Source organism: Lacihabitans sp. CS3-21, from assembly GCF_024343675.1.
Lineage (GTDB): Bacteria > Bacteroidota > Bacteroidia > Cytophagales > Spirosomataceae > Leadbetterella.
Genome location: NZ_RJUD01000100.1, coordinates 1 through 43,806 on the forward strand (window position 1 = coordinate 1; position 43,806 = coordinate 43,806).

Consider the following 43,806-nt stretch of genomic DNA (forward strand, 5'->3'; position numbering starts at 1 on the left):
ACAGCGATAGACAACAATGGAGCCGAAGATGCAACGGATGCGACAGTAAGTATTCCAGTAAATAATATTCCTCCTATTGCTTTAGATGATTCGGATTTGTACAACGCATTTGGAACAAATGGAGTAGTAAATATTTTAGCAAATGACACCTTGTCAACGGGTAGTTTAGCCACAACGTTGAACGCCACCATAGATATAAATCCTGCTACACCGGCTTTGGATAATACTTTGATTGTAGGTGGAGAAGGTACTTATACTTATAATTTGTCAAATGGTCAAGTTACATTTGTTCCAGAAATAGGATTGACTGGTAATCCTGCTCCAATAAATTATGTGTTGATAGACAACAATACAGGACAAAAGGATACAGCAAATATTGTAATAACCTACTCTGGATTCCCGAATGCTGTGAATGATGAAGATTTAAACAATTTACCAGGAATTGTAGGGGTAGTAAATGCTCTCTCAAACGATACTTTGAGTACTGGAGCGATAGCAAACACTACCAACGCAAGTATTGACTTGAATCCTTTAACTCCAACTGTAGATCACATTTTAACTATATCTGGACAAGGTACCTATCAGTATAATCTTACTACTGGAATTGTAACTTTTATTCCTGACAATGGATTAATAGGAAATCCAACACCTATCAACTATAACTTAATTGAATTGACCTCAGGTTTTACTGATATGGCTACTATATCAATGACTTATCTATTGCCAGTAGTAGCAGAAAATGATACAAATTCTTCCAGTCCAGTAGGTGTTAATGTTACTTTTGACATTGTATCCAATGACAGTTTGTCAAATGGTGCAATTGCAACACCTGCTGAAGTTTTGGTAGATATAAATTTAACAACACCAGGAGATCAAGATTCACTTATTGTCGCTGGAGAAGGTATTTGGTCATACAATTCAACTACTGGAGAAATTACTTTTGATCCAGAGACTGGATTCGTTAATGATCCAACTCCAATCAGCTATATAATCACAGAGGCAATGACCGGATTGTTAGATACTGCAATGATAAGTATTATGTATGGAGTACCGCCAATCGCCAACAGTGATGCTGATTTGATTAACCAGCCTCAAACTTCAACTGTAATTAATTTGTTAACCAATGATTTGTTATCTAACTTAAGCACTGCGACGTTCTCTTTGGTAGATGTAGATTTAGAACCAACAGCATTGGGCATACAAACCTCAGTTTTGGTTCCAGGGGAAGGTAATTATGTCTATAATTCATCAAATGGAAATTTAACTTTCACGCCATCGATAGGAAATTACTCCAATCCAACGCCGCTGATTTATAGTTTAATAGAAAAAGCAACCGGATTGAGTGATACTGCACGAGTAACTATTCAGTATCAGTTTAGCCCTTCATTAGAATTAATCAAAACCAATACTTTGATGGGTTCTGGACTAGTTGGAGATTCTGTACAATACGATTTTACGGTGATTAATACAGGTAACGTACCTGTTACAGGCATAACAATTACAGATACTAAAATATCTTCAACACCCATACCAGTTACCCCTTCGGCTTTAGCTCCAGGTGGTACAGCAGTCGCTTCGAGAATGTATTATCTCACTTCAGGCGACATCTTAGCTGGTGAGGTTCTAAATTCCGCTTTGGTAAATGGTACTTCATCTAATGCAATAGCAGTCAAAGATACATCTGATAACGGTGATCCAGGAATGCCAGGAAGAAGTAACCCCACAAGATTACTTTTACCATTATCGTCTGATGTAGATGTTAAGCTTACCGGAACTATAATCGGAAACTGTGAAAGGGTAGTAGGGGATATCGTTACCTATCAAGTAAAGGTATTTAGAGAAGATTCCAACGCAGGTTTAGTAGATGTTGTAGTAAAAGATAGTTTAGGTGTAAATTTTGAATTGGTTTCTCAAATAGCCACTGAAGGGTCATTCAATATAGGTACATCAAGGTGGTCTGGTATTAGTCTGGCTTCTGGCGACACTGCAACTTTAACCTTTCAGTTGAGAATTCTAACAAATATCGGAGGTCTTACCTGCGTGGAGTCATGGGTAGATTCACTGTCTAGAGCTGATTTAGATTCCAATCCTGGTAATAGAATTACTACAGAAGATGATATTGCAAGAGCTTGTGTAAGTGTTCCAATATCTATTTGTACAACCAAAGCCGAAACGGCTGAATTGTCCACTTCTCTTGGTTATTCAAGTTATCAGTGGTACAGAAATGGAACGCTTATTTCGGGAGCTATATCACCTACATTTACGGCAACACAGGGCGGATCATATACCGTAATCGTTAACGGAAGTTTATGTCCAAACGGTAGCTGTTGTCCAATTGTAGTTCAAGAGAATTGTCCTTGCCCTGTTGAGATTTGTTTGCCAATTGCAATAAGAAAAACACGATAGTTATTTATTATTATAAATCAAGTGAAGGTCATCATATATATGGTGACCTTTTTTCATTGCTAAAAAAGATTCTTTTATGTCTTATTTTATCAAAAAACAAATTTGATCTAAAATCTATCTCATTAAAGTTTTTTTTTTGTTATTTTTTTTCCAAATTTGAGAAAATATTCCGTGCCAAAATTATAATTCTTACCCCAAAAAACTATCCGCGATTTAAACTGAAAAAAAAGTAATAATTGTAACTCACTATTGGTCAGTTGATTGTTGTTTTATTTTCAAAAAAAACAAAAAGTTAAAAATTAAGAATTAAAAAGTTTTCTAGCAGGCTAATTGATTGGCATTTCTTTTGCGGCCTAATAGAAAAAACTAATTATTTTGATGCAACAGCCCAAGGTATTTATTCCAGCCGACGACGTAAGTAAAATTTTGGAAATGAGTAAGGATGTTTTTAATAATGATGAGGAACTCAACTTTATTAAATCCTGTCTTTATTATTTGATGGAAGGTGTCTCGGCAGAGCATGCCATAGATATGGCCATGATTGATTATTTAATTGATTTATAAAATAAAAAAAGCATTATAGATAATGCTTTTTTTTATATTAAAAATAAGGCAGGTTAGTTTTATGCTTCTAATAGATTCTTTCTTTTAAGAATCGATTCGAAAAGCTTTTGATCATGTTCTGCATTAAAGACCTCGAACCCAAAATGCAAAAATTGACCTCTACCAATATGTAAGAAATATCCTGATTTATCTTTTTCTGCTGACAATATAGACTCCCATTTAACTATCCCGCCTTCTTTCGCATTTATTTTTACCATTATTTGACGGCTATCAATTTCATAAGCAAACTTTTCAAACATCTGTTTATTTTGATCCATTTCAGTGGCTGCATAAAATTGGATATACCAAAATAAAACATAAAGACCACCTCCTATAATGGCGGTTATTAATATCCACCAGTTTTTATAAACACCCGAAAAATGTAAACCAAGTCCTAAAATTGCTACCGCCGCAGGAATGAGCAACCATTTCCAGCTAGTTTTCATTTGATTTGCAAATGCCTTCTTTATATAGAGTTTTTTATTTAAAGCGAATTTCTTTGTTTTTACAATCATCTAATACGTTTTTTATTTTTTGCAAAAATAAAAAAAAAGGCTCGGATGACATCCGAACCTCTCAATTATATTTGATAATTTGTGCTTTCCGTTTTATTTTTTCAGCTTAATCTTTCTTGAGTTGTAAGGTATTTACCAAAAATCTGTCGTTTTTATCTTTTTTAATTAACATATACACCAAGTAATCATTGTTTTTGCTTCTATAATTGCCAATGCAATATTTCAAAGCAGAACTGTTGGCTCCTTGATAAACATAACTGAAAGACAAAGGTGGATTTTTTTTAAAGAAAGAACTCAAAATAGGTTTTGCTTGTAATGCAGGAAGGTTTTGAAATTCTATCTTATCGCCATCAATGATCAGTTCTATCTCTTTGTCAAGACAGCTGGTGAGTAAATCAGAATTACCAACCTTAAACGACTGACTAATGACTTTCGAAATTTCGTTTAGACTAAGATTTTTAGGTTCTGAACTTTTCAAAGTGAAACTTGATAAAAAAGCCACAAAAATTATTCCTAGTAGATTCTTCATAATTCTAATGTGCATGTTTTGTTTTATATTTGTTTTCAAGACTTATATGGTTGTAATTGCACAAATTATGCCAATGTGTGCAGCAAACAAAAACTAAATTTGAGATGATAGAGGAACAATATTCACAAATCCTAGACAAAGGCCGTACACTCCAAAAGGTCAAAAGGATTGCCTATGAAATTTTTGAAAACAATTTTGATGAAAAAGAGGTGATTTTGGCGGGCATAGACGGTGAGGGCTATGTTTTTGCTCAATTATTACAGAAAAATTTAAATGAAATTAGTTCGATAAAAATAAGTATTGCAAAAATTATTTTCGACAAATCTGCCGAATATCAGCCAGAAATTACTTTAGAAAGTGACGTGGATACTTTTAAACATAAAGTGGTAATTATCGTTGACGACGTTTTGAATACTGGAAAAACATTGGCGTTTTGCTTAAGGCCATTCTTGTCTATCCCACTTAAAAAATTACAAGTAGCTACTTTGGTTGATAGGAATTATCCCAAATATCCGATTTCTGCCGACTATGTAGGATATAGTTTGTCTACAACCTTATCTGAGCATGTTAAAGTGATTTTGAGCAATGAAACTGAGTTAGGCTTGTACATTTTTTAAATCTCTTCACAGTAAATTTATCTGAAATGTTGTTGCTTTAATTTCTCGCTAATTATATTTACAAAAAATCCCCAAATCTAGTGGATCAGATAGTATCGTTTTTCAATTACATCATGAATTCAGAAGAAATCATTCAGACAGGCGGTCTGTTGGCTATAATTCTGATAGTTTATATCGAAAACGGGCTTTTCTTTGGTTTTTTCCTGCCTGGAGACTATCTTCTTTTCTTATCGGGTGTTTTTGTTTCTACGGGTCTTTTAGAAGTTTCTGTTTTTACTCTCTTTTTTGGAATCATGGCTGCAGCTATTGCAGGATCTTTTACGGGCTATGTTTCGGGGAGGTTTTTTGGTGATAAAATTCAGAACAGAAAAGACTCACTTTTTTTTAAGCAAAAATACATCACAAAAACCCGTAAGTATTTCGAAAAATATGGAAGTCGCACACTTATTATTGCAAGATTTCTGCCAATTGTTCGCACTTTTGCACCTATTTTGGCTGGATTAGTGAGTATGAATTTTCTGCGATTTACAATTTATAATATCCTAGGAGGTTTCATTTGGGCATTTACACTGGTAGGTAGTGGGTACTATTTAGGTATCAAATATCCCTGGTTGATAGACTACGTACATTATATTATTATTTTCTTTTTGGCTATAACCACCTTTACTGTAGTCAAAGGATATTTCAATGCCCGCAAAGAAATGGATTTGCCTGACGAAGATTAATACGCTTTAAAGTCTTTCAACTCCAATTTTTCTCCATCAAAACATGCATAAGAATAAAAATATATCCAATCTCCCAGATTGATATATCTGCTGTTGGTATTCAATTCCAAGTCAAATTTATAATGTCTATGCCCAAATATATAGAAATCGCGGTGGGTCGTTTTCTCTTTTTCCAAGCAATATTGAAATAGAATTTCCTTGTCTGTTGATTCAAAAACATATACATCTTTTTCTTTGTCGTGTTTTTGCCATGAATGACTTGCCCAAGCATAACCAAGCTTCAAGCTAAGGTCAGGATGCAAAAGATTGGCAAATAGCCATCGACAGATTTTGTTTTCAAAAACTTTCTTCAAAATTTTATAAGCATAATCTCCCGGCCCGAGTCCATCGCCATGCCCAACCAAAAAACGTTTGCCGTTTATATTATATTCTTGAGACTCTCTGAAGGTAGGAGCATTGAAGTTTTGTTGGAAATAATCTCTCATCCACATGTCGTGATTACCTGTAAAAACCACCAATTCTATTCCCGTGTCTGTCAATTCGGCCAGTTTTCCAAAGAAACGAACATATCCCTTGGGAACTGATCTGCGGTATTCAAACCAAAAATCAAATAAATCACCAACCAAAAAAACTACTTGAGCGTCGTGTTTGATTTGGTCTAGCCACCTACAAATTTTCTTTTCTCTAACCAAACTTTTCTCATGATCAGGAGCTCCTAAATGGAAGTCTGAGGCGAAGTATATTTTCTTGTTTGGTAGAAGATTTATCTCTTTCAAAAACAGTATTTTTCTTCAAAAATAATATTCAAAAATATTAAAATGCTATTTTTTTGCTTTTTAATGTGAAATGAACAAGGTTTATTTTCAATCATTGTTGTTTTAAATTATATTTACATCTTAACAAAATAACGTTTTCAAATTATGTCTACTCCAAATAGAGTTCTCATAGCAGAGGATAGCTCAGTTATCCAAAACCTAGTAAAAAAAATTCTTGAATTTCAGAATTTTGAAATTACAGCAGTTAAAAATGGTGAGCAGGTGGTACAATTGTTAGAAAAAGAAAACTTTGACATTGTGTTGCTAGATATAAACATGCCCGTAATGGACGGCATGGAGTGCGTAAAGGCCATCCGTGGAATGAGCGATGCAGCTAAATCTGGTGTTCCGGTAGTGGCCATCACGGGTAATGCAAGAAACTACACTGAAGAAGAATTCAAAGAAGCGGGCTTTAACGATGTTTTAATGAAACCCCTGAACTTCGATAAATTGGTATTGGTTGTAAAAGGTTTGACAGAGAAGTAAAACCAATCGCAATGAAAATTACATTTTTAGGTACAGGCACATCAACTGGCGTGCCTGTGCTTACATGTAAATGCGAAGTTTGCCGATCATTGGATTTTAGAGACAAAAGACTTCGAGTTTCGGTCCTCATCCAAAACAACGACAAGAATATTGTTATAGATTCAGGTCCGGATTTTAGACAACAAGCCCTCAGAGAAAACCTGCAAAGTCTTGAGGCTTTGGTTTTTACCCACGAACACAAAGACCACACGGGAGGTTTAGACGACGTTAGACCTTTCAATTACCTTTCAGGAATAAAAAACTGCCCGATATATGCTCATCCTAGGGTTTTGAGTCAACTCAAAATGGAGTATTTTTATGCATTCACCGAAAAGCCATATCCAGGAGTACCCATAATTACTTGTAACGAAATAGATACAGAACCTTTCGAAAGAGCGGGCTTAAAATTTATTCCAATCCAAGTTTTACACCATAAATTGCCAGTTTTGGGTTTTAGAATTGGCGATTTTGCCTACATCACCGATGCCAACTACATTTCAGAAGAGGAACTGATGAAGGTTTATGGTTGCAAGGTTTTGGTTTTAAACGCTCTTCAGCATGAACCGCACATTTCGCATTTTAATCTAAACGAAGCGATAGCCTTGTCACAAAAAATAGGGGCTGAAAAAACGTATTTTACGCATATCAGTCACAAGCTCGGCCTTCATAGAGAAGTAGAGAAAGATCTCCCAGCTAATATTTCATTGGCCTACGACGGCCTATCATTTTCACTTTGAAATGGTAGAACTTCCTCCGAAATATTATCATGCCAATTTTGAATATTTACTCAGTTTTGTAAAAGATAAATACAAAAATCTACTGATAGAGCAGGAGTGGAGGTTTCTTCGAAAATATTATTCTCTGCCTGAGGATGCTCAATGCCTTTTTATTCGATTTACTAATCGCAAAGGTTTGTTTTTTAAAACTGATGGTCTGAAATATGACGAGTTAGATGAAATTCAGAATCAGGTAGATTTATTGGTAAATCATGGTTTTATATCTTCATTGGATTTTGAAGAGCATAAACTTTGGCTATCAGAGATACTTTCGGTTCTTACTAAGGCCGATTTAGTGTCATTTTTTGACCTTAAAAGCCTAAAAAATGAAAAAAGAGAAGTTTTGGTAGATTTTGTTAAAAATCAATTCTCAGTTTCAGAGATTTTTGAAAAAATAAATGCTCATCAGACGATTGTAAAAATGAACTTCGAGCTAGAAGTTTCTTTTTTACGTTTTTTGTTCTTTGGCAACAAATCGATGGATATGACCGAGTTTGTATTGCGAGACATGGGTTTGATTCAGTATTATCAACACTCCGACGACGACCTCGTAGCCAGATTCGAAACCCGAAAAGATGCCGAAGACAAATGGATGGTTTCTGAGCAGTTTGTGGTTTTTGATGGTCTTAGAAACGTATCATCAGACGCTGAAATATTGGATTGGTACAGCAATCTTTATCAAGCTTGTCAGGATTTGAGTCCTATCGCTATGCCTTCTTTCCAAAAACTTCAGTTAAGAATCGGCAAGTATTTTGAGCAAAGAAAAAATTATCAAGCTGCCATCGAGGTATTTGATGAAACACAAATAGTGCCTTCGCGTGAACGAAAAGCCCGTTGTTTGGTAAAGTTGGGCTTTATTGAAGAAGCAAAAGCTACTTGTAACGAGATGGTCGAATTTCCACAAAATGTGGATGAAGAGTATTTTGCAGAGTATTTTTTGAAAACCTTAGAAGGTAAGAAAAATAAAAAGCAAACTACCGATTGGCTAAAAACTGCTGACGAGATAACCATCAATCGAATATATCGCAACCAAGTGGAGTTTGGAAGTATTGAATATTTTTTGGAGATGGGATTTTCAGCTGGATTTTCTGAAAATCACACTTGGCGAACACTTTTCGGCTTGCTTTTTTGGGAAATTATATTTGATCCAAGTCTGGTTTCTTTTCACCACCCATTCCAGAGAAGGCCGTCAGATTTGCACTTGCCTGAGTTTTATGAAAAACGTAAAGAGCAGATTCATAATTTGTTAGACTCATTTAATGACAAGGATGACTTCTTGGTTTACCTTTGGGGAAATTTTCAGAAAAACGAAGGTGTAGCCAATCCTTTTGTGGTTTGGATAGAAGAAATATGGGAGATGGTACGGGTGATGGTGTTGCAAATAGAGTTAGAACAGCTGAAAAAGGTTATGATAAAAATTGCGGAAAACATAGTAGAAAACTCCCGCGGCTTGCCCGATTTGCTGGTTTGGTCTGATTATCACTACGAATTTGTAGAAATCAAATCACCCAATGATACACTAAGTAACCAACAATTGTTTTGGTTGAGGTATTTTAAAGAGTTGGGCGTAAATGCAAAAGTGCTAAGGGTTAAATTTGATTGATGCTAAATTTTAGGTAAAATCCATTTAACATGACATTAACAGTAGATTTTTTGCAAATGAAATTAAAAAAAGTTTACCTTTACGACAGTTTTTGATATGTTTAATTCTTGAATTTCAAAATAGAAAATGAAAAAATCACTTTTGTCTATCGCCTTAGTATTGGGTTTGATGACAGCGGCCAAAGCCCAGACCAAAATTCCACCAGATATTCAGAAATTGTTGACCAAAAATACATGTTTGGCTTGTCATAACCCTGACAACAAACTTGTGGGTCCTGCATATAAAGAAGTTATGAAGCAGAAGAAATATACTGCCAAGCAAATTGTGGAATTAATCTACAAGCCGAAGCCTACCAACTGGCCTGGTTACCCACCAATGGCTGCCATGTCTCAAGTGCCTAAAGACGAAGCTTTGAAAATGGCTACTTGGATTGCTAGTTTAAAGTGATTTTTGTTAGCATAAAGACCAAAAAAAAGGATTGCCGAGGCAATCCTTTTTTTGTATAAGATTTTTCTAAAATTAAGCTTCAACTACCTCAGCTACAACGCTTACAGATACTTCTTTCTTAACTTCTTTGTGTAGGTCTACCACTGCTTTGTAAGTGCCTACAAATTTGATATCTTCTACTGTTATCTTTTTTCTGTCAATATTGATGCCTTTAAGTGCCAAAGCATCAGATATTTGAATACTTGTAACTCTACCGAAAATTCTGCCGCTTTCGCCAGTTTTCATAGTAATTACAAATACTGAATCACCGATTTGCTCAGCAATTGCTTCAGCATCAGACTTAAGTTTTTCAGCTTTGTGAGCTGCTTGCTTAAGGTTTTCTGCCAATATTTTTTTGTTTGACGGAGTTGCCAAAAGTGCATATCCTTGAGGGATCAAATAATTGCGACCATAACCTGGTTTAACGTCTAGGGTATCGTTTTTGTATCCTAAACCAGCAATATCTGTTTTTAATATTATTTCCATTTTAAATTAAATTAATTCATTAAGATGATTACAATCTTACTTTTTTGATTTGAGTCTTATTTAAGACCGTCAGCTACGTAAGGCAACAACGCCAAGTGACGAGCACGTTTGATAGCTGTTGATACTCTTCTTTGGAATTTAAGGCTGTTGCCAGTCAATCTTCTTGGAAGAATCTTACCTTGCTCATTCAAAAACTTCAAAAGGAAGTTAGGGTCTTTGTAATCAACATACTTGATCCCCATTTTTTTGAATCTACAATACTTTTTGCGGTTAAGCTCTTTTCTTTCGACTTTTTCGTTAACTAATGACATAATGTTAATGTTTTTAAATTTCTTACTCTGTTACTGGAGCTTTGGTTTTTGAAGCACCACTTTTACGACGTGCTGAATATGCAGCAGCATGTTTGTCGAGTTTAGTAGTAAAAAAACGCATTATACGTTCGTCACGTTTGTACTCGGTTTCTAACGTAGCCACCAAAGTTGGTGCGGCTTTAAATTCAAACAACTGATAGTAGCCCGTGGTTTTGTGCTGAATTGGATAAGCCAATTTCTTTAGACCCCATACTTCTTCGTTTAGGATCTCAGCACCATTATCAGTTAATACTGACTTGAATTTTTCTACAGCGTCCTTTATCTGGGCTTCAGATAAAACGGGAGTTAAAATGAACACTGTTTCGTACTGGTTTTGAAACATTTTACTTAAAAAAATAATTAATAAAAATTTTTATTTCCGAAAATCGGACTGCAAAATTACAGCTTTATTGTTGAAAGTCAAATTATTGGCTTAGAATATTTAAAGTTTCTTATTCTTAGGCATTTGTTTTTAATCATTTATTTTTATTCTATAAATTATCCCCTAAAATTTTGGACTTTATTTATTTTATTTTATCTAATTCACATTTTATAAGCCATTAAAATTTTTGAGATAGGTAGAAATTTTAACTTTGTAATTGTATTTATACTGATTATTAATTTAAAATAAATCAATGAAAACTGTAGATTCTTTTGATTTTTCAAACAAAAAAGCTCTTGTACGTGTCGATTTCAACGTTCCGTTAAATGACAGACTTGAAATAACTGATGACACGCGTATCAAGGCCACTATCCCTACCATTAAAAAGATTTTGACTGACGGTGGCTCATGTATTTTGATGTCGCACCTTGGCAGACCCAAAGATGGCCCCGTAGAAAAATATTCTCTTAAACACCTTGTGGCTCCTTTATCTCTGATATTGGGCGTTCAGGTAAAATTTGCAGACGATTGTATTGGTCAACAAGCAACTGACTTAGCTGCTGACCTTAAGCCAGGCGAAGTTTTGTTATTAGAAAATTTAAGATTTTATAAAGAAGAAGAAAAAGGCGATGTAGCTTTTGCAGAGAAATTGTCCAAACTGGGCGATGTATGGGTAAATGATGCTTTTGGTACTGCTCACCGAGCACACGCTTCTACGGCTGTTATTGGTCAGTTTTTTACAGATAAAATCTGTGGGAAAGTGATGCAAGCAGAAATTGACAATGCTCAGCATATCCTTGAGAGTGCCGAAAAGCCTTTCACCGCAATAATGGGCGGTGCTAAAATTTCTGATAAAATATTGATCATTGAAAGGCTTTTGGATACGGTTGATAATCTGATTATTGGTGGCGGTATGACTTACACTTTTACGAAGGCTTTGGGAGGGAAAATTGGAAAGTCTTTGTTGGAGGCCGATAAACAAGAATTGGCTTTAGAAATTTTGAAGAAAGCCAAAGCAAAAGGAGTAAACATAATCATGCCTTTAGATAATGTTTGTGCAGATAGTTTCAGCAATGATGCCAATAGACAAACAGTTGATACTGGATTGATTCCTGACGGATGGGAAGGTCTAGATATAGGACCTAAGAGTATTGAGTTGTTTATAGAGACCATCAAAAATTCTAAAACTATTCTTTGGAATGGCCCAATGGGCGTTTTTGAATTTCCGAATTTTGCAACTGGTACAAATGCTATAGCAGAAGCTGTAGTAGCTGCTACAGAAGAAAACAATGCATTCTCGCTTATTGGCGGCGGCGATTCTGCTTCGGCAATTAATAACGCAGGTATGGGTGACAGAGTATCTTACGTATCTACTGGTGGCGGAGCATTACTAGAATATATGGAAGGCAAAGTATTGCCAGGAGTTGCTGCTTTAGATTAAGGTTTTACAAATATGATTATATGAAAAAAGGAAAGCTTTGGCTTTCCTTTTTTTGCTTTAAAAGAATCAACTGCTTTTATCAGGGATGTTTAATGTGCTAATTGAAACCAAGCCGAATTGAGAGGCTGTAATTTTGCAACTTAAACTGAGTAGAGGTCATTTAACGAAGCCGAAGTGAGTCAATGTGCCTATTCTCCCATTTCCACCTGCTGCTACACATTTGTTATCCTTACAACTCACCACATGAAAAGATTCCTTGTCTTTTTCTTTCCAAGTTTTACCGTTATCTGTTGAAATTGCCGTTCCGATGGTTCCGACACTGATGAAAATATTTTCAGAAATTTTCGAGACACATTCAGTTAGTCCGTATCTGCCATAATCCTCTTTAGTTTGCCATAACTTGCCCGCATTTTCGGTAAATGCATATTGTAATGTCGGTTTTTTGTCGTCTACATAATCGCCACCAACAATAAATCCCTTGTTTTTAGAAAAGAAAAAAGTGCCAAAAATGCCTAAACTTTTGTCTGATTCAAACGGAGTTTCTAAAACCACCCAAGATTTGCCTAAGTTTTTAGAATAAAAAATTCTATTTTGTGTGTTAAACCAAACTTGATTTTTGTAGATAGAAATACAAGAGTTACTAGCTGCAAATGAAGCTTCTCCGACCATAATATCTGGAAGGTTTTGAACCCTGCTCCAAGTCATTCCGCCGTTTTTGGTCTGTAATAAATAGGGTTTATTATCGATGGCGTCTCCCAGTACGAACCCATTTTTTACGTCTATAAATTTTATTGAGTCAAAAAAAACACCTTTTTCTTTTTTTTCTAAAACGATATCCCACGTTTTGCCACTATCACTGGATTTTATCAAAAAAGCCTTCCCTTCTGACCCATCTCCGGCACTCATTGCAACTATTTCATTTGGATTCAGTGCAGAAATACCTCTGAAATCGAAAGCTTTGTACTGTTCTGGACACATATTTTTCCAAGTTTTTCCACTATCAGTACTTTTAAGAATACTTCCTTTACTTCCGGAGATCCAGATGTTTGCTGAATCGAGCATATCAATAGCTCGGAAAGAGGCTTTGTTTTCAAAAGTATTCAATTTCCATTGGGCAACTGAATGGAAGGAGAGAAGAGATAGAATAAGGATGAGGTTTCGCATATGAATTGTTTGTATCTATTCTACAAATAAAAGAAAATAATCATAGCTTTTGTTATTTTTGCATAATGTATAAAGCTTTCAAATATTGTTATTTCCTTTTGATTTTTGCTTTTCTGCCAGGGTTTTCCCAAAATCCTGCTGTAAGAGTGGAGGTTTCACCTGCAGAAATCCAACCTGATGGGAAATTGGAGATTCATGTTTTTGTAATAGGAAAACAGTACGCAGTAGGGGATTTTCCTGATATAAATGGATTCAAGAAAGAAAGTAGGTCTATAAAACACAGTAAAGTTAGCGTAAATCGGAAACGAGAGGATCAACACCAAATTACTCAAGTTTATACGCCCGAAGTTTCTGGTAACATTACTATTCCTTCTTTCGAGATTATCGTAAATCAAAAGCCATTTGTGGTCGAACAAAAAAAAATCAATATTCTAGCTGACGAAGAACCGAAAAACGAGAAATCAATTGAGATTGAATCTGCAGATTTTGTGGTGGAACTATCGAAAAAAGAAGTTTTTGTAGGCGAAGGCCTGATGTTGAATATTAATTTTTATTTGTCAGATAAAACTACTTCTCAGTGGCAGTTTCCTTCGAATATTGGAGCTCAAGTAGAACAGTTTGCAAAAAAAATAAAACCCAATGACTGCTTGGAGAGTAGGCTGAATATCTCAAACTTAATTGGTAGGAAAATTCTAATAAAAGGCGAATCTTATACTGTTTTTAATCTATTTGAGGCTATTTATTATCCACTTAATGACAAGGATGTGCTTTTCCCTACTCTTACGCTTACCATGCAAAAGCAAAAAGGAACCTCTTTTGTTGATATGATTTTGAAGTCTAAAGCCCAGTCAGTTGAGGTGAAAAAATTGCCCAATCATCCGTTAATGGAAAAAGTACCTGTTGGCGTTTTTAAATTTGCGGAGCAACTAAAGGATGAAAAGAAACAATTTACGGGGAATAGTTTCGAATATAGGCTTACTGTGGAAGGAGAAGGTAACTTTAGTGGGGTGAGTATTCCTAAAGTAGAGAACAACAAACAATTTGATTTTTTCGAAACAAGTACAATCACCAAACAAAATTTGGGAATTTCTGACGGCTCAAAGTCGGTCGTTTATAAGATTATTCCTAAAGAAGCTGGAGAGTTTGCGATGGCCAATTATTTTAGTTTGATTTATTTCAATACTGCTTTGGCTAAATACGATACCCTTAAATCCAAAAGAGTGGTCTTGGTTTCTGGGAAGGCACTTTTCGATAATAAGGATGTGAAAAAAGATATCTTTAGCGATATAGAAAATTTAAAAACAGACGAAAAATCGTATAATTTCAGAGAAATAGCCAAAGTTTTCGCCAATTTTGTGGTCGGAATGATGATTTTGGTGTATTTGTATATTTTGAAAAGCAAAAATAGAGGTTAATGAGCAGTACCTACGGTAAGATATTTAAGATTTCGACATTTGGAGAATCGCACGGCAGAGCAATTGGAGTTGTAGTAGATGGTTGCCCATCTGGAGTTGATTTTGATGCATTATTAATACAAAACGAGTTAGATAGAAGGAAGCCTGGCCAGTCAAGAATAACTACACAACGCAAAGAAGCTGATAGCTTTGAGGTTCTTTCAGGCGTTTTTGAAGGAAAAACCACAGGTACGCCCATCGCGTTGGTGATTTTTAATGAAGACCAAAAAAGCAAAGATTACGCTCACATTGCTGATAAATTTCGACCATCACATGCCGACTACACCTATTCTACAAAATATGGGGTTAGAGATTACAGAGGTGGCGGCCGCAGCTCTGCTCGTGAAACGGCCGCTCGTGTAGCTGCTGGTGCATTGGCAAAAATGGTTCTTAATCATTATGACATAGAAATTTATTCTTATGTTTCTCAAGTAGGGGCCATGAGGCTGAATAAATCTTATAAGGAACTCGATTTGAGCAAAATAGAGGACAATGCAGTTCGTTGTCCAGATGATGAAATGGCCGAAAAGATGTTTAATTACATTGACCAAGTTCGTAAAGACGGAGATTCAATAGGTGGTGTAATTACAGGTGTGATAAAGAATGTTCCAGCAGGTTGGGGAGAACCAGTTTTTGATAAATTGCATGCCGAGTTGGGCAAGGCCATGTTAAGTATCAATGCCGTCAAGGGCTTTGAATATGGCAGCGGCTTTGATGGAGTTGAGCTTCTCGGATCACAGCACAACGATTCTTTTTTTACAGATGAAACCGGCAAAGTAAAAACCAAAACTAATCATTCTGGCGGTATTCAAGGAGGAATTTCAAACGGTGAAGATATTTATTTCAGGGTGGCATTTAAGCCTGTGGCCACTATAATGATAGATCAAGACAGTGTTAATGAGGTTGGCGATGCTGTAACGGTTTCAGGGAAAGGTAGACACGATCCTTGTGTTTTGCCAAGAGCAGTGCCCATTGTAGACGCCATGTCTGCATTGGTTTTGGTAGATGCCATGTTGAGAGCTCGGGTGAATAAATTGTAAGGTTGGTTTAGCATAAATCTCCTTCTATTTGGATTAATGAATATTTCTCTGGGTTAAATGTGATTAATTCAATAGTGGAAACAAGACCCATTTTTCGATTTATAGGTATAGAATCCCTCAAATAAATTGCATATTTGATTTGAAATTTCTTTAGAATCCAAGGGTTCGATGTAAGAAAGATTTTTGTTGTGAAAAACGATTTTTTTTGTTTGGGAATCTATGGTCCATACATATATTTTTGAACTGGCCTTTATAGGCATTGGCATATAAACACCAAGCGTTAATATACCAACTCCAACACCCTTAGCTGTTTGGGTTCTAAAATTTGGCTTAGTTCTTGTAAACCCTTGCTGATATGAAATAATCAACTGATCTACTTTATTATCTTCAAGTACATTAAGCATAGTTTCAGAAAGATGATAGGACTTAATAAGTCGATTTCTATCCTTACGTGATGGAGTTTGAATTATCAAAGTCTCAAGTTTGAATAATTCTTCGTACAAAATATCAAGAGTTGTGAAATCGACAATAATCTGCTCTTTACTTTTTTGATACCCTAACATTTCCGAAATTGAATGATATACTACATCAATAGCTTTCTTCGATAAATCATCATCAACTTGAAATTCATTCTTTTCCTCAATAAAGTCTACCTTAGATGCAGGACTTACGATTCCTATATGCTTTTGGTTATTAGACTTTTTAAAATCTGAAGAAATATATTTTTCATTGACGCAACTTGCGAAATTGAGTGTAATAGGTAATAAGAGTAAAAGGAGTTTGAGTTTTTGCATGGTTACATTTAATTTAAATTTCTATATAGAAACAACAAAAAACACACCATGAAGTATTTTTTCAGATATTTTTAATTTAAAGTTTATTTTTTGAAAACTAAGTATTCAAGAAATCTTCACCCCAACTCACTCAATTCCAACCACCTCAATTCTTTTTCTTCTAAATCATTTACTGTATCCTCCAATTTATTAGAAATGTCCGCTATTTCATCAAAGGGTAAGTTGCCTGAAGATAGTTTTTCGGTAAGTTCAATTTTTAGTTTTTCTAAAACTTGTATTTCTTTTTCCAGGTTATCAAACTCTGTTTTTTCTTTAAAACTTAATTTACGTTTAGGCGAACTTTCCTTTACTTCGGCTATTTCAATAACTGCAGGTTTACTTTCACGGTCTTTTTTCTGTTGTTTGGCGTTTTCTTCTTGCCAAATTCTGTAGTCGGTATAATTCCCTGGGAAATCTTTTATTACTCCATCCCCTTCAAAAGCGAAGGTATGATCCACGATTCTGTCCAAGAAATACCTATCGTGCGAAACCACCAAAAGACAGCCTCCATATCCCATCAAAAATTCTTCTAAAACGTTTAGAGTCGCTATGTCGAGATCGTTGGTAGGCTCATCGAGTATTAAGAAATTGGGATTTTCTATCAAGACTTTTAAAAGCTGTAAACGTCGTTTCTCTCCTCCCGAAAGTTTCGATATCTGTGCATATTGGGTAGCCGGAGGAAACAAAAAGAGTGTTAAAAACGCCGAAGCACTGATTTCTCTGCCGTCGCCCATTTTTATAAACTCGGCCACTTCTCTTACGTTTTCTATGACTTTTTGTTCAGGATCAAAAACCAAACCATCTTGTTTGTAGTAACCAATTCTTATGGTCTCGCCTTTTACTACTTTTCCAACATCGGGTTTTATTTCCCCATTTATCATTCCCAGAAGGGTGGATTTTCCCATTCCATTTTTACCAACAATGCCAATTCTATCGCCTTTTTTGAAAGTATAATTAAATTCTTTCACAATTACCTTGTCTTTGAATGACTTACTAACGTGCTGAATTTCAATGATTTTATTTCCTATTCTTTCCGATTTTACACTTAGCTCAAGTTTGTCTTCATTGCGTTTACCAGAAGTTTTTTCCTTCAATTCATAAAAAGCATTTTCTCTGTAAGTGGCCTTGTGTGTACGTGCTTTTGGCTGGCGACGCATCCACTCTAATTCTTTCTTTAAAAGGCTCTTGTCTTTTTCAAGTGTAACGGCTTCTATTTCAGCTCTTTCGGCTTTCTTCTCCAAGAAATAAGCATAATTGCCTACATATCGGTGCATTTTAGAATCTACCAATTCCATGATTCTGTTACAGACTTTATCTAGAAAATATCTATCGTGCGTAACCAAAAACAATGTCGTATTACTTGATGACAAGTGGTTTTCTAACCATTCTATGGTGTCCAAATCTAAGTGGTTGGTAGGCTCATCCAAAATCAAAAAATCAGGTTCCTCGATCAGAACTTTGGCAAGGGTCACTCTTTTTTGCTGCCCACCAGACAATTCGCCCATCAGTTTGTCCATGTCGTGAACATCCAATTTTCCTAAAATCTGCTTGACTTTTGATTCATAATCCCAACCGTCGAGTTCGGTTATAAGTTCTGTATATTTTGAAATGCCATCATAGTCGTTATGTTCAACTGCATATTCATAGTTTTTTATGGCCTCAGCTATTGGGTTTTTAGAGGCAAAAATGGTTTCTAAAACTGTGCTGGTTTTTGAGAAAATCGGGTTTTGGTTCAAATAACCTACCTTTATCTCTTTTCTGATGCTCATTACGCCTTCATCAGCAGGTATTAAGCCCGCTATTACGTCCATTAATGAGGATTTTCCACAACCATTGGTGCCAATTAATGCCACCTTTTCTCCTTGGAGTACGCCAAATGATAGATTCTTAAATAACCATCTCTCGCCGAGGTTTCGGCCTAAGTTTTCTGCTGATAAATAATTCATGTTGCAAGTTAGCTATAATGTTCGGTAAGGCACTTGCTGTCGTTTCGTTTTGTTAATTTTAATAAGGTTTTGTATGCTATCAAATAGTAAAATCGTAAAATTGACACATAATTGGTAACTTGCATGTAAATATACTTTATACTTTATGATAAACATTTTTAAGAACAAATTCAAAAAAGAGTACGCTAAATCCGTGGCATATTTCTCCATGGAGTTTGGTATTGACCAAGCTCTAAAAACGTATTCCGGAGGTTTAGGTTATTTGGCAGGTTCACACATGCGAAGTGCTCACGCACTCAATCAAAACCTGATGGGAATCGGGATTTTATGGAAATATGGCTATTATGAGCAACAACGCAATACTGATAACAGTTTACGTGTTTTTTTTAGGGAACAAATGTATAGTTTTTTAGAAGACACTGGTATTAGATTTCAGATAAGTATCAAAGGCCGTGACGTTTGGGTTGCTACCTATTTTTTGCCTTCAAATGTATTCAATTGTGCCCCCATGTCTTTCTTAACCACCGATACCGATGGCAATGACGAGTGGGCCAGGTCTATTTCGTATCATTTGTACGATAAAGACGCCGAGATGAAAGTAGCCCAGTGTATGTTGTTGGGCATCGGAGGAGCAAAGTTTTTGGACAAAGCCAATTTGGTGCCTGAAATCTATCATTTCAACGAAGCCCATGCGATTTCAGCTGTTTATTATTTATTGAGCCAGAATAGCGACTTAAAGAAATTGAAAGAAAAGCTGCGGTTTACCACACATACGCCAGAAGAAGCTGGAAATGAAAAACATAGCTTTGGGTTTCTTCAAAGTCTTGGTTTTTTCTGCGGATTAAATCCTGCGGAGGTTGCCCAGATTTCTGGAGTAAAAGGAGATTTGTTTAATCACTCTCTGGCCGCCCTGCGAGTTGCCAAAAAAGCTAATGCGGTTTCTAAACTACATGGTGAGGTTTCGCGTGATATGTGGGGGCATGAAGAGGGAATCTGTAAAATAGATCACATAACCAATGCTCAAAATCGGGCTTATTGGGTAGACTCTGTTTTGGAAACCAATAGATTGAAAGGAAAAGGAGAGGCTATAAATGAGCGAAAAAAGGATTTGAAATCTGTACTTTTTAAAGAAGTAGCAGACCAGGTAGGCAAGATTTTTGATCCAAATGTATTGACCATTGTTTGGGCAAGACGTTTTGCGGGATATAAAAGACCTGAGTTGATAACCAAAGATTTGGAGCGTTTTGAAAAGTTAATATCTAGCGGAAAAGTGCAAATAATATGGGCAGGGAAACCTTATCCCTTTGATTATGGAGCTATAGATACATTCAATAAGTTGTACTATATGAGTCATTTGTATAAAAACATGGCTGTTTTGACAGGATATGAGCTGAAACTTTCTAAAATGCTGAAAGATGGAACTGATGTTTGGTTAAACAATCCAGTAGTTACAAGGGAAGCCTCGGGGACATCTGGGATGACTGCGGCTATGAATGGGGCAATCAATTTGTCCACATACGACGGATGGGTTTGTGAGTTTTCAGACGACACCAATTCGTTTATTGTTCCGGTGGCTGATGGTTCAGATGGCTATTTGAGAGACAAAACAGACATGAATAATATACTGGATATGATAGAAAATGAGATTATTCCGATGTATTATGAACATCCCAAAAAATGGAATAAGATGGTACTTAAAAGCATGAATGATGTCAATGAGTTTTTTGACTCGGACAGAATGGCGGATGAATATTATAAGAAAATGTATAATGCTTAATTGAAAATGATAAACCTCGACAGAAAAGTTGGGGTTTATTCGTTAATATGAGAAGTTTTTTTTGGAGAGAAACTTTCAAAGGCAAGATTGTAGGGCATTTTGGTTTAATTTTTTGCCAAAAAAAGCTATCTTTGTCATTTACCCTATTTTCTTAAATGAAAAGTTTTTTAATTTTAGTTTTACTGGCTTTAACTATTGCTTGTGGCAACAAATCCACAGTCTATTATCCGAAACCTAAAGGTTTCGAACGAATAGATTTACCCAAGCAAGAATACCAAATGCTGAAAGGAAATTACCCCTACACTTTTGAATATTCCAAAGCAGCTGTAATCACGCCCGACATAACTAAAGATGCAGAACCGTACTGGATTTTGGTTGAGTATCCATCTTTAAACGCCAAGATTCAGTTTACATACAAGCCACTTGAAGGTGATTTGACCAAATTAGATAAACATGTGGCAGATGCTTACAAATTGGCTTCTAAACATCAAGTTAGGGCTACAGCACAACGTGAGCAAGTGGTTCAACTTAAAAATGGCAAAAAGGTGGTAATTATCGAAATAGATGGTGAGGTACCGAGCCACTTTCAATTTTATGCTACTGATACGTCAAAACACTTTTTACGTGGTGCGGTTTATCTGAATGCCGCCACGATGAATGATTCTTTACAGCCAGTTGTAGATTATCTTAAAGCTGACAGTCGAAGGATTTTGGAAACCTTAAAATGGAATAAATAAATGGGAAATTGGATAACGGTTTTTAAAGAAAAAGATAGAATGCGTGCTGAGCTTTTGAAAAATGAGCTTGAAAACAATAATATAGAAACCGTTATTTTGGATAAAGTAGACCATAATTATCCAGTATTAGGTATTGTAGAAATTAAAGTTTTGGAGTCACAAAAGACTTTGGCTGAGCAAATAATTAATGATTTTAGAATTGATGATTAAAAAATTACGAGATAGATCGAACCTTACTCAGAGAATAGTAGCAGCACTTATCGGTGCTCCGCTTATTATCTTAGGAATTATGTACAGTCCAACAAGTTTTTGGTTATTGATTTTGGCAATTACTGTTTTAACTCAATACGAGTTTTATAAACTTTTGGGTATGTCTGGTGGACTCCCGCTCAAAATTTATGGTACTTTCTGCGGAGCAGTGATTATTTCGCTTACTTATTTTATAGAGACCTACACCATAGATTTCGAGAATTATTACATCATGGTGCCGATGCTTACGTTTACTTTTTTTATAAAGTTGTATAAGAAAAAGGATCCAAAGCCATTTGTAAACCTTGGATATACATTTTTAGGGATTATTTATGTGGCACTTCCATTTGCACTTTTGAATGAACTGGCATTTTGGAAAGGGAATTTCCAGCCACTCTTGGTAATTGGCGTGTTTATTATTTTATGGTCAAATGATTCTGGAGCTTACATGGCAGGCAGGTTATTTGGTAGGCGTAAACTTTTTGAAAGAATTTCACCTAAGAAAACCTGGGAGGGCTTTTTTGGTGGAGCAATAATAGCCTTATTGGCCTCGTTTCTTTATTGGAAGTTCACTGATACGCTTTCAATGGATCAATGGCTGTGTATTGCGGCCATTATAGCCACAACAGGCACATTGGGCGATTTGGTGGAGTCTTTGTTTAAACGGAGTATTGAAATCAAAGATTCAGGAAGTTTGATTCCAGGGCATGGTGGTTTCCTAGATAGGTTTGACGGGCTTTTGCTCTCTATGCCATTTATTCTTACATTTATAAAATTTTACGCCAGATTGAATTGAAATATTTATTAAGCATTTTCATATTCTTAGTGTTATTTGTGGCAGGTTATAAAGCTGATGCTCAAGGTTCTAAGAAGTTTATTACTTTCTCAGGTTTCGTAATTGACGGTAGCAATGACGAGCCTTTGCCTGGTGCTTATGTGATTAATGATAGAGCTGGAAGGGGAGTGTTTACCAATTCAAAAGGCTATTTTATCTTAGATGTTTTTCCCGGTGATTCTATACTTTTCTCCTATTTGGGTTTTAGAAAACAATATCATATCATTCCCAAGAATGTGGGTTTAGACTATTCGGCGGTTGTAGAACTAAGTATTGATGCCAAAATGTTAAAAGAAGTTAAAGTTTATCCATTCCGCACAGAAGAAGAGTTCAAAACTGCCTTCTTAGAAATGGAACTACCCAATGAAAAAGAACGGGAGATTTTAGAAAAAAATTACAGCAGCGAAAACATTAAACGTATGGCAGCTAACCAAGCCATGGGTTCAGTAGGTAACTATCGATATGCAATGGATCAACAGCTAATGCACCTTCAGGGTCAAAAACAAGTTACTCAGAATCCACTCACCAACGTATTTGCTTGGAGTAACTTCATTAAGTCTGTTAAAAATGGTAGTTTAACGGATAAGTCTTGGAAGAAAGGCAGTTATATACCTACTGAAAAGGGAACGCGGGACAATATTTTTAAGGGGAGTAATTAAGATTTATATTAACTAAAGTTTTGCTTTAATCTCATTCGGTAACAATGCAGGAATTTCTGAGTTCTTGAAATCTTTAATATTTCTTGTCACGATATATTCCATTCCATTGATTGAAGAGGCACAATAAATCTGAACGGCATCTTCAAAATCTTTGTGTTTAGAATGAAGACTCTTTCTTAAAACATCCAAGTCAACAGGGATTATGGTAATGAATTCAAGTAGATTGTGCAGAATTACTCTTAGTTCTTTTTCTTCAATATATTTTTTTAAAAGATAATGAGTGGTTGCAAGACTATGAGAAGATGTGTATAGTTTTATTTTGTTATCCTCAGCAAGAGAAAATAACTCGATGGCATATTTGCTAAAAGGAGGTCTATCTGCAATCAAATCCACAATAATATTGGTATCAAGAAAAATATTCTTCATAAGTGTTTCTTTTCCAAATACTGCAATAGTTCTCCTTTCTCATCAAAATTATCAGGTAGTTTAACCTTTCCTACTATTTTACTTAATTTTTCTGAAACTTGGGCATTTTGTTTTTCTTCCACAATAGAGGCTAGATAGTTTTCAACGATATTTGAAAGGCTTGTTCCTGTCTTTTTTGCGAACGATTTAGATTTCTCTATTATTTCCTTTTCAACGGTAAGTGTTAATTTGGTTGTCATGATACGTATATTTTATTCAAATATACGTACAGCATGGTGAAGTCCAATAAAAATTTATATTTTTTTAAGTTCAAGTAGTTTTTAATGAACAAATATAAAATGACTACTCCTTATCCTTAAACCACCCAGAATAAAACACGTAATTGTTTGCAGTACGCATAAAAACCTCCCCCAGTTCTGGGCTAACATCTTTGATATATTTTGCAGGATTTCCTGCCCAAACAGTTCCAGGCGGTACTTTGGTGTTTTGTGTTACTATAGCACCGGCACCAATTATTGAATTCTTACCAATGATGGCTCCATCCATGACTATGGCTCCCATTCCGATTAATACTTCGTCTTCTATCGTACATCCGTGCACTATGGCATTGTGAGCAATACTCACATTATTACCGATGATGGTTTTGGTTTTTTGATAAGTACAATGTACCACAGCACCATCTTGAATATTCACTCTGTCACCCATAACTATGGCGTTTACGTCACCTCTTACAACAGCATTAAACCAAACCGTGCAATCTTTGCCCATCGAAATATCACCGACAAGTGTAGCATTTGGTGCGAACCAGCAGTTTTCTCCAAAAACAGGAACTTTATCGAGAACAGGTAAAATAAGTGCCATAATTGTAAATAAAAAAAGAGGTCAATTAATGACCTCAAATGTATAAATTTTTTCTAGAAATGAATCTTTTCAAAAACAAAATCGGTTTACATTAACCAATTAACCAATTAACCAATTAACCAATTAACCAATTAACCAATTAACCAATTAACCAATTAACCAATTAACCAATAACTAATCAAAAATGGCTATCTCCTTTCTCTCTTTTTGCTAATAAAACTGCTCCAGACATGGCTACCAAGAAGAGTACTGAAACCAATTCAAAAGGTAACATATAATTGTTGAACAAAACTTTGCCAAGCGTTTCAATTAATCCAGTTTTTGAATCAAAATCGTTGTAATTTACTCTAATGGTTTCAGCTTTTTTGATCGCCACTATCAATATTAAACCTAGAAGTCCACCTGCAATAGCTGCCGAAATCAACATTGAGTTTTGGCTGAGTTCATTGCTTTCTTTTTTGAGGTTTAAAAACATCAGTACAAACAAGAACAATACCATGATAGCACCTGCGTATACGATGATATTTACGGCTGCAAGAAACTGAGCATTTAGCAAAAGATAAATACCCGAAAGCGTAAAGAATGTTAAAATCAAATATACCACGCTGTGAATTGGGTTTTTAGAAAGTATGGTTCCCAAAGCACCAAATAAGCTCATGATGGACAAGAAATAAAAAGTCCATTGAACAAAAGTTAAATTTTTTATCAGTTCTAGATATTGCATAAAATCCTTATTGTTTAATCCAAAGTTTCGCCATGTCTTCTTTAGTCCAGGCATCTCTTAAGTATCTGTCGTTCATGTCTTCTACTAGCTGGTCTTTGCCATATATGACTTGGTCTCTAGAAGTGAATACAGGTACAAACTTATCGTGTCTTAAATAAACGGCTTCTTTAGGGCAAGCTTCCTCACAAAGACCGCAGAAAATACAACGCAACATGTTTATTTCGTAAGATGCTGCATATTTTTCTTCTCTGTATAATTTCTCTTCACCTTTTACTCTTTCTGCTGCAACCATAGATATTGCTTCAGCAGGACATGCAACTGCACAAAGACCACATGCTGTACATCTTTCTCTACCTTGCTCATCTCTTTTAAGTATATGGTGCCCTCTAAAAACAGGTCCCAAATATCTTTTTTGTTCAGGATATCTTATCGTGGCTTTTTTCGAGAAAAAGTGTTTGATAGTAACCCCCATTCCTTTAAATATACCCGGGAAATAAGTATTCTCTACAATACTTAATTCTGAATTATCCGTTTTTCTAGATCTATTTGTTAATGTCATTTCTGTGTTCTTTTAATTAGCACTAACGGTTTTCTTTTTAAAAATTGGAAATAATCCAAAATATATTGCTCCAAATATGGCCAATCCTACCCAGTTGTAAAGCAATGGCTTACCAGAAAGTTCGGCAGCTGCAGTGATGATAAGGTTTACAATCGCTACTGGCATCATCCATTTCCATGCAACATTCATCAATTGGTCATATCTGAAACGTGGAAGAGTCCAACGAATCCACATGAATAAGAATATAAAGAAGAATATTTTCAAGAATAAAGTTAGGGTGCCCAATGCAGTTGCTAGGTTATGTCCAGTAACTTCACCAAAAGAACCTACCAATTTGCTATATACAAAGTCCATACCTGGATAATTAAAACCTCCTAGATAAAGGCTAGCCAAAACTGCGGAAGAAATGAACATGTTAACATACTCCGAGAACAAGTATAAGCCCATTTTCATAGAGCCATACTCCGTGTGATATCCTGCTACTAATTCATTTTCTGATTCTGGCAAGTCGAAAGGTGTACGGTTACATTCTGCTAATGAGCAAGTTAAGAACAACAAAAAGCCCATTGGCTGATAGAAAATATTCCAATCTATGCCATGTTGACCAAGAACTATCGATTTTACTGAAAGGGAACCCGTCATTAAAATAATTGCAAGTAAAGAAATACCCATCGCCAATTCATAAGATATGGTCTGAGAGGCCGCCCTTATAGCACCATAGAGGGAATATTTGTTGTTAGAAGCCCAACCTCCAATCAATATGCCATATACGCCTAAGGAAACTATTCCAAAAATCCACAAGATACCAATATTCACATCCATTCCTTGAACATCTATTTTTTGGCCAGCTACTATTATGGTATCTCCAAAAGGAATAACAGCACTACTTAATAAAGCTGTTGACATAGCCACCGCAGGGCCCAAAATGAACAACCACTTATCTGCTTTCGTTGGTATGAAATCTTCTTTAAAAAATAACTTCCCACCGTCTGCCAATGGTTGTAACAACCCAAATGGACCAGCTCTATCTGGACCCACTCTGTCTTGAATAAATGCGGCAATAACTCGCTCTGCATAAGTTTCATATAAAGCCATAAGCATACTTATGGCAAATATTGCTATTACTATGATGGCTTTTACAATTAGTACTGTATCCATATTATTTTAGGCTTTTTTCTTTAGAGAAAAACTTGTCATTCTTCTGCATTAAAGCTTTGTAATCTTCTGATTTTTTTATCTCGTCCAGATTTTGGTTATAATCTCTTGCGTCATCTATACCTTTGAAATTCTTTGCTGCATAATTAAGAGCAAATTCTGGCTTTTTGCCTTGGTTTAACCCATATTTGTTTTGTGCGATTACAGAATTTCTAGCAACCTTAGAAGGGCCTTCAATAACCCAATCTGAAGTCTTTTTTCTATCAAACCTGCAAGTATTGCAAATAAAATCTTCCACTTCACCCCATTGGTTTTTACGGGCTGTAACTCTGATTACCTCGTCGCCTTTATACCAAACTTGAACTTTTCCTGAGCATTTTTCGCAAGCACAATGAGCATCTACAGGCTTTGAGAACCAAACTCTACTTTTGAATCTGTAAGTTTTATCAGTCAATGCTCCTACAGGACAAACATCTATAACATTACCATAAAAATCACTTTCTAAAGAATTTTTTATGTAAGTACTTATTTGAGCATGATCTCCACGTCCCATCACGCCATGTACTCTTTTCTCTGTTAATTGATTAGCCGTATAAACACATCTATAACACAGGATACACCTGTTCATGTGGAGCTGTACTTTGTCGCCAATATCTTCAGGTTCGAAAGTTCTTTTTTCCTCTACAAAACGTTTTTCGCCAACTCCGTTTTCAAAAGCAAAGTCTTGTAGGTGGCATTCTCCTGCTTGATCACATACAGGACAATCCAATGGATGATTTATCAAAAGAAACTCTACAACACCTTTTCTTGCTTCTACAACTTCTGGATTTGTAAAGTTTTCTACTACCATACCATCTTGAGCACCAGTGATACATGAGGCAACCAGTTTTGGCATGGGTCTTGGGTCTTTCTCAGACCCGGCCGCAACTTTTACCAGACAAGCTCTACATTTTCCACCCGAACCCTGCAATGGTTTGTAATAACACATGGCTGGTGGAGCTACACTAGGCCCAATTTGCCTTGCTGCTTCCATGATAGTAGTACCTACAGGAACTCTTATTTCTTGACCGTCAATGGTTACTTTTATTAAAGGAACTTCGTTTTCCATTTATTAAATCTTTATATTTTTAGGCTAAAATTTCTGCACCCATGTAAACTGCACCTGGTTTGGTGGCTTCATTTGGATGATTAATATGCCATTCAAACTCGTCTCTGAAATGTCTAATTGCACTTGCTACAGGCCACGCTGCTGCATCTCCAAGTGGACAAATGGTATTTCCTTCTATTTTTTTAGCTACATCTACAAGTAAATCTATGTCACTCATAGTGCCGTGTCCATGCTCTATTCTATGTAATACTTTTTCCATCCAGCCAGTTCCTTCTCTACAAGGTGAACACTGACCACATGATTCATGGTGATAGAATCTTGAAAAATTCCAAGTATTTCTTACAATACAGGTGGTTTCGTCCATTGCTATGAAGCCTCCTGAGCCTAACATGGTACCTGTTGGAAAACCACCGTCAGAAAGTGATTCATATGACATCAATCTATCTTCTCCATTTGCTGTTTTATAAAACAAATTGGCTGGTAAAATTGGCACAGATGAGCCGCCAGCAACAACAGCTTTGAGGTAATGTCCGTCTCTAATACCACCAAGATATTGGTCTGAATTCATGAATTCGTCTACTGGAAGGCCCAAAGTTATTTCATAAACTCCAGGATTTTTGATATGTCCAGAGGCCGAAATTAATTTAGTTCCTGTACTTCTACCAATACCTATTTTGGCATATTCTTCGCCACCATGATTGATAACCCATGGAGTATTAGCAATAGATTCTACGTTATTTACAACGGTTGGAGATTGGTACAGGCCTTTCACTGCAGGAAATGGTGGCTTATTTCTTGGGTTGCCTCTTTTTCCTTCTAGAGATTCTAAAAGGGCTGTTTCTTCACCACAAATATAGGCTCCACCACCTGGCTGAACTACAAGCTCTAAGTCGTAACCAGAGCCCAAAATATTTTTTCCTAAAAATCCTGCAGCTTTGGCTTCTTCAATGGCTTTCTCCAAAATTCTAACCACATACATCAACTCGCCACGAACGTAAATGAAAGACTTATTAGCTCCCAAAGCGAAGCTTGAAACTATCATTCCTTCAATCAAAAGATGAGGAAGATTTTTCATTAAATAATGATCTTTGAAAGTGCCTGGTTCAGATTCGTCAGCATTACAAACCAAGTATCTAGGCACACCTTCAGGTTTCGCAAGAAAGCTCCATTTCATTCCCATCGGAAATCCTGCCCCTCCTCTGCCTCTTATGCCAGATTTTTTAACCTCTTCTACAATTTCGTCAGGGCTCATTTTTTTTATGGCCTTTTCTACAGCATTGTATCCTCCAGCTTTTCTGTAAACCTCGAAGGTTTCAATGCCAGGAATGTTGATATGTTCGGTTAATATTTTTATATCGTTTGCCATAATTATTTGCTCAATTCTTCGATAATATCATCTACTTTTTGATTTGTAAGATGCATGAAATATTTTTCTCTTATCTGAAAACATGGTCCCCAGCCACAAGCCGCTAAACATTCCACCTCTTTAAGCGTAAAGAGACCGTCTGAAGTGGTTTCATTGGCTTTTATGCCCAATTTAGTTTTTAAATGTGAAAATACCTCTTCTCCACCCATGGCACAGCAAGGACCTGTTCGACAATATTCTATTACATGTTTGCCAACTGGTTCTAAATGAAACATGGTGTAGAATGTTGCCACTTCATAAACCTCAACGGGCGTAATAGAAAGTAAGCCTGCTACGTAGTCCATGGTATCGCTGCTCACCCATCCAAACTGCTCTTGAGCCAAGTGCAAAATAGGTAGCAAAGCCGATTTTTGTCTGCCTTCAGGATATCTTAATATGATTTCCTGTGCTTTTTTTAGTTTATCTTCAGTAAATGTTACAGACATTATATATTAAAATTATTAAGCATCAAGTTCTCCTGCAATCACGTTTAAACTACTCATTATCACCACTGCATCTGAGATAGTTAAGCCTTTACACATTTCTGGATATGCCTGATAGTAAATAAAACTTGGTCTTCTAAAGTGTAATCTGTATGGAGTTCTTCCTCCATCGCTTATTAAATAAAATCCTAATTCTCCATTTCCACCCTCTACAGCATGGTAAACCTCTCCAACAGGAGCATCTATTTCACCCATTACTATCTTGAAATGATAAATTAAGGCTTCCATACTACTATAAACTTCTTTTTTGGGAGGCAAATAATAGTGGTCTTCGTCTGCATAATAGGGTCCTTCTGGAAGATTTTCAATGGCTTGTTGGATAATTTTTAAACTTTCCCAAACTTCACCATTTCTTACCATAAATCTATCAAATGTATCACCTTTGTGACCTATTGGAATTTCAAAGTCAAAATCTTCGTAAGAAGAATATGGCTCGATTACTCTAACATCATAATCAACACCAGTGGCTCTAAGGTTTGGACCTGTAAAGCCATATGCTATAGCCCTTTCTGACGAAATTGCTCCAACATTTTGTATTCTATCTCTAAATATTCTATTTCTATTGAAAAGCGTCTCAAATTCTGCCCAAACTTTTGGGAACGAATTGAAAACTAAATCACGGATTTTGGCAATGGCAGTAGGAGAGAGGTCTCTTTCCATTCCGCCAATTCTACCCATGTTGGTGGTTAAACGAGCACCACAAACTTCCTCGTAAATTTCGTAAATTTTTTCTCTTTCTTGCATCACATACAAGAAACCAGAATATGCACCGGTGTCAACTCCAAGAATTGAGTTACAAATCAAATGGTCAGAAATTCTGGCCAATTCCATCATGATTACTCTTATGTATTCGGCTCTTTTCGGTACTTTAACACCCAATAGTTTTTCTACTGTCATGTGCCATCCAAAGTTGTTGATGGGTGATGAGCAATAGTTTAGTCGGTCAGTAAGCGTTGTAATTTGATAAAAAGGCCTCCTTTCAGCTATTTTTTCAAAAGCTCTGTGAATGTAACCAACGGTTTGCTCGCTATCTACAATCTTTTCTCCATCCATCGTAAGAATATTCTGAAATATTCCATGGGTGGCTGGATGAACTGGGCCGAGGTTTAAAGTCGAATATTGTTTGTCTTCAACCATTGGCACGTTTAGGGCCAATGCATCATTTGAGTCTTTTGGTAGTATTAATGTATTTTCTGCCATAGGTTTATTATCTTCCAAATAATGCGTCAATTTTGTCTTCACGTGTGGCGTCTTCTAAAGGAAATTCTTTTCTCATCGGGAAATAATCCATATCCTCCATGTTAAGTATTCTTTTGAGATTTGGATGGCCTGTGTATTCTATACCATAAAAATCAAAGGTCTCCCTTTCCATCCAGTTAGCACTGGCAAACAGCGTAGAAAGTGTAGGTACTTTAGGGTCAGCTATGGGTACAAATACTTTTATACGGACACGGATATTATTTTCCCAACTGTGAATCATGCACATCGAACAAAGTTCGCCTCCTGCGTTATCAGGAAAATGAATTCCAGCAATGTCTGTTAAAAAGTTAAATTTAAATTCAGGATGGTTTTTAAGAAAATCCACCACTTCAGTTAAATCAGAGGCATTTGTTGTGAAAGTTAATAGTCCAAATGGTTCTTCAAAGCCGAAGACTTTTTGGCCAAATTGTCCAACGACCTCTTCAACTATAGATTCATTATTTATCATATGGTTTATAGGACTTTATAAGATTCTAATAATGCTTTATATTCTTCTGTATTTCTTCTTCTAAGTGATTCATTTTGAGCCAAATGTTGCACTTGCATGAGTCCGTCAATGATTTGCTCAGGACGCGGAGGACAACCAGGTACATAAACATCAACAGGTATTACTCTATCAATACCTTGTAGCACTGAATAGGAATCAAAAATGCCTCCAGATGAGGCACATGCACCGACTGCTATTACCCATCTTGGCTCTGCCATTTGAAGATAAACTTGTTTTAGAACAGGGCCCATTTTTTTTGCAATAGTTCCCATTACCATCAACAAATCGGCTTGACGAGGTGAGAAACTAGGTCTCTCAGCACCAAATCGTGATATATCATAGTTGGAACCCATGGTAGCCATGAATTCGATACCGCAACAAGAGGTTGCGAATGGTAAAGGCCAAAGTGAATAACTTCTGGCCAAGCCTATGGCTTTGTCTAATGATGTTGCAAAAAAGCCAGAACCTTCCAATCCTTCTGGTGCATCAACTATTTTTATGTTACTCATAAAGTGTAATAATTCGATTGTTTATTGACTGGTATTAGTCTTCGTCCCAGTTTAAAACTCCTTTTTTTAGAATATAATAAAAACCCGCCATCAAGAAAACCACGAAAAGCAGCATTTCGTTAAAACCCATCCACCCAAGTTTTTTAAAATTTACTGCCCATGGATACATAAATATAATTTCAACATCAAATAGCACAAACAATATAGCAATAAGGAAATACCGAACATTCAATGGAACACGTGCATCACCTTGACTTTCAATCCCGCATTCAAATGGGTCTTCTTTTCTCTTACTTTTTACCCTAGGTCCTAGGTATTTAGAAGCCACTATGGAAAAAACCACAAACCCCAAAGCTGCTGCTATTTGAAAAAGAAGAGGTAGATAATCAGATGGAAGATATTTAATCATAAAAAGCGATAAAATTTAAAGCAAAATTAACTCCTTGTAAAGTAGAATCAAAATAATTAAAAGGATTAAATAAACTAAAATCTAAATTATTTAATGGTTTTTCTAAAATACGATTTTGAGATATTATTTGATATTCATAAACTATAAATCATCCTCGGTTTTGTTGATATTTTCCCATAATATATCTTTCAATTCATTCAGACCTGATTGAGTAATTGAAGAGAAAAATACATAAGGGATACCTTCAGGTATTTTCTTAATTATTTTTTGTTTGGTTTTTTCGTCAATCAAATCTGATTTGGAAAAACCCAAGATTCTGCTTTTATCCAATAGCTCCGGATTAAATGCTTGGAGTTCTTTTACCAATGTTTTATAAACTGCCATTGGCTTTTCCTCATTTGAGGCTATTAAAAATAAAAGATTAGCATTTCGTTCAATATGTCTTAGAAATCTAACTCCAAGGCCTTTTCCTTCTGAGGCTCCTTCGATGATTCCTGGTATGTCAGCCATTACAAAAGATTGAAAATCATGGTATTTTACTACTCCAAGATTGGGTACCAATGTAGTAAATGGATAATCACCAATTTCAGGTTTCGCTGCCGAAATAGATGAAAGTAAAGTAGATTTGCCAGCATTTGGAAATCCTACTAATCCAACATCAGCCAAAAGTTTCAACTCTAAAATACACCATATCTCAGATCCAGGAATTCCTGGTTGAGAGTACTCTGGGGCTTGTTTGGTACTGGTTTTAAAATGGTGGTTTCCAAGTCCACCCATTCCTCCTGGAACCAATATTACTTGCTGCCCATCATCTATTATTTCTGCTATTCTTTCGTTGGTTTCAGCATCTCTGGCAATTGTACCTAAAGGCACATCTATGATGATGTCTTCACCTTGACGACCAGAACTCTTACTTTTTCCTCCTGTTACTCCATTTTCAGCCCTAAAGTGCTTTTGATACTTTAAGTGTATTAATGTCCAAAGCTGTTTATTGCCTCTTAATATGATATGACCGCCTCTTCCGCCGTCTCCACCATCTGGACCGCCTTTGTCTACAAATTTTTCTCTTCTAAAATGAGTAAAACCAGTTCCTCCATTGCCTGACTTGAGGTTTATTTTTACGTAATCTATAAAGTTTGATGTCATCTATGAGAGAATTTTTCTGCAAATTAAGAATATTAATGCGGATTGATGGCCAAATATTCTAATAATACACTTTTACAGTATTATTTTAACTAAAAAACTCCTCAATTGTTTGAGGAGTTTTAGTTTTTTGAAGAATATTTTTAAATCAAAGTGTCTCGTCTATGGCGGCAGATATTTGGCCAAAGATGTCATCTATTTTTCCTATTCCGTTTACTTTCGTTACTTTATCTTGTCCTTGATAATATGGCAATACATGGATTGTTTTGGAGAAATACTCGTCAATTCTCTTAACCAATTTGTCTGCATCATCATCGGCTCTTCCACTCACTTTCTGTCTTTCAGCTATTCTTTCTTTTATGACTTCTTGGTTGACATCCAATTGTAGGACTAGATTTATTCTTAAGTTTTTGGCTTCTAAGAATTTATCTAGTGCTTCTGCCTGAGGAACAGTTCTTGGAAATCCGTCAAATATAAAACCTTTAACATCTGGTTTGCTTTTTACCTCCTCTTCCAACATTTCTATGGTGATAGAATCTGGAACTAACATACCATCCGCCAATATTTGCTTTACTTTTTTTCCTAAGTCTGTGTCGTTAGAGATATGCATTCTGAACATATCGCCAGTGGAGATATGGGCTAAATTATATTTTTCTATTATTTTTTCAGATTGAGTTCCTTTGCCTGCTCCTGGAGGTCCAAAAATCACCAAATTGTACATATATGTCCTTGTATTTGTAGGTTATTTTAAATTAGGCATAAATGTAATTATACTTATATTTAAAATAAAATTTATTTTGGAATATTGTATTATTTCCATGTTGAAAAAAGTGAAGTGCAAAAAAAAGCCTAATTTCTTAGGCTTTTCTTGGTTAGTCTTTTTTCGGATCGTTCTTTACCGGAGTAAGAGATGGAGGAGGTGAAGTAGTTGTACCGTTCATTCCTTTCATCGCCTCTAACATTTTTTTAGCATCTTCGTTTTCAGGATCATATTTTAGCAATTCTTCAATATTGGCAATTCCCTTTACAAGGTTTTTGTTAACTTGAAGTTCCCATCCCGCCAAATATCTTAATCCATCCACTACATTTCTTTTGTTTGCAGGTACTGCTTTACCTGCATCGCCTAACAATGCAAAGTATTTTTCCCAAGTTGGAGCTGCACCAAAGTTTGCTGTAAAGGTAGAATCGGTAGCATTTTTTGCCATTTTGTTTCTAGCACTTAAGGCATAACCTGTTGGCCAAGCATCTTTGTATAATTCTAAAGCTTTTTCTAAATAAGTATCAGCTTTATCGTACATTTTCGCGGCATTATAATAGATACCAGCTGGTGCAAAATCCGCTGCATTTGGGCTTTTCTTTGCAAGAGCTGCTTTCTCAGCAAATAACGCAGCTTTTGCCCAGTTTTTATTTTTGATAAAATTTGAACTTAAGTCTTGATAATAATTGAAAGTGGTATCACCTAATTGGATAGCTTTTTCAATATTCACAATACCCAATGAATCATTTTTGATTTTTTCATTACCTTCTCCTGGCAAAATCAAGTATGATCTACCTATGTAACCATAATCTATAGCAGGGCTCTCATCAGCAGGTGCCACTTTGATAAATTTAGTTAAATTCTCGATTGCACTCGCTGGTTTTTTCTCTTCAAAATCTATGATACCAGACATTCTGAACAGATATGGGTCAGGATTATTTCCTTTTATTTCTTCTATTACTTTTTTAACGTTTTCGTAATCTTTGGCTACGAAAGCCAATTTAGCATAACGTAATTTCGCTTTATTGTCTCCATCAGAGTTTTTAAGATAGTTGCCTGCAGACTCAGCTGATTCTTTATATTTACCCATAGTTTGTAAATACGAACTATGGTATTTGTGAATAGGAGCGTGAGTCGGGTCCGCAGACAAGCCTTTGTTCAGTGCATCGTTGGCTTCACGGTAATTTCTACCTTGCAACCACACTCTCGACATTCTTTCATAAGTCTTACCTGGTTTTTTACCAACTCTCTCTGCATTTGTTAGGGCATTCATGGCTTCGCCGCCTTCATTTTTTAACATGTAAGCATCTGCCTTTACAATATAATACTCAGGATTATCCTTAGTTTTAGATTTCTCTAGAGCTAAGTTGATGTTGATAATCGCTTCTGCAGCATCCGTTGCTCCTGGAAATAAAGTATAAGCTTCTGCTATTCTGTAGAGAACATCTGCATTTTTTAATTTCGTTTCCTTCTTTACTTCCTCAAAAATAACTTTTGCTCCAGCTAGGTCTTTTGAAGCAAGTTTTACCATTCCTAAACCTATTTGATTGAAAGGGTCACCTTTTTTATCCAAAGCATTTCCAGCTTCAAATGCACTTTGAGCAGTTTTAATACTTTCTGGGGTTAATCCTTCTGGGCTTCTCAAAATAGCGTAACCTTTATAGAATAATGTCTGCGGGCTTGGACTAGTTTCAGCAAGCTGATTGAAAGCCTTACTTGCAGCGGTAAATCTCTCGGCGTCCAAATGTTTGATGGCTTCATCAAGTGTCTGCGATTTAGTTATGAACGGTACCAAAAGCAATGAAGCCAAGGCGTAAATTTTAACAATTTTCTTCATCATCTCGTAAGAAGTAATAAGGTTATTTGTTTGGTTAAAAAACAATTTAAGGTCGCAATTTAATGCTTTTTGTTGGTTTGAAAAAATCATTTCTCCAATAATATTTTGCACTTATCCCTTAGATTTAACTCACTGACGAAGGTTTCATAACAAAATGTTAAGTTTTTGTATAAATCTTCAAAAACGAAATTCGTGAATTGCCTTAATATTTGCTTGAAATTATTTTTTCATGGGTGATGTATTCAATAAAAATTCTTTTGGAATTATGTAGAAAGGTACCAGTCCCATTTTTTCGGTTACCAATTGTCCGGTTTTCGAACAGCAAAATCTGATAAAGCCATTCTCCACACCCCATGCTTTGGTGAGTGTATGAAGATAAACGAATCTTTCCAAAGGATACCTTCTCTGATTTAGATTTTTAAAGTTAATCTTGTAGAAACCCTTTTGTTCGGACTCGCCCACCGCTACTACATTTATTTGATTTAATAAATCTTGTGACTGTTTATCGTCAGTGTCGCTGATCCAATTAAATCCTATAAAACCGATTGCATTTGGCGATTTTTTTACGTAATCTATCACTTCTAAATTGCCATCTGCCGAGAAAACATTTTCTGTATTTATGGATTTTAGTTTTAGCTTTTCCATAATTACATTTAAGTTGCTGGAATTACTTCTGTCAAAGACCAGCTTGATTTTTGATTCTTTGTCAGTAAATAACCTCCTGAGTTCTTCTAACGTAATAGTGGTGTCTTTATTGGCTTTGCTTTGAACCAGGGCCACAGCATCTAATGCCATCCTTGCTGGTAGATATTTAATACCTCTTCTTTTTAATTCAGCAAGTTCGTTTTCATTAAATTCTCTGGTTGTGCACGCCATAGTCAGTGAGTCATTCAAAAGCATATTTATCCCTTTGGTTTCTGGAATGTACTTTGTGATAATTTTTGTCCCAGGGTAATGGATATGATGAGCATTTATTTGGGCTTCCATAATCGGTTTAATGGATTCATCTATAGCAATGGTGATAACGCCTTTATTGATATTGGGTTCTTCTTTTTTGGTTGTATTGCAGGCTATCACACCAAACATTAGAAAAAGGAGCAAATATTTTATTTTCATCAGATTGAGATTGTATTTTATTCTCTTAAAACTATCAGGTTTTTATTTAAGTTCAAACAAACGGGCCATCTTCTGACCCGTTTGTAATATATGTTACTCAAGCTGATATACTACGGGCATGTTGTAGTAAACCCTTACGGCTTTACCATTTTGTTTCCCTGGCGACCATTTTGGCATTAACCTTACTACTCTTTCTGCCTCTTCATTGCATCCGAATCCAATACCTTTTATGATTTCAACGTTATCAATACTGCCGTCTTTTTCGACCACAAATCTAACATAGACCTTGCCTGATACATTCGCCCTTACTGCGGTTTCTGGATAATGAATATTCTTAGCTAAGAATTTATAGAGCTCTTTTTCTCCATTAGGGAACTGCGGCTGCTGTTCAACGGCAACAAATACTTTGCCTTCATCAGGTTCATCTAAATCTATTTTTTTCGTAATTTCTGGCACTACAGCAGGAGGAATCATTAGGTCAGATTCTGGTCCTTCTGTTGTAACGTTTGAAATAGTTTTACCTTCCATATCTTCTGGCTTTGGAGGTGGAGTTTCAATAATTGGACTGTCATCATCCACCACTTTAGGTGGTAAATAAGTTATTGTTGCTGGTGGCTCAACTTCTTGTTTGGGTGGTGGAGGGGTTATTTCAATAGTTTCAATGGGTGGTTCTACGGGTGGAGGAGTGAATTGAATGGTTACTTCGGTTGTCGGAGTGATTGGACCAAGATTTAAGATATATTTGTTGTAAGTAAAAGCACCTCCAAATAATAGAATGAAACAACTGCTACCCATAATCATCGCTCTTGTAAGATAATTACTATAGTTTTTTCTTAGAAAGTAGGCACCGTATTCTTTGTTACGGTTTTCAAAAATGATGTCATCAAAATTCTCTGTGTTTTTCATAATTGTAATTGTTTATTTGTTTTTCATAATCTGTGCCTCATCTATATTGCGATATGCCAAAACTTCTTTTGGGAAAAGATCAACCAATGCATATCGCCGCATGTTGGTTATTTCCATTTCATCTAATATATCTACGGTGTTTTTAAAGTTTGCCTCATTGCTGGGTTTTATGATCACTGTAAAGTTCTCTGGTTTTTTTGATTGACTGTATTTCTCTAAAATCAGTTTTCGGATACCATTTGCTGTGAAATTTGACTCTATCAAATCCATCGCTGTAAGTTCTATAAGGTCCTTTTGATGCCAATAGATTTTATCGTTTTTGCCTAAAATAATTGTTATTGAGTTTTCTGTGCTTATTTCTGAATTTCCCTTCCCTTTTTCAGGCATGGTCAATTTCATTATATTGGGATTGCTGAATGTAGTAGTAAACATAAAGAATGTGATCAGCAAGAACCCCAGATCAACCATGGGCGTCATATCTGGTTTTGTAGAACTTCTTTTTAATTGGCGTTTGCCTTTCGCTAGGTTTTCTTCAATTTCAGCCATTTTAGTAATATTTAGGTTTTATATTAATTCTTTAGTTTACATATCTGAGGCGATTGTTTCATTTATAGTACTAAAGTAATAATAAAAATTTACTATGCAATGAATTTATGATTTATTTAATTAAATATTTAGTTATAAAACTTAATATGTAGTTATTTTAGAAGAATTCATTAGGTTTTTAATAGATAAAGATCTGTAAAACAAAGAGTTGGTTGAAATTACTGAGGGAGGTAATTAATTTTTCATTTTGAAGATACAATGGGAGAGAATATCAAAGTCAAAATAGTATCATTTGTATGGAAGGATTGGAGATATTTTAGCTAATACGGTATATTGAAAATTAATGATTAAGTGAAGTTTGAAATTTAGCCACAAAAAAAAGAGTCGTTTTAAAACGACTCTTCTTTTGATATTTGAAATGCTCGGTAGACTCTGTAAATTCCGTAGAGAATTAGTACAACTCCTAATATCCAAGCAATTTTTTCATCCAATGAAGTCAAAAACCATTTTTCCTTGATTACATAGCCACCCAATAACGTGTATCCGATACCTATAATAACCTGAAGCCAGATTTTTGCTTTTCCGAATAAATTCTCCATTCGTATTAGTCTAATTTGTACACTACTGGCATGTTGTAGAATACCCTAACGTTTTTACCGTTTTGGCGACCTGGATTCCATTTCGGCATAGACTTGATCACTCTAATAGCTTCTTCGTCACAACCAAAACCAATTCCTTTCATTACTTCAACATTTCCAATAGAACCATCTTTTTCAACAACGAACTTAACGAATACTCTACCTGCTACGTTTGCTCTTTGAGCAGCTGCTGGGTATTTGATGTTTTCGCCAAGGAATTTATACATGGCACTTTGTCCACCTGGGAATTCTGGATTTTGCTCAACCGCAGTAAAGATTTCCTCTTCCTTTGGTTTTTCAATGGCTACTATCTTTACTTCTTCTGGAGGTGGAGGTGGAATAAACGCATCTACTGCATCCACACCTTCAACAGTTTTGTTTGAGATAACGGCCTTTTCCACTTCTTCTGCCGGTGGTGGTGGTTCTTCTACCAAAACCTCTTCATCTTTCTTAGGCTCTGGAGGTAAGAACTTAATTTGTGCTACTTCTGGTGGTGGTTCCACTGGAGGTGGCGGCGGCGGCGGAGGTATGTCTAGCTTTTCCTCCGGTAACTCCTCTTTCAATTTGGACAAGTCTATTTCTACTTCTTGATCCTTGGCGGCTTCAAGCCTAGGAAGGATATAGTTGTTATAAGTGTAAGCACCTCCAAACAACAATACAAATATACTGGTTCCGTATATCAAAGCACGAGTCAAATAGCCTTTATAATTTTTCCTTAGATAGTATGCACCGTATTCTTTGTTACGGTTTTCGAATACCATGTCATCTAAGGTTACATTTTCTGCTTTACTGCTCATATTTTTTTGAGATTAAAACCTTAGTGTTAATTACCTCCTTTCGGAGTTTTCATTTTCTCTGTGTATGCGTCTACTTCTTGTTTTTGAAGGTCTACAATCGCATACAACTTGTTGCCTGTAATTTCCATCTCATCCAATATATCTACTGTATTTTTGAAAGTAGCTTCATCGGTTGGTTTTAGAATTATAGTAAACTTAGAGCTGTCTATAGCTGACATTTTTTTCTTCATTATATCCGCTCTAATTCCAGTAGCAGAATAATCTGTTTCGATTAAATCTGCTGCTGTTACATCTGCAACAGCCTGTTGGTACCAGAAAATTCTATCGTCTTTACCCATAACGATTGATATGGTATTAGACAACTTGATTTCGCTGGTTTCTTGATCCTCAGGCTCTTCATCGTTTTTCTCAGGCATGTTTAGCTTCATCATATTTGGTTTGCTAAACGTGGTGGTAAACATAAAAAAGGTTATAAGTAGAAAACCTAAATCCACCATTGGTGTCATATCTGGTTTTCCAGAATTCTTTTTCGATCTTACTTTCCCGCCTTTCCCGGAGTCTTTTTCTTGTATTTCAGCCATTTCTTAAATTAAGGTTATGGTATTATTCTCCTTTGGTTACTAATCTAAACTTGTAAATTTTGGCTTTGCCCAACTCGTCAAATAGAACTTTAACTGCTGGATATTGCGTTTTTACATCTCCTCTAATTGCAAGATTACCTGCTGGATTAGATTCTGCATAGGCTTTCACCCAATCAACGAGTTCAGTATTAACAGAGTCACAGGCTATTCCTGGTACTTTTACTTTTTCTCTATCTGAAGCATTTAGGTTTAGATAAGACTTAAGTCCTTCTTTTCCTACACCTACTTCAGCTATTTTAGTAAATGTATTTTGTTCATCTGCTGTTAATCCAAGGTTCATTTTTGTATTCAATACATTGATAAACGCTCTTCTTTCTACTGGCTCAGTGATACCGAAGTAATATTTACCTTCGTTGGTTACTGATATTGTTCCAATGTTTTTTTCTTCAACTATCAAATCAGACACCGAAGAAGGTGTTATAACTTTTACCGTTTCCTGACTTTTAAAGGTCGTGGTCATGATAAAGAAAGTTAACAATAAGAACGCTACGTCACACATTGCGGTCATGTCCATAGCCGGTCCGTGTCTTTTTGGTTTTACTTGTGCCATCTATTAAATGTTTTTAAGTTTTTAACAATAGGTTTCGATAAAATTAGTTATGAGACGAGAAGTTTTGTTGAAGGCTCATACCTATTTCGTCAATCTTATATGTCAAAGTATCAATAGAAGAAGTAAAGTAATTGTATACCATGATAGCGATAGCAGATGTACCGATACCAAGACCTGTATTGATTAGGGCTTCTGCGATACCTTTTGCAAGAGCGGCTGCATCTGGAGAGCCACCACCTGAACCAAGGGCGAAGAATGACTTGATCATACCGATTACCGTTCCTAATAGGGCTACCAATGTAGATACTGAAGCCAAAGTAGAAAGGATTGTAAGGTTTTTCTCCAACATTGGAAGTTCCAAAGAAGTAGCTTCTTCGATTTCTTTTTGTAGAGCAGCAAGTTTTTGCTCTTTGTTTAGACCTGAATCTGATTGCAATTGAGCGTATTTCTCAAGAGCAGTTTTAGTAACGTTACCAACAGTTCCTTTTTGTTTTTCACACTCCTTCATAGCATCAGCAATGTTGTTTTGATCCAACAAAGTTCTTACTTTTCTTACGAAAGCATCTAAGTCACCTGAACCGCCAGCTTTGCCTAAAGTAATGAATCTTTCGATTGAGAAAACCAATACTGTAAGCATGAATGTAATTAGGAAAGGTACGATGATACCACCAGAATAAATAATACCCAATGCGTTTTTCGGGTTGTGCATTGTCTCAGGATCCTCAAAGTTTGAAGGTGAACCCAATATTACATAGTAGATAGCAAAAGCTATCGCCATCAAGATTGGGATAACGATAATAGGATTAATACCTGAAGATTTTTTGGCTGGCTTTGCAGCTGGAGCTTTAGTCTTTTTTTCCATTTGATTAGAAAATTTTTAGGGTTTTTAAAAAATGATTAAACTTTTGTTTGTTAATCTTTAGTAATAAATTAAAGATTCAGAACACTTTTCCGCCTTGGAATTATAATTCTTTGGCAATTCTAATTAAAAACTCTTAAACATAAAATTATTTTTTGGATTAATTTTCTAAAAACTATAAAATTAGTTATTGAGTTTTTCATTTAATTTCGTCAAATCGACACTTTGGCACTCATTGTTTGCTTATTATTAAATACTTATATTTATTATACGGTGTTATGTTATTTTTTGAATATTTAATTCTGAAAGTATCACTTCGAGACAATTTAAGGTTTGTTACTATCCACAATAATTCTTTCACTTCTATTGGCCAATTCCCATGAGGTAGCAAATACCAATTGCGTGATTTTAGAATATTTTGTAAATAATATTTTTTCTACATCATCTCCTGGTTTATGATAGTCTTCATGAACACCTGTGAAATAAAAAATTACAGGTATTTTATTCTTGGCAAAATTGTAATGATCAGACCTGTAATAAAATCTATTGGGGTCTTTTGGGTCGTTAAATTCATAATCGAGCTCAAAATTTATAGTCTCTTTGTTTACACGCTCTGAAATAGAATGAAGTTCAGATGAAAGTTTATCACTTCCAATTAGATATACATAATTTTGATTGCTTTCGTGTTTTTTGTCAATCCTTCCAATCATGTCTATGTTTAAATCACAAACCGTTTTTTCTAATCGGATTATCGGATTTATATCTGTGTAATATTTTGACCCCAGAAGTCCTTTTTCTTCGCCTGTAACCCACAGGAATAGAATGCTTCTTCTAGGTCCATTTCCAGCTGCTTTGGCTTTAGAATATGCCTCTGCCAGTTCCAATAATGCACAAGTTCCTGATCCATCGTCATCCGCTCCATTATGAATGCGTCCCTTGTCATCAGTGCCAACATGGTCATAATGTGCTGATATGATGACCACTTCATCTTTTTTGTCGGTTCCTTCCAAGAAACCCATTATGTTGGATGTTTCTATAGTGTCTTCTCCTCTTTCAGATTTTATTTTTATGGTGCTTTTCTTGGTTTTCAGTTTATTTTCAGGATTCGCAATTTTTTCCTCTAACTTTTTCTGACTGATGCCTAGCATTTCAGCTGCCATGTTTTTGGAAATTATAAAAGTGGGAACAGCAGAGGTGACGGAAGGGCTTTCAGGTTTAGATTTTTCTATGGCTAGTCTATTAAATCTAGAAAGAACCGCCTTCCGTTCTGCATTGAGGGTTTTGAATTGGTCCGAATCCGCAAGTGAGACTACAAAAACAAAGTCTGCACCTAAGTCTGCTGCGATTTTTTGTTTTTTCTTTAACCCTGGGCTACCAATCCAATCTGAATTGTCTGTGTTACTCGATACAAACTTTCCGGCTTTGTTTTTCGGTTCATTTTCTATCAAAATAACCGCTTTGCCTTTTACGCTTTTGTTTAAGTAGTCATTTGAGGTTTCGGATTGAATGCCATAACCCACAAAAACAGTTTCAATTTCCTTTTCAACAGGGATATTAATCATTCCAACTGGAAAGTAATCATTGAAAAATACTTTCTTCTTACCATTGATTACTACATAGGATTCTTTCCATCCGTTTTTATACAATTCAATTTTTT

General features: G+C 35.7%; 50 protein-coding genes. 16 read left to right on the forward strand and 34 right to left on the reverse strand.

The genetic code is table 11. From position 1 onward, the window contains the following. A partial coding sequence (locus EGI24_RS17145) for a hypothetical protein (RefSeq protein WP_255049769.1) occupies positions 1 to 2,406 on the forward strand: 2,406 nt, incomplete at its 5' end. Between the two features lie 378 nt (positions 2,407 to 2,784). Then, positions 2,785 to 2,970, forward strand: coding sequence for a hypothetical protein (locus tag EGI24_RS17150; protein ID WP_255049770.1), 186 nt, complete (start codon positions 2,785 to 2,787; stop codon positions 2,968 to 2,970). 59 nt (positions 2,971 to 3,029) lie between these two features. Here EGI24_RS17150 and EGI24_RS17155 read toward each other — a convergent pair whose 3' ends face one another. Both EGI24_RS17155 and EGI24_RS17160 read right to left on the reverse strand, forming a co-directional pair. Next, positions 3,030 to 3,524, reverse strand: a complete 495-nt coding sequence (locus tag EGI24_RS17155; RefSeq protein ID WP_255049771.1) for a YcxB family protein — start codon at positions 3,522 to 3,524, stop codon at positions 3,030 to 3,032. A 106-nt stretch (positions 3,525 to 3,630) separates the two neighbouring features. Beyond that, positions 3,631 to 4,053 carry a DUF4783 domain-containing protein gene (locus EGI24_RS17160; RefSeq protein ID WP_255049772.1) on the reverse strand — a complete coding sequence of 141 codons (423 nt, stop codon included), beginning with the start codon at positions 4,051 to 4,053 and terminating at the stop codon, positions 3,631 to 3,633. A gap of 104 nt (positions 4,054 to 4,157) precedes the next feature. On the opposite strand from EGI24_RS17160, the gene EGI24_RS17165 reads away from it, so the two are divergent. Together EGI24_RS17165 and EGI24_RS17170 are read left to right on the forward strand one after the other, a co-directional pair. Beyond that, positions 4,158 to 4,670 carry a phosphoribosyltransferase family protein gene (locus EGI24_RS17165; RefSeq protein ID WP_255049773.1) on the forward strand — a complete coding sequence of 171 codons (513 nt, stop codon included), beginning with the start codon at positions 4,158 to 4,160 and terminating at the stop codon, positions 4,668 to 4,670. 80 nt (positions 4,671 to 4,750) lie between these two features. Then, complete coding sequence (locus EGI24_RS17170; RefSeq protein WP_255049775.1) at positions 4,751 to 5,395, forward strand: DedA family protein; 645 nt, start codon at positions 4,751 to 4,753, stop codon at positions 5,393 to 5,395. Here the strand turns inward: EGI24_RS17170 and EGI24_RS17175 are convergent. Next, a complete protein-coding gene (locus EGI24_RS17175) occupies positions 5,392 to 6,171 on the reverse strand; it encodes a UDP-2,3-diacylglucosamine diphosphatase (protein ID WP_262926215.1) in 780 nt (259 codons plus the stop codon). The two genes, EGI24_RS17170 and EGI24_RS17175, sit on opposite strands and share 4 nt — an antisense overlap. Before the next feature lie 144 nt (positions 6,172 to 6,315). Between EGI24_RS17175 and EGI24_RS17180 the strand changes: the two genes are divergently transcribed. From EGI24_RS17180 to EGI24_RS17195, 4 genes are all read left to right on the forward strand, one after another. Beyond that, a complete protein-coding gene (locus tag EGI24_RS17180; RefSeq protein ID WP_255037462.1) occupies positions 6,316 to 6,696 on the forward strand; it encodes a response regulator in 381 nt (126 codons plus the stop codon). Positions 6,697 to 6,707: 11 nt separating this feature from the next. Continuing rightward, positions 6,708 to 7,472: an MBL fold metallo-hydrolase gene (locus EGI24_RS17185; RefSeq protein ID WP_255049776.1), complete on the forward strand. Its 765-nt coding sequence runs from the start codon at positions 6,708 to 6,710 to the stop codon at positions 7,470 to 7,472. A gap of 1 nt (position 7,473) precedes the next feature. Then, the gene (locus tag EGI24_RS17190; protein WP_255049777.1) at positions 7,474 to 9,114 is read left to right on the forward strand and encodes a VRR-NUC domain-containing protein; all 1,641 of its coding nucleotides are present in this window, start codon (positions 7,474 to 7,476) and stop codon (positions 9,112 to 9,114) included. Positions 9,115 to 9,240: 126 nt separating this feature from the next. Then, a complete protein-coding gene (locus EGI24_RS17195) occupies positions 9,241 to 9,561 on the forward strand; it encodes a c-type cytochrome (RefSeq protein WP_255049778.1) in 321 nt (106 codons plus the stop codon). Positions 9,562 to 9,633: 72 nt separating this feature from the next. Here the strand turns inward: EGI24_RS17195 and rplI are convergent, their stop codons facing one another. From rplI to rpsF, 3 genes are read right to left on the reverse strand one after another with little or no spacing between them, the layout of a single operon-like run. Further along, the gene (rplI, locus tag EGI24_RS17200; RefSeq protein WP_255049779.1) at positions 9,634 to 10,086 is read right to left on the reverse strand and encodes a 50S ribosomal protein L9; all 453 of its coding nucleotides are present in this window, start codon (positions 10,084 to 10,086) and stop codon (positions 9,634 to 9,636) included. A 56-nt stretch (positions 10,087 to 10,142) separates the two neighbouring features. After that, entirely contained in the window at positions 10,143 to 10,397 is a 255-nt protein-coding gene (gene rpsR / locus EGI24_RS17205; RefSeq protein ID WP_255037457.1) for a 30S ribosomal protein S18, read from the reverse strand. A gap of 22 nt (positions 10,398 to 10,419) precedes the next feature. Next, on the reverse strand, positions 10,420 to 10,779 hold the full coding sequence (rpsF, locus tag EGI24_RS17210; protein WP_255049780.1) for a 30S ribosomal protein S6: 360 nt from the start codon (positions 10,777 to 10,779) through the stop codon (positions 10,420 to 10,422). A gap of 292 nt (positions 10,780 to 11,071) precedes the next feature. Between rpsF and EGI24_RS17215 the strand changes: the two genes are divergently transcribed. Continuing rightward, positions 11,072 to 12,259, forward strand: a complete 1,188-nt coding sequence (locus EGI24_RS17215) for a phosphoglycerate kinase (RefSeq protein ID WP_255049781.1) — start codon at positions 11,072 to 11,074, stop codon at positions 12,257 to 12,259. Positions 12,260 to 12,415: 156 nt separating this feature from the next. On the opposite strand, the gene EGI24_RS17220 is transcribed toward EGI24_RS17215, so the two are convergent. Beyond that, entirely contained in the window at positions 12,416 to 13,423 is a 1,008-nt protein-coding gene (locus tag EGI24_RS17220; protein ID WP_255049782.1) for a hypothetical protein, read from the reverse strand. 65 nt (positions 13,424 to 13,488) lie between these two features. Here EGI24_RS17220 and EGI24_RS17225 point away from each other — a divergent pair, with 65 nt between their 5' ends. After that, the gene (locus tag EGI24_RS17225; protein ID WP_255049783.1) at positions 13,489 to 14,838 is read left to right on the forward strand and encodes a hypothetical protein; all 1,350 of its coding nucleotides are present in this window, start codon (positions 13,489 to 13,491) and stop codon (positions 14,836 to 14,838) included. Then, on the forward strand, positions 14,838 to 15,917 hold the full coding sequence (gene aroC, locus EGI24_RS17230; protein WP_255049784.1) for a chorismate synthase: 1,080 nt from the start codon (positions 14,838 to 14,840) through the stop codon (positions 15,915 to 15,917). The genes EGI24_RS17225 and aroC overlap by 1 nt, the downstream gene beginning before the upstream one ends. A 68-nt stretch (positions 15,918 to 15,985) precedes the next feature. Here the strand turns inward: aroC and EGI24_RS17235 are convergent, their stop codons facing one another. Both EGI24_RS17235 and EGI24_RS17240 read right to left on the reverse strand, forming a co-directional pair. Then, positions 15,986 to 16,711, reverse strand: coding sequence for a hypothetical protein (locus tag EGI24_RS17235; protein WP_255049785.1), 726 nt, complete (start codon positions 16,709 to 16,711; stop codon positions 15,986 to 15,988). A gap of 116 nt (positions 16,712 to 16,827) precedes the next feature. Beyond that, the gene (locus EGI24_RS17240) at positions 16,828 to 18,696 is read right to left on the reverse strand and encodes an ABC-F family ATP-binding cassette domain-containing protein (protein WP_255049786.1); all 1,869 of its coding nucleotides are present in this window, start codon (positions 18,694 to 18,696) and stop codon (positions 16,828 to 16,830) included. Positions 18,697 to 18,841: 145 nt separating this feature from the next. Between EGI24_RS17240 and glgP the strand changes: the two genes are divergently transcribed. From glgP to EGI24_RS17265, 5 genes are all read left to right on the forward strand, one after another. Further along, positions 18,842 to 20,473, forward strand: a complete 1,632-nt coding sequence (gene glgP, locus EGI24_RS17245) for an alpha-glucan family phosphorylase (RefSeq protein WP_255049787.1) — start codon at positions 18,842 to 18,844, stop codon at positions 20,471 to 20,473. 155 nt (positions 20,474 to 20,628) lie between these two features. Next, positions 20,629 to 21,210: a gliding motility lipoprotein GldD gene (gldD, locus tag EGI24_RS17250; protein ID WP_255049788.1), complete on the forward strand. Its 582-nt coding sequence runs from the start codon at positions 20,629 to 20,631 to the stop codon at positions 21,208 to 21,210. Next, positions 21,211 to 21,420 carry a putative signal transducing protein gene (locus tag EGI24_RS17255; protein WP_255049789.1) on the forward strand — a complete coding sequence of 70 codons (210 nt, stop codon included), beginning with the start codon at positions 21,211 to 21,213 and terminating at the stop codon, positions 21,418 to 21,420. It begins immediately after the preceding gene. Continuing rightward, positions 21,413 to 22,255 (forward strand): phosphatidate cytidylyltransferase, encoded by an 843-nt coding sequence (locus tag EGI24_RS17260; protein WP_255049790.1) that lies wholly within the window; start codon positions 21,413 to 21,415, stop codon positions 22,253 to 22,255. The genes EGI24_RS17255 and EGI24_RS17260 overlap by 8 nt, the downstream gene beginning before the upstream one ends. Further along, entirely contained in the window at positions 22,252 to 22,953 is a 702-nt protein-coding gene (locus EGI24_RS17265) for a carboxypeptidase-like regulatory domain-containing protein (protein ID WP_255049791.1), read from the forward strand. The genes EGI24_RS17260 and EGI24_RS17265 overlap by 4 nt, the downstream gene beginning before the upstream one ends. Positions 22,954 to 22,965: 12 nt before the next feature. Here the strand turns inward: EGI24_RS17265 and EGI24_RS17270 are convergent, their stop codons facing one another. From EGI24_RS17270 to EGI24_RS17390, 25 genes are all read right to left on the reverse strand, one after another. Next, positions 22,966 to 23,379 (reverse strand): PIN domain-containing protein, encoded by a 414-nt coding sequence (locus EGI24_RS17270; protein ID WP_255049792.1) that lies wholly within the window; start codon positions 23,377 to 23,379, stop codon positions 22,966 to 22,968. Continuing rightward, positions 23,376 to 23,618 (reverse strand): DUF6364 family protein, encoded by a 243-nt coding sequence (locus tag EGI24_RS17275; RefSeq protein ID WP_255049793.1) that lies wholly within the window; start codon positions 23,616 to 23,618, stop codon positions 23,376 to 23,378. The genes EGI24_RS17270 and EGI24_RS17275 overlap by 4 nt, the downstream gene beginning before the upstream one ends. 103 nt (positions 23,619 to 23,721) lie before the next feature. Then, a complete protein-coding gene (locus tag EGI24_RS17280; protein ID WP_255049794.1) occupies positions 23,722 to 24,240 on the reverse strand; it encodes a gamma carbonic anhydrase family protein in 519 nt (172 codons plus the stop codon). A 178-nt stretch (positions 24,241 to 24,418) separates the two neighbouring features. After that, complete coding sequence (locus EGI24_RS17285) at positions 24,419 to 24,964, reverse strand: NADH-quinone oxidoreductase subunit J (protein WP_255049795.1); 546 nt, start codon at positions 24,962 to 24,964, stop codon at positions 24,419 to 24,421. 7 nt (positions 24,965 to 24,971) lie between these two features. Continuing rightward, positions 24,972 to 25,523 carry an NADH-quinone oxidoreductase subunit I gene (locus EGI24_RS17290; RefSeq protein ID WP_255049796.1) on the reverse strand — a complete coding sequence of 184 codons (552 nt, stop codon included), beginning with the start codon at positions 25,521 to 25,523 and terminating at the stop codon, positions 24,972 to 24,974. Positions 25,524 to 25,535: 12 nt separating this feature from the next. Further along, entirely contained in the window at positions 25,536 to 26,681 is a 1,146-nt protein-coding gene (gene nuoH, locus EGI24_RS17295) for an NADH-quinone oxidoreductase subunit NuoH (RefSeq protein WP_255049797.1), read from the reverse strand. Position 26,682: 1 nt separating this feature from the next. Continuing rightward, positions 26,683 to 27,786 (reverse strand): 2Fe-2S iron-sulfur cluster-binding protein, encoded by a 1,104-nt coding sequence (locus EGI24_RS17300; protein WP_255049798.1) that lies wholly within the window; start codon positions 27,784 to 27,786, stop codon positions 26,683 to 26,685. Between the two features lie 19 nt (positions 27,787 to 27,805). Continuing rightward, positions 27,806 to 29,152 carry an NADH-quinone oxidoreductase subunit NuoF gene (gene nuoF, locus EGI24_RS17305; protein ID WP_255049799.1) on the reverse strand — a complete coding sequence of 449 codons (1,347 nt, stop codon included), beginning with the start codon at positions 29,150 to 29,152 and terminating at the stop codon, positions 27,806 to 27,808. A 2-nt stretch (positions 29,153 to 29,154) separates the two neighbouring features. Continuing rightward, positions 29,155 to 29,637, reverse strand: a complete 483-nt coding sequence (gene nuoE, locus EGI24_RS17310) for an NAD(P)H-dependent oxidoreductase subunit E (RefSeq protein WP_255049800.1) — start codon at positions 29,635 to 29,637, stop codon at positions 29,155 to 29,157. Positions 29,638 to 29,652: 15 nt separating this feature from the next. Further along, positions 29,653 to 30,831, reverse strand: coding sequence for an NADH dehydrogenase (quinone) subunit D (nuoD, locus tag EGI24_RS17315; RefSeq protein WP_255049818.1), 1,179 nt, complete (start codon positions 30,829 to 30,831; stop codon positions 29,653 to 29,655). Between the two features lie 70 nt (positions 30,832 to 30,901). Then, positions 30,902 to 31,402: an NADH-quinone oxidoreductase subunit C gene (locus EGI24_RS17320; protein ID WP_255049801.1), complete on the reverse strand. Its 501-nt coding sequence runs from the start codon at positions 31,400 to 31,402 to the stop codon at positions 30,902 to 30,904. A gap of 5 nt (positions 31,403 to 31,407) precedes the next feature. Beyond that, complete coding sequence (locus EGI24_RS17325; protein WP_255049802.1) at positions 31,408 to 31,950, reverse strand: NADH-quinone oxidoreductase subunit B; 543 nt, start codon at positions 31,948 to 31,950, stop codon at positions 31,408 to 31,410. A 34-nt stretch (positions 31,951 to 31,984) separates the two neighbouring features. Further along, the gene (locus EGI24_RS17330) at positions 31,985 to 32,359 is read right to left on the reverse strand and encodes an NADH-quinone oxidoreductase subunit A (protein WP_255049803.1); all 375 of its coding nucleotides are present in this window, start codon (positions 32,357 to 32,359) and stop codon (positions 31,985 to 31,987) included. A 141-nt stretch (positions 32,360 to 32,500) separates the two neighbouring features. Next, the gene (gene obgE / locus EGI24_RS17335; RefSeq protein ID WP_255049804.1) at positions 32,501 to 33,505 is read right to left on the reverse strand and encodes a GTPase ObgE; all 1,005 of its coding nucleotides are present in this window, start codon (positions 33,503 to 33,505) and stop codon (positions 32,501 to 32,503) included. A 145-nt stretch (positions 33,506 to 33,650) separates the two neighbouring features. Then, on the reverse strand, positions 33,651 to 34,223 hold the full coding sequence (locus EGI24_RS17340) for an adenylate kinase (protein ID WP_255049805.1): 573 nt from the start codon (positions 34,221 to 34,223) through the stop codon (positions 33,651 to 33,653). A gap of 151 nt (positions 34,224 to 34,374) precedes the next feature. Continuing rightward, positions 34,375 to 36,186, reverse strand: coding sequence for a hypothetical protein (locus EGI24_RS17345; protein WP_255049806.1), 1,812 nt, complete (start codon positions 36,184 to 36,186; stop codon positions 34,375 to 34,377). A 129-nt stretch (positions 36,187 to 36,315) separates the two neighbouring features. Then, complete coding sequence (locus EGI24_RS17350; RefSeq protein WP_255049807.1) at positions 36,316 to 37,212, reverse strand: PstS family phosphate ABC transporter substrate-binding protein; 897 nt, start codon at positions 37,210 to 37,212, stop codon at positions 36,316 to 36,318. Between the two features lie 93 nt (positions 37,213 to 37,305). Next, positions 37,306 to 38,118: an energy transducer TonB gene (locus EGI24_RS17355; protein ID WP_255049808.1), complete on the reverse strand. Its 813-nt coding sequence runs from the start codon at positions 38,116 to 38,118 to the stop codon at positions 37,306 to 37,308. Between the two features lie 12 nt (positions 38,119 to 38,130). Next, a complete protein-coding gene (locus EGI24_RS17360) occupies positions 38,131 to 38,664 on the reverse strand; it encodes a biopolymer transporter ExbD (RefSeq protein ID WP_255049809.1) in 534 nt (177 codons plus the stop codon). A 389-nt stretch (positions 38,665 to 39,053) separates the two neighbouring features. After that, positions 39,054 to 39,263 carry a hypothetical protein gene (locus EGI24_RS17365; protein WP_255049810.1) on the reverse strand — a complete coding sequence of 70 codons (210 nt, stop codon included), beginning with the start codon at positions 39,261 to 39,263 and terminating at the stop codon, positions 39,054 to 39,056. Between the two features lie 5 nt (positions 39,264 to 39,268). After that, positions 39,269 to 40,099, reverse strand: a complete 831-nt coding sequence (locus EGI24_RS17370) for an energy transducer TonB (RefSeq protein ID WP_255049811.1) — start codon at positions 40,097 to 40,099, stop codon at positions 39,269 to 39,271. A gap of 26 nt (positions 40,100 to 40,125) precedes the next feature. Further along, positions 40,126 to 40,680, reverse strand: coding sequence for a biopolymer transporter ExbD (locus EGI24_RS17375; RefSeq protein ID WP_255049812.1), 555 nt, complete (start codon positions 40,678 to 40,680; stop codon positions 40,126 to 40,128). Between the two features lie 22 nt (positions 40,681 to 40,702). Continuing rightward, complete coding sequence (locus EGI24_RS17380; RefSeq protein ID WP_255049813.1) at positions 40,703 to 41,290, reverse strand: biopolymer transporter ExbD; 588 nt, start codon at positions 41,288 to 41,290, stop codon at positions 40,703 to 40,705. Between the two features lie 43 nt (positions 41,291 to 41,333). Then, entirely contained in the window at positions 41,334 to 42,152 is an 819-nt protein-coding gene (locus tag EGI24_RS17385; RefSeq protein ID WP_255049814.1) for a MotA/TolQ/ExbB proton channel family protein, read from the reverse strand. A gap of 323 nt (positions 42,153 to 42,475) precedes the next feature. Further along, the coding region (locus tag EGI24_RS17390) for a M28 family peptidase (protein WP_255049815.1) at positions 42,476 to 43,806 on the reverse strand (1,331 nt) is incomplete at its 5' end.

Bases quoted from the DNA above. Each gene is read 5' to 3' on its own strand.
- EGI24_RS17150 (WP_255049770.1), top strand. From the start codon at position 2,785: ATGCAACAGCCCAAGGTATTTATTCCAGCCGACGACGTAAGTAAAATT.
- EGI24_RS17155 (WP_255049771.1), bottom strand. From the start codon at position 3,524: ATGATTGTAAAAACAAAGAAATTCGCTTTAAATAAAAAACTCTATATA.
- EGI24_RS17160 (WP_255049772.1), bottom strand. From the start codon at position 4,053: ATGAAGAATCTACTAGGAATAATTTTTGTGGCTTTTTTATCAAGTTTC.
- EGI24_RS17165 (WP_255049773.1), top strand. From the start codon at position 4,158: ATGATAGAGGAACAATATTCACAAATCCTAGACAAAGGCCGTACACTC.
- EGI24_RS17180 (WP_255037462.1), top strand. From the start codon at position 6,316: ATGTCTACTCCAAATAGAGTTCTCATAGCAGAGGATAGCTCAGTTATC.
- EGI24_RS17185 (WP_255049776.1), top strand. From the start codon at position 6,708: ATGAAAATTACATTTTTAGGTACAGGCACATCAACTGGCGTGCCTGTG.
- EGI24_RS17190 (WP_255049777.1), top strand. From the start codon at position 7,474: ATGGTAGAACTTCCTCCGAAATATTATCATGCCAATTTTGAATATTTA.
- EGI24_RS17195 (WP_255049778.1), top strand. From the start codon at position 9,241: ATGAAAAAATCACTTTTGTCTATCGCCTTAGTATTGGGTTTGATGACA.
- rplI (WP_255049779.1), bottom strand. From the start codon at position 10,086: ATGGAAATAATATTAAAAACAGATATTGCTGGTTTAGGATACAAAAAC.
- rpsR (WP_255037457.1), bottom strand. From the start codon at position 10,397: ATGTCATTAGTTAACGAAAAAGTCGAAAGAAAAGAGCTTAACCGCAAA.
- rpsF (WP_255049780.1), bottom strand. From the start codon at position 10,779: ATGTTTCAAAACCAGTACGAAACAGTGTTCATTTTAACTCCCGTTTTA.
- EGI24_RS17215 (WP_255049781.1), top strand. From the start codon at position 11,072: ATGAAAACTGTAGATTCTTTTGATTTTTCAAACAAAAAAGCTCTTGTA.
- EGI24_RS17220 (WP_255049782.1), bottom strand. From the start codon at position 13,423: ATGCGAAACCTCATCCTTATTCTATCTCTTCTCTCCTTCCATTCAGTT.
- EGI24_RS17225 (WP_255049783.1), top strand. From the start codon at position 13,489: ATGTATAAAGCTTTCAAATATTGTTATTTCCTTTTGATTTTTGCTTTT.
- aroC (WP_255049784.1), top strand. From the start codon at position 14,838: ATGAGCAGTACCTACGGTAAGATATTTAAGATTTCGACATTTGGAGAA.
- EGI24_RS17235 (WP_255049785.1), bottom strand. From the start codon at position 16,711: ATGCAAAAACTCAAACTCCTTTTACTCTTATTACCTATTACACTCAAT.
- EGI24_RS17240 (WP_255049786.1), bottom strand. From the start codon at position 18,696: ATGAATTATTTATCAGCAGAAAACTTAGGCCGAAACCTCGGCGAGAGA.
- glgP (WP_255049787.1), top strand. From the start codon at position 18,842: ATGATAAACATTTTTAAGAACAAATTCAAAAAAGAGTACGCTAAATCC.
- gldD (WP_255049788.1), top strand. From the start codon at position 20,629: ATGAAAAGTTTTTTAATTTTAGTTTTACTGGCTTTAACTATTGCTTGT.
- EGI24_RS17255 (WP_255049789.1), top strand. From the start codon at position 21,211: ATGGGAAATTGGATAACGGTTTTTAAAGAAAAAGATAGAATGCGTGCT.
- EGI24_RS17260 (WP_255049790.1), top strand. From the start codon at position 21,413: ATGATTAAAAAATTACGAGATAGATCGAACCTTACTCAGAGAATAGTA.
- EGI24_RS17270 (WP_255049792.1), bottom strand. From the start codon at position 23,379: ATGAAGAATATTTTTCTTGATACCAATATTATTGTGGATTTGATTGCA.
- EGI24_RS17275 (WP_255049793.1), bottom strand. From the start codon at position 23,618: ATGACAACCAAATTAACACTTACCGTTGAAAAGGAAATAATAGAGAAA.
- EGI24_RS17280 (WP_255049794.1), bottom strand. From the start codon at position 24,240: ATGGCACTTATTTTACCTGTTCTCGATAAAGTTCCTGTTTTTGGAGAA.
- EGI24_RS17285 (WP_255049795.1), bottom strand. From the start codon at position 24,964: ATGCAATATCTAGAACTGATAAAAAATTTAACTTTTGTTCAATGGACT.
- EGI24_RS17290 (WP_255049796.1), bottom strand. From the start codon at position 25,523: ATGACATTAACAAATAGATCTAGAAAAACGGATAATTCAGAATTAAGT.
- nuoH (WP_255049797.1), bottom strand. From the start codon at position 26,681: ATGGATACAGTACTAATTGTAAAAGCCATCATAGTAATAGCAATATTT.
- EGI24_RS17300 (WP_255049798.1), bottom strand. From the start codon at position 27,786: ATGGAAAACGAAGTTCCTTTAATAAAAGTAACCATTGACGGTCAAGAA.
- nuoF (WP_255049799.1), bottom strand. From the start codon at position 29,152: ATGGCAAACGATATAAAAATATTAACCGAACATATCAACATTCCTGGC.
- nuoE (WP_255049800.1), bottom strand. From the start codon at position 29,637: ATGTCTGTAACATTTACTGAAGATAAACTAAAAAAAGCACAGGAAATC.
- nuoD (WP_255049818.1), bottom strand. From the start codon at position 30,831: ATGGTTGAAGACAAACAATATTCGACTTTAAACCTCGGCCCAGTTCAT.
- EGI24_RS17320 (WP_255049801.1), bottom strand. From the start codon at position 31,402: ATGATAAATAATGAATCTATAGTTGAAGAGGTCGTTGGACAATTTGGC.
- EGI24_RS17325 (WP_255049802.1), bottom strand. From the start codon at position 31,950: ATGAGTAACATAAAAATAGTTGATGCACCAGAAGGATTGGAAGGTTCT.
- EGI24_RS17330 (WP_255049803.1), bottom strand. From the start codon at position 32,359: ATGATTAAATATCTTCCATCTGATTATCTACCTCTTCTTTTTCAAATA.
- obgE (WP_255049804.1), bottom strand. From the start codon at position 33,505: ATGACATCAAACTTTATAGATTACGTAAAAATAAACCTCAAGTCAGGC.
- EGI24_RS17340 (WP_255049805.1), bottom strand. From the start codon at position 34,223: ATGTACAATTTGGTGATTTTTGGACCTCCAGGAGCAGGCAAAGGAACT.
- EGI24_RS17345 (WP_255049806.1), bottom strand. From the start codon at position 36,186: ATGATTTTTTCAAACCAACAAAAAGCATTAAATTGCGACCTTAAATTG.
- EGI24_RS17350 (WP_255049807.1), bottom strand. From the start codon at position 37,212: ATGAAAATAAAATATTTGCTCCTTTTTCTAATGTTTGGTGTGATAGCC.
- EGI24_RS17355 (WP_255049808.1), bottom strand. From the start codon at position 38,118: ATGAAAAACACAGAGAATTTTGATGACATCATTTTTGAAAACCGTAAC.
- EGI24_RS17360 (WP_255049809.1), bottom strand. From the start codon at position 38,664: ATGGCTGAAATTGAAGAAAACCTAGCGAAAGGCAAACGCCAATTAAAA.
- EGI24_RS17365 (WP_255049810.1), bottom strand. From the start codon at position 39,263: ATGGAGAATTTATTCGGAAAAGCAAAAATCTGGCTTCAGGTTATTATA.
- EGI24_RS17370 (WP_255049811.1), bottom strand. From the start codon at position 40,099: ATGAGCAGTAAAGCAGAAAATGTAACCTTAGATGACATGGTATTCGAA.
- EGI24_RS17375 (WP_255049812.1), bottom strand. From the start codon at position 40,680: ATGGCTGAAATACAAGAAAAAGACTCCGGGAAAGGCGGGAAAGTAAGA.
- EGI24_RS17380 (WP_255049813.1), bottom strand. From the start codon at position 41,290: ATGGCACAAGTAAAACCAAAAAGACACGGACCGGCTATGGACATGACC.
- EGI24_RS17385 (WP_255049814.1), bottom strand. From the start codon at position 42,152: ATGGAAAAAAAGACTAAAGCTCCAGCTGCAAAGCCAGCCAAAAAATCT.